The sequence below is a fragment of the Achromobacter sp. F4_2707 genome (assembly GCF_047501535.1).
Lineage (GTDB): Bacteria > Pseudomonadota > Gammaproteobacteria > Burkholderiales > Burkholderiaceae_B > Yanghanlia.
This window is the reverse complement of the sequence record NZ_JAZDRJ010000014.1, coordinates 1-56,086: the sequence shown is the minus strand read 5'-3', so window position 1 is coordinate 56,086 and position 56,086 is coordinate 1. Positions and strand designations below refer to the sequence as shown.

At 57.3% G+C, this 56,086-nt stretch carries 54 protein-coding genes and 1 tRNA gene (1 of these 55 cut by a window edge); 32 read left to right on the top strand and 23 right to left on the bottom strand.

The window, feature by feature from the left end; genetic code table 11:
• Both purD and VRY85_RS13545 read right to left on the bottom strand, forming a co-directional pair.
• On the bottom strand, positions 1 to 674 hold the 5' portion of the coding sequence (gene purD / locus VRY85_RS13550) for a phosphoribosylamine--glycine ligase (RefSeq protein ID WP_414599135.1). The gene continues 643 nt to the left of window position 1, outside the view; the window shows 674 of its 1,317 coding nt (coding positions 1-674); its start codon is at positions 672 to 674; its stop codon lies off the left edge, out of view.
• Between the two features lie 49 nt (positions 675 to 723).
• Positions 724 to 1,464: a YebC/PmpR family DNA-binding transcriptional regulator gene (locus tag VRY85_RS13545; RefSeq protein ID WP_414599134.1), complete on the bottom strand. Its 741-nt coding sequence runs from the start codon at positions 1,462 to 1,464 to the stop codon at positions 724 to 726.
• Positions 1,465 to 1,619: 155 nt separating this feature from the next.
• Between VRY85_RS13545 and VRY85_RS13540 the strand changes: the two genes are divergently transcribed.
• Together VRY85_RS13540 and VRY85_RS13535 are read left to right on the top strand one after the other, a co-directional pair.
• Positions 1,620 to 3,113: a helicase HerA-like C-terminal domain-containing protein gene (locus VRY85_RS13540; protein ID WP_414599133.1), complete on the top strand. Its 1,494-nt coding sequence runs from the start codon at positions 1,620 to 1,622 to the stop codon at positions 3,111 to 3,113.
• An 85-nt stretch (positions 3,114 to 3,198) separates the two neighbouring features.
• Positions 3,199 to 4,131 carry a 2-hydroxyacid dehydrogenase gene (locus tag VRY85_RS13535; protein WP_414599132.1) on the top strand — a complete coding sequence of 311 codons (933 nt, stop codon included), beginning with the start codon at positions 3,199 to 3,201 and terminating at the stop codon, positions 4,129 to 4,131.
• Between the two features lie 27 nt (positions 4,132 to 4,158).
• Here the strand turns inward: VRY85_RS13535 and VRY85_RS13530 are convergent, their stop codons facing one another.
• Entirely contained in the window at positions 4,159 to 5,031 is an 873-nt protein-coding gene (locus VRY85_RS13530; protein WP_414599131.1) for a DMT family transporter, read from the bottom strand.
• Between the two features lie 140 nt (positions 5,032 to 5,171).
• On the opposite strand from VRY85_RS13530, the gene VRY85_RS13525 reads away from it, so the two are divergent.
• On the top strand, positions 5,172 to 6,170 hold the full coding sequence (locus VRY85_RS13525; RefSeq protein WP_414599130.1) for a quinone oxidoreductase family protein: 999 nt from the start codon (positions 5,172 to 5,174) through the stop codon (positions 6,168 to 6,170).
• Positions 6,171 to 6,296: 126 nt separating this feature from the next.
• On the opposite strand, the gene VRY85_RS13520 is transcribed toward VRY85_RS13525, so the two are convergent.
• Both VRY85_RS13520 and pepN read right to left on the bottom strand, forming a co-directional pair.
• Entirely contained in the window at positions 6,297 to 7,322 is a 1,026-nt protein-coding gene (locus tag VRY85_RS13520; RefSeq protein WP_414599129.1) for a class 1 fructose-bisphosphatase, read from the bottom strand.
• 3 nt (positions 7,323 to 7,325) lie between these two features.
• Positions 7,326 to 10,043: an aminopeptidase N gene (pepN, locus tag VRY85_RS13515; RefSeq protein ID WP_414599128.1), complete on the bottom strand. Its 2,718-nt coding sequence runs from the start codon at positions 10,041 to 10,043 to the stop codon at positions 7,326 to 7,328.
• Positions 10,044 to 10,129: 86 nt separating this feature from the next.
• Here pepN and VRY85_RS13510 point away from each other — a divergent pair, with 86 nt between their 5' ends.
• From VRY85_RS13510 to VRY85_RS13495, 4 genes are all read left to right on the top strand, one after another.
• Positions 10,130 to 10,759: a DUF4136 domain-containing protein gene (locus VRY85_RS13510; protein ID WP_414599127.1), complete on the top strand. Its 630-nt coding sequence runs from the start codon at positions 10,130 to 10,132 to the stop codon at positions 10,757 to 10,759.
• Between the two features lie 176 nt (positions 10,760 to 10,935).
• Entirely contained in the window at positions 10,936 to 12,390 is a 1,455-nt protein-coding gene (gene tldD, locus VRY85_RS13505) for a metalloprotease TldD (RefSeq protein WP_414599168.1), read from the top strand.
• 210 nt (positions 12,391 to 12,600) lie between these two features.
• Positions 12,601 to 13,131: a MarR family winged helix-turn-helix transcriptional regulator gene (locus VRY85_RS13500; RefSeq protein WP_414599126.1), complete on the top strand. Its 531-nt coding sequence runs from the start codon at positions 12,601 to 12,603 to the stop codon at positions 13,129 to 13,131.
• Positions 13,132 to 13,183: 52 nt separating this feature from the next.
• On the top strand, positions 13,184 to 14,425 hold the full coding sequence (locus tag VRY85_RS13495; RefSeq protein ID WP_414599167.1) for an aminotransferase class III-fold pyridoxal phosphate-dependent enzyme: 1,242 nt from the start codon (positions 13,184 to 13,186) through the stop codon (positions 14,423 to 14,425).
• A 58-nt stretch (positions 14,426 to 14,483) separates the two neighbouring features.
• On the opposite strand, the gene ehuA is transcribed toward VRY85_RS13495, so the two are convergent.
• The 4 genes from ehuA to ehuB are packed head-to-tail and all read right to left on the bottom strand — an operon-like array spanning position 14,484 to position 17,498.
• Positions 14,484 to 15,263 (bottom strand): ectoine/hydroxyectoine ABC transporter ATP-binding protein EhuA, encoded by a 780-nt coding sequence (gene ehuA / locus VRY85_RS13490; RefSeq protein ID WP_414599125.1) that lies wholly within the window; start codon positions 15,261 to 15,263, stop codon positions 14,484 to 14,486.
• Positions 15,260 to 15,952, bottom strand: coding sequence for an ectoine/hydroxyectoine ABC transporter permease subunit EhuD (gene ehuD / locus VRY85_RS13485; RefSeq protein ID WP_414599124.1), 693 nt, complete (start codon positions 15,950 to 15,952; stop codon positions 15,260 to 15,262). Before ehuD ends, ehuA begins: the two co-directional genes overlap by 4 nt.
• A 1-nt stretch (position 15,953) precedes the next feature.
• The gene (gene ehuC, locus VRY85_RS13480; RefSeq protein ID WP_414599123.1) at positions 15,954 to 16,625 is read right to left on the bottom strand and encodes an ectoine/hydroxyectoine ABC transporter permease subunit EhuC; all 672 of its coding nucleotides are present in this window, start codon (positions 16,623 to 16,625) and stop codon (positions 15,954 to 15,956) included.
• Between the two features lie 12 nt (positions 16,626 to 16,637).
• A complete protein-coding gene (gene ehuB / locus VRY85_RS13475) occupies positions 16,638 to 17,498 on the bottom strand; it encodes an ectoine/hydroxyectoine ABC transporter substrate-binding protein EhuB (protein ID WP_414599122.1) in 861 nt (286 codons plus the stop codon).
• Between the two features lie 468 nt (positions 17,499 to 17,966).
• Between ehuB and aroG the strand changes: the two genes are divergently transcribed.
• The 6 genes from aroG to VRY85_RS13445 all read left to right on the top strand — a co-directional run bounded on the left by aroG (position 17,967) and on the right by VRY85_RS13445 (position 25,024).
• Positions 17,967 to 19,061: a 3-deoxy-7-phosphoheptulonate synthase AroG gene (gene aroG, locus VRY85_RS13470; RefSeq protein ID WP_414599121.1), complete on the top strand. Its 1,095-nt coding sequence runs from the start codon at positions 17,967 to 17,969 to the stop codon at positions 19,059 to 19,061.
• A 140-nt stretch (positions 19,062 to 19,201) separates the two neighbouring features.
• Complete coding sequence (locus VRY85_RS13465) at positions 19,202 to 20,668, top strand: FAD-linked oxidase C-terminal domain-containing protein (protein WP_414599120.1); 1,467 nt, start codon at positions 19,202 to 19,204, stop codon at positions 20,666 to 20,668.
• Between the two features lie 9 nt (positions 20,669 to 20,677).
• Complete coding sequence (gene glcE, locus VRY85_RS13460; RefSeq protein WP_414599119.1) at positions 20,678 to 21,766, top strand: glycolate oxidase subunit GlcE; 1,089 nt, start codon at positions 20,678 to 20,680, stop codon at positions 21,764 to 21,766.
• A gap of 6 nt (positions 21,767 to 21,772) precedes the next feature.
• Positions 21,773 to 23,005 carry a glycolate oxidase subunit GlcF gene (gene glcF / locus VRY85_RS13455; protein ID WP_414599118.1) on the top strand — a complete coding sequence of 411 codons (1,233 nt, stop codon included), beginning with the start codon at positions 21,773 to 21,775 and terminating at the stop codon, positions 23,003 to 23,005.
• A gap of 66 nt (positions 23,006 to 23,071) precedes the next feature.
• Positions 23,072 to 24,187 carry a tRNA 2-thiouridine(34) synthase MnmA gene (gene mnmA / locus VRY85_RS13450; protein WP_414599117.1) on the top strand — a complete coding sequence of 372 codons (1,116 nt, stop codon included), beginning with the start codon at positions 23,072 to 23,074 and terminating at the stop codon, positions 24,185 to 24,187.
• A gap of 18 nt (positions 24,188 to 24,205) precedes the next feature.
• Positions 24,206 to 25,024, top strand: a complete 819-nt coding sequence (locus tag VRY85_RS13445) for a sulfite exporter TauE/SafE family protein (RefSeq protein ID WP_414599116.1) — start codon at positions 24,206 to 24,208, stop codon at positions 25,022 to 25,024.
• 158 nt (positions 25,025 to 25,182) lie between these two features.
• On the opposite strand, the gene VRY85_RS13440 is transcribed toward VRY85_RS13445, so the two are convergent.
• Entirely contained in the window at positions 25,183 to 25,800 is a 618-nt protein-coding gene (locus VRY85_RS13440; RefSeq protein WP_414599115.1) for a glutathione S-transferase N-terminal domain-containing protein, read from the bottom strand.
• A 145-nt stretch (positions 25,801 to 25,945) separates the two neighbouring features.
• Here VRY85_RS13440 and purB point away from each other — a divergent pair, with 145 nt between their 5' ends.
• Positions 25,946 to 27,322, top strand: coding sequence for an adenylosuccinate lyase (gene purB / locus VRY85_RS13435; RefSeq protein ID WP_414599114.1), 1,377 nt, complete (start codon positions 25,946 to 25,948; stop codon positions 27,320 to 27,322).
• 84 nt (positions 27,323 to 27,406) lie between these two features.
• Positions 27,407 to 27,482, top strand: a tRNA-Lys gene (locus tag VRY85_RS13430).
• Between the two features lie 16 nt (positions 27,483 to 27,498).
• Here the strand turns inward: VRY85_RS13430 and VRY85_RS13425 are convergent.
• The gene (locus VRY85_RS13425; RefSeq protein ID WP_414599113.1) at positions 27,499 to 27,996 is read right to left on the bottom strand and encodes a site-specific integrase; all 498 of its coding nucleotides are present in this window, start codon (positions 27,994 to 27,996) and stop codon (positions 27,499 to 27,501) included.
• Positions 27,997 to 28,154: 158 nt separating this feature from the next.
• On the opposite strand from VRY85_RS13425, the gene VRY85_RS13420 reads away from it, so the two are divergent.
• From VRY85_RS13420 to VRY85_RS13385, 8 genes are all read left to right on the top strand, one after another.
• Positions 28,155 to 28,571 carry a VOC family protein gene (locus VRY85_RS13420; RefSeq protein ID WP_414599112.1) on the top strand — a complete coding sequence of 139 codons (417 nt, stop codon included), beginning with the start codon at positions 28,155 to 28,157 and terminating at the stop codon, positions 28,569 to 28,571.
• A gap of 219 nt (positions 28,572 to 28,790) precedes the next feature.
• Positions 28,791 to 28,952, top strand: coding sequence for a hypothetical protein (locus tag VRY85_RS13415; protein ID WP_414599111.1), 162 nt, complete (start codon positions 28,791 to 28,793; stop codon positions 28,950 to 28,952).
• 665 nt (positions 28,953 to 29,617) lie between these two features.
• Complete coding sequence (locus tag VRY85_RS13410) at positions 29,618 to 29,833, top strand: hypothetical protein (RefSeq protein WP_414599110.1); 216 nt, start codon at positions 29,618 to 29,620, stop codon at positions 29,831 to 29,833.
• Between the two features lie 64 nt (positions 29,834 to 29,897).
• Positions 29,898 to 30,491: a YSC84-related protein gene (locus tag VRY85_RS13405; protein ID WP_414599109.1), complete on the top strand. Its 594-nt coding sequence runs from the start codon at positions 29,898 to 29,900 to the stop codon at positions 30,489 to 30,491.
• A 199-nt stretch (positions 30,492 to 30,690) separates the two neighbouring features.
• Entirely contained in the window at positions 30,691 to 32,154 is a 1,464-nt protein-coding gene (locus tag VRY85_RS13400) for a cytochrome ubiquinol oxidase subunit I (RefSeq protein WP_414599108.1), read from the top strand.
• Positions 32,144 to 33,151, top strand: a complete 1,008-nt coding sequence (gene cydB / locus VRY85_RS13395) for a cytochrome d ubiquinol oxidase subunit II (protein WP_414599107.1) — start codon at positions 32,144 to 32,146, stop codon at positions 33,149 to 33,151. Before VRY85_RS13400 ends, cydB begins: the two co-directional genes overlap by 11 nt.
• Before the next feature lie 12 nt (positions 33,152 to 33,163).
• Positions 33,164 to 33,301 carry a DUF2474 domain-containing protein gene (locus VRY85_RS13390; protein WP_414599106.1) on the top strand — a complete coding sequence of 46 codons (138 nt, stop codon included), beginning with the start codon at positions 33,164 to 33,166 and terminating at the stop codon, positions 33,299 to 33,301.
• A 181-nt stretch (positions 33,302 to 33,482) separates the two neighbouring features.
• Positions 33,483 to 36,341, top strand: coding sequence for an adenosylcobalamin-dependent ribonucleoside-diphosphate reductase (locus tag VRY85_RS13385; protein ID WP_414599105.1), 2,859 nt, complete (start codon positions 33,483 to 33,485; stop codon positions 36,339 to 36,341).
• A 25-nt stretch (positions 36,342 to 36,366) separates the two neighbouring features.
• Here the strand turns inward: VRY85_RS13385 and VRY85_RS13380 are convergent, their stop codons facing one another.
• Positions 36,367 to 36,855, bottom strand: a complete 489-nt coding sequence (locus VRY85_RS13380; RefSeq protein ID WP_414599104.1) for a hypothetical protein — start codon at positions 36,853 to 36,855, stop codon at positions 36,367 to 36,369.
• A 386-nt stretch (positions 36,856 to 37,241) separates the two neighbouring features.
• Between VRY85_RS13380 and ribA the strand changes: the two genes are divergently transcribed.
• Positions 37,242 to 37,922, top strand: coding sequence for a GTP cyclohydrolase II (ribA, locus tag VRY85_RS13375; protein ID WP_414599103.1), 681 nt, complete (start codon positions 37,242 to 37,244; stop codon positions 37,920 to 37,922).
• Positions 37,923 to 38,048: 126 nt separating this feature from the next.
• On the opposite strand, the gene VRY85_RS13370 is transcribed toward ribA, so the two are convergent.
• From VRY85_RS13370 to VRY85_RS13345, 6 genes are all read right to left on the bottom strand, one after another.
• The gene (locus tag VRY85_RS13370) at positions 38,049 to 38,672 is read right to left on the bottom strand and encodes an FMN-dependent NADH-azoreductase (protein WP_414599102.1); all 624 of its coding nucleotides are present in this window, start codon (positions 38,670 to 38,672) and stop codon (positions 38,049 to 38,051) included.
• Positions 38,673 to 38,795: 123 nt separating this feature from the next.
• Positions 38,796 to 39,797 carry an ABC transporter ATP-binding protein gene (locus VRY85_RS13365; protein ID WP_414599101.1) on the bottom strand — a complete coding sequence of 334 codons (1,002 nt, stop codon included), beginning with the start codon at positions 39,795 to 39,797 and terminating at the stop codon, positions 38,796 to 38,798.
• On the bottom strand, positions 39,794 to 40,783 hold the full coding sequence (locus VRY85_RS13360; RefSeq protein WP_414599100.1) for an ABC transporter ATP-binding protein: 990 nt from the start codon (positions 40,781 to 40,783) through the stop codon (positions 39,794 to 39,796). Before VRY85_RS13360 ends, VRY85_RS13365 begins: the two co-directional genes overlap by 4 nt.
• Before the next feature lies 1 nt (position 40,784).
• Positions 40,785 to 41,699, bottom strand: a complete 915-nt coding sequence (locus tag VRY85_RS13355; RefSeq protein ID WP_414599099.1) for an ABC transporter permease — start codon at positions 41,697 to 41,699, stop codon at positions 40,785 to 40,787.
• On the bottom strand, positions 41,699 to 42,679 hold the full coding sequence (locus VRY85_RS13350; protein WP_414599098.1) for an ABC transporter permease: 981 nt from the start codon (positions 42,677 to 42,679) through the stop codon (positions 41,699 to 41,701). The genes VRY85_RS13355 and VRY85_RS13350 overlap by 1 nt, the downstream gene beginning before the upstream one ends.
• A 16-nt stretch (positions 42,680 to 42,695) precedes the next feature.
• A complete protein-coding gene (locus VRY85_RS13345; protein WP_414599097.1) occupies positions 42,696 to 44,264 on the bottom strand; it encodes an ABC transporter substrate-binding protein in 1,569 nt (522 codons plus the stop codon).
• Between the two features lie 152 nt (positions 44,265 to 44,416).
• Here VRY85_RS13345 and VRY85_RS13340 point away from each other — a divergent pair, with 152 nt between their 5' ends.
• The 4 genes from VRY85_RS13340 to VRY85_RS13325 all read left to right on the top strand — a co-directional run bounded on the left by VRY85_RS13340 (position 44,417) and on the right by VRY85_RS13325 (position 48,393).
• Positions 44,417 to 44,947 carry a hypothetical protein gene (locus VRY85_RS13340; protein ID WP_414599096.1) on the top strand — a complete coding sequence of 177 codons (531 nt, stop codon included), beginning with the start codon at positions 44,417 to 44,419 and terminating at the stop codon, positions 44,945 to 44,947.
• 67 nt (positions 44,948 to 45,014) lie between these two features.
• Complete coding sequence (locus VRY85_RS13335) at positions 45,015 to 46,217, top strand: PQQ-dependent sugar dehydrogenase (RefSeq protein WP_414599095.1); 1,203 nt, start codon at positions 45,015 to 45,017, stop codon at positions 46,215 to 46,217.
• Positions 46,218 to 46,237: 20 nt separating this feature from the next.
• A complete protein-coding gene (locus VRY85_RS13330) occupies positions 46,238 to 46,504 on the top strand; it encodes an I78 family peptidase inhibitor (protein ID WP_414599094.1) in 267 nt (88 codons plus the stop codon).
• A gap of 215 nt (positions 46,505 to 46,719) precedes the next feature.
• A complete protein-coding gene (locus VRY85_RS13325; protein ID WP_414599093.1) occupies positions 46,720 to 48,393 on the top strand; it encodes a methyl-accepting chemotaxis protein in 1,674 nt (557 codons plus the stop codon).
• Between the two features lie 71 nt (positions 48,394 to 48,464).
• Here the strand turns inward: VRY85_RS13325 and VRY85_RS13320 are convergent, their stop codons facing one another.
• The 4 genes from VRY85_RS13320 to VRY85_RS13305 all read right to left on the bottom strand — a co-directional run bounded on the left by VRY85_RS13320 (position 48,465) and on the right by VRY85_RS13305 (position 52,774).
• The gene (locus tag VRY85_RS13320) at positions 48,465 to 49,007 is read right to left on the bottom strand and encodes a DUF924 family protein (RefSeq protein WP_414599092.1); all 543 of its coding nucleotides are present in this window, start codon (positions 49,005 to 49,007) and stop codon (positions 48,465 to 48,467) included.
• A 56-nt stretch (positions 49,008 to 49,063) separates the two neighbouring features.
• Positions 49,064 to 50,791, bottom strand: a complete 1,728-nt coding sequence (locus tag VRY85_RS13315) for an AAA family ATPase (RefSeq protein WP_414599091.1) — start codon at positions 50,789 to 50,791, stop codon at positions 49,064 to 49,066.
• A gap of 32 nt (positions 50,792 to 50,823) precedes the next feature.
• On the bottom strand, positions 50,824 to 51,723 hold the full coding sequence (locus tag VRY85_RS13310) for a pirin family protein (protein WP_414599090.1): 900 nt from the start codon (positions 51,721 to 51,723) through the stop codon (positions 50,824 to 50,826).
• 121 nt (positions 51,724 to 51,844) lie between these two features.
• Entirely contained in the window at positions 51,845 to 52,774 is a 930-nt protein-coding gene (locus VRY85_RS13305) for an NAD(P)-dependent oxidoreductase (protein ID WP_414599089.1), read from the bottom strand.
• Positions 52,775 to 52,951: 177 nt separating this feature from the next.
• Here VRY85_RS13305 and VRY85_RS13300 point away from each other — a divergent pair, with 177 nt between their 5' ends.
• From VRY85_RS13300 to VRY85_RS13285, 4 genes are all read left to right on the top strand, one after another.
• Positions 52,952 to 53,335 carry a DUF2946 family protein gene (locus VRY85_RS13300; RefSeq protein ID WP_414599088.1) on the top strand — a complete coding sequence of 128 codons (384 nt, stop codon included), beginning with the start codon at positions 52,952 to 52,954 and terminating at the stop codon, positions 53,333 to 53,335.
• Positions 53,336 to 53,479: 144 nt separating this feature from the next.
• A complete protein-coding gene (locus VRY85_RS13295) occupies positions 53,480 to 53,986 on the top strand; it encodes a copper chaperone PCu(A)C (RefSeq protein WP_414599087.1) in 507 nt (168 codons plus the stop codon).
• A gap of 8 nt (positions 53,987 to 53,994) precedes the next feature.
• Positions 53,995 to 54,540 carry a copper chaperone PCu(A)C gene (locus VRY85_RS13290; RefSeq protein WP_414599086.1) on the top strand — a complete coding sequence of 182 codons (546 nt, stop codon included), beginning with the start codon at positions 53,995 to 53,997 and terminating at the stop codon, positions 54,538 to 54,540.
• 232 nt (positions 54,541 to 54,772) lie between these two features.
• Positions 54,773 to 54,961: a hypothetical protein gene (locus tag VRY85_RS13285; protein WP_414599085.1), complete on the top strand. Its 189-nt coding sequence runs from the start codon at positions 54,773 to 54,775 to the stop codon at positions 54,959 to 54,961.
• A gap of 81 nt (positions 54,962 to 55,042) precedes the next feature.
• Here the strand turns inward: VRY85_RS13285 and VRY85_RS13280 are convergent, their stop codons facing one another.
• Positions 55,043 to 55,810, bottom strand: a complete 768-nt coding sequence (locus VRY85_RS13280; protein ID WP_414599084.1) for a carbonic anhydrase family protein — start codon at positions 55,808 to 55,810, stop codon at positions 55,043 to 55,045.
• Between the last annotated feature and the right edge of the window lie 276 nt (positions 55,811 to 56,086).

Sequence of the window (56,086 nt, the reverse complement as noted above, 5' to 3'; positions counted from 1 at the left end):
CCGGTATTGGGGCCATTGTCGCCATCGAGCAGGCGTTTGTGGTCCTGGCTGGTGGCTAACGGCAGCACATTGCTGCCATCGCACATCACAATGAAGCTGGCTTCCTCGCCTTCCAGGCACTCTTCAATGACGACCCGGGCGCCTGCTTCACCGAAGCCACCCCCCAGCATGTCATCGACCGCATTGTGGGCTTCTTCCAATGTGGTGGCCACCACGACGCCTTTGCCCGCCGCCAAGCCATCGGCTTTGATGACGATGGGGGCTCCCTGGGCATCGATGTATTGATGCGCGGCAGCCGGGTCAGTAAAGGTTTCGTAGGCGGCGGTGGGAATGCCGTGGCGCACCATGAATGCCTTGGCGTAATCTTTGGAGCTTTCCAGTTGAGCCGCTTCACGGCTCGGGCCGAAAATCTTCAGCCCTTCGGCCTGGAAAGCATCAACAATCCCTGCAGCCAAGGGGGCTTCGGGGCCCACCACGGTGAAGGCGATTTTTTCTTTGCGAGCGAACGCAATGAGGTCGGCGGTATCGGTCAATGCCACATTCTGGATTTGCGAAGCGCGGTCGGTACCGCCGTTGCCGGGAGCGACGTAAACCGTCTGCACGCGAGGAGAACGGGCGAGTTGCCAGGCCAGAGCATGTTCGCGTCCGCCGCCGCCGATGACGAGTAATTTCATGTTTCGTATGAGAAGGGTGGGGGGCCCGGCAAGCCGGGCGGGGGGTGAATCAGGAGGGTTGGGCAGACTCGTCGAAGACAGCGGTGGTGTAGACCTGCTGCACGTCGTCGATCGCTTCGAGCATGTCGATCAGCTTCTGGGTGCGTTCGGCATCGTCTCCGGTCAGTTCCGTTTCGTTCAATGCCTTCATGATGATGTCTTGAACTTCCGGTACCAGCTCAGCGGCTTCGAAGGCCGCCTTGACTGCTGCGTAGTCGCCGGGCTCGCAGACAACTTCAATCATGCCGTCTTCGTCGGTGATGACGTCTTCAGCGCCGGCCTCCAGCGCGACCTCCATGACCGTTTCTTCCGACACACCGGGGGCGAACAAAAATTGCCCGCAGTGTTTGAACATGAAGGTGACCGAGCCGTCTTGCCCCAGATTACCGCCGTTCTTGTTCAGCGCATGGCGGACTTCCGCCACGGTACGGGTGCGGTTGTCGGTCATGCAGTCGATAAGAATTGCCGCACCGCCTGGGCCATAGCCCTCGTAGCGCACCTCTTCGAAGTTGTCGCCATCGGCACCGCCTGCGCCGCGTTGTACTGCGCGCTGAATATTATCTTTGGGCATGTTGGCGGCGGTGGCTTTATCCCAGGCCAGTCGCAGACGCGGGTTGGTTTCCGGGTCTGGCCCGCCAGCGCGCGCCGCGACGGTGATTTCACGAATAATTTTGGTCCAGAGCTTACCGCGCTTGGCATCTTGACGCCCTTTGCGGTGCTGGATGTTCGCCCATTTACTATGTCCGGCCATATGAATAAGTAGAAAGCTAGGTAGACTGATTTTACCGAGAAAACAATTCAAGCTCGCGAAAGATCGGCAACTAATATGGCCAATGCTTTAACGCAGGAGCATGAATTACACTTGCGGCCATTGTGTCCAATTTATACGCGGGGGTCAAAAAAGAGATGGTTGAACCAATCAAAGTGGCTCAGAGTTCCGAAGCCCCGGTACATCTGCTACCGAAGTACGCCAACCGGCACGGCTGTATTACCGGCGCTACAGGAACAGGCAAGACGGTATCTCTGCAAGTCCTGGCGGAAGCCTTCAGCCGCATAGGTACGCCGGTGTTTGTCTCCGACATCAAAGGCGACCTTTCGGGCATTTCTCAGGCGGCTGCGCCCAACCCCAAACTGGCCGAAAGGCTGCAACGCTTCGGGCTGGATGAGCCCGTCTGGGGCGGTTCGCCTGTCGAGTTCTGGGATATTTTCGGTGAACAAGGTCACCCGCTGCGTGCCACAATTTCCGACATGGGGCCGTTGCTGCTGGCACGCATGCTGGAATTGAACGACACCCAGGAAGGCATTCTGAATATCGTCTTTCGGGTTGCCGACGAAGAAGGCTTGCTGCTGCTTGACCTCAAAGACTTACGTTCTATGCTGCAGGCGGTCAGTGATCGCGCTGCGGAGTTGCGCAGCCGCTACGGCAATATTGCTCCGGCATCGGTGGGCGCGATCCAGCGGGCGTTGCTGCGGCTGGAAACTCAGGGGGGCGATCACTTCTTCGGCGAGCCCATGCTGGATATTTTCGACCTTATGCGCACCGATGCCTCGGGGCGCGGTGTCGTGAATATCCTGGCGGCAGACCGGCTTATGCAATCACCCCGCCTGTACGCGGTTTTCTTATTGTGGCTGTTGGCCGAACTGTACGAGAACTTGCCGGAAGTCGGTGATCTCGACAAACCCAAGTTTGTTTTCTTTTTCGACGAAGCCCATTTGTTGTTCGACGATGCGCCCAAGGCATTGGTGGATAAGGTGGAGCAGGTGGTGCGCTTGATCCGCTCCAAAGGGGTGGGGGTGTATTTTGTTACCCAGAGCCCTGCCGATATTCCAGACGCCGTGCTGGGCCAGTTGGGGAATCGTGTCCAGCATGCCTTACGGGCGTTTACGCCGCGCGATCAACGCGCTGTACGCACCGCCGCAGAAACCATGCGACCTAAACCCGGGCTGGATATCGTGGCTGCGATTACAGAGCTTGGGGTCGGCGAAGCGCTGATTTCCATGCTGGATGAACGCGGCAGCCCCTCGCCGACCGAGCGGGCCTGGATGGCAGCGCCGGGCAGCCGTATCGGCCCGGCCACCGACGCAGAACGTCGTCAGCTTTCCGCAAGTTCCTTGATGGCAGGGAAGTATCAGCAGGAAATCGATCGTGAATCCGCTTATGAGATTCTTCTCAAACGTGCGGAAAGTATGCCTCAGGAAGAGGCGGGCAAGGGCGGTGCGGCATCTCAGCCCGCCGATAACGGCGTCATGGGTGCGGTCAGTGATTTCCTGTTTGGCTCCACCGGCCCGCGAGGCGGACGGCGTGATGGTGTCGTGCAATCGGTTGCGAAAAGCATGGTGCGCCGCGCGGCCAACCAATTGGTACGTGGTGTGTTAGGTTCCTTAACCGGGCGTCGTTAAGCGCTGGCAGCCCTCTGTCTACTCATACTCCCCTCGCGTTAGTAGGGCGGGAGCAATTAATTTTGAGCGTCAAAGGAGAAAGAAAGTGTCCAGAATTGTTGTGGCAACGTCTAAACCCGAGGCAACCCGGCATTGGCTGTCCGTCATGCAGGCGGCACTGCCCGAGTTTGAGATCGTGGGGTGGGAGCCCGGCGAGCCAGCCACCGGCGCGCGTTATGCCATTGTCTGGGCACCTCCTAAAGACTTCTTCGACCAGGAGAAAAACCTGGAAGCCCTGTTTAATCTGGGCGCGGGCGTGGATGCGTTGATAGCTTTGCCTAATTTGCCCGATATCCCACTGTTCCGGTTGCAAGATGCCGGCATGGCGGCGCAAATGACAGAGTACGTGGTGCATCACCTTGCCAGCCTGTCGAGGGGGTTCTCCACCTATGCCCAACAACAGCGTCAGTCCCATTGGGAGCAGCTGTCACCGCCCAATTATGCGAACTGGCCGGTGGGAGTGATGGGGTTGGGCAAGCTGGGCAGCCATGTAGCTCAGGAACTTGCCAAGCTGGGGTACCCGGTGGCTGGCTGGGCACGCAGTCACCGCCAGGTCGATGGGGTGGAAATCTTCCATGGTGCTGCGCAATTTGAGAAATTCTTAAGCCGTAGCCGTGTGCTGATTAACCTGTTGCCGCTTACAGACGACACGCGCGGAATTATCAACCACGAACTGCTGGCCAGCCTGATGCCTGATTCGGTCATTATCAATATCGCGCGTGGGGGGCACGTGGTGGATGACGACTTATTAAAAGCCCTGAATTCTGGCCGCATTCAACTGGCGGTGTTGGATGTTTTCAACCAAGAACCTTTGCCGGCTGAGCACCCGTATTGGTCGCATCCCAAGGTCAGGGTCACGCCACATGTGGCGGCTGTCACGCTGGACGATCAAGCGGCTGTACAGATCAGTCGGGGTATTCGCAGCCTGGCGCAAGGCCAGATGCCGGGCGGTCTGGTGCGCCGCGATATCGGTTATTGAACGCGGCCACAGCACAAGCCTGGCGTGTCAGGCGGAGGAGGGGCTGGGCCGTGTCTGGCGCAGCCCCGACCATACAATGGCTGCAATCATGATGGCGCCGCCCAGCAGAGCACGCAGGCTGGGGTACTGCGCGAAGAGTACAGCGGCAAAGAAAATGGCGTAAACGGGCTCCAGCGCGATCACAATGCCGGCGCTGCGCGCCTTAAGCACCATCAGGCTGGACACCAGAAGGTAGTGTGACAGTGCTGTGCAAAACACGCCCAGCAGGGCCAGCCAGAACCAGTCCAGCGGGCTGACTGAACCCACGCTGCTCAGGCCAAAGGGCAGGGTGATCAGCATGACGACAAGGTTTTCCCAGCAAGCGACTTGGTAGGCCGACAGGTGGGAGGCAGCGCGCCGGTTGATTAAAGTAAACAGCGCGAACGACAGACCTGATGCGATGGCCCACATCAGGCCAATGGTGGCTTGGTCACCGAAATCGAAGGAAGGCGTCACAAGCACCAGGCCGGTGGTAACCAGTAGCAGAATGACCCATTCGGCGCGGCTGATGCGCTCGCGCAGAATCAGCCATTCACACAGCGTAATAAAGGCGGGAAACGATGCAAAGCCCAGGGTGGCAATCGCCACGCCGCTGACCTTTACCGCGATGAAAAAAGTCACCCAGTGAATCGCCAGCATTACACCTGCTGTGATCAATATGGCGGCGCTGCGCCGGTCGATTCCCGAGCGCGCCGACGCACCCTGCCAGCGCATAAACGCAAGTAGAGCCAATACCGCAAACCCGGCCCGCCCGGCGGTGATGAATGCCGCACTCGCTTTTATCAGTTCACCGAAGATGCCAGTCAGGCCAAATAGCACGGCGGCGATGTGGATGGATAGAAGAGCGCGCTGGCGAGTCATGAAGAGGCGAAGGCGAGAAGGCGGAAAAAAAAGGAGCGGTTAGAGGACGGATTAAACTATCAAGCTTAGCTACTTTACCCGAAGCAAGCACGGTAAAGTATCCACTGCGTTTTATCTTCCAGTGATTCACCCATTACTCTATGGAGACAGCCTTGACGAACCAGGCCAAAGCAATACACGTCGATACCCATGGCGGGCCCGAAGTACTGAAGCTCGTAACGGTCGATGTACCCGCCCCAGCAAAGGGAGAGGTGACTCTTCGCCAGAAGGCGGTGGGTCTGAACTTCATCGATATTTATTTCCGTACCGGTCTGTACCCTCACCCTCTGCCTCATGGGCTGGGTTTTGAGGCGGCCGGCGATGTCGTGGCGGTAGGCGAGGGGGTTACCCATCTCAAGGTGGGCGACCGGGCTGCATACGGCCAAAGCCCGTTGGGCGCTTATGCTGACTTGCGCAACGTGCCGGCTGACCGAGTGGTGAAAATCCCCGATTCCATTACGTATGAAGATGCGGCAGCCATCATGCTCAAGGGCCTGACCACCCAGTATTTGCTGCGCCAGTGCTACCGTCTGCAGGAAGGCGAAACCGCCTTGTTTCATGCTGCGGCCGGCGGTGTGGGGCTGTTGGCTTGCCAGTGGGCGCGAGCGCTGGGCGTCAAACTGATCGGCACGGCCTCCACACCCGAGAAATGTGCGCTGGCGAAAGAGCATGGCGCTTGGGAAGTCATCGACTACAGCCGGGAAGACGTTGCAGAACGCGTCAAAGAGCTGACCAACGGCGAAAAGCTGCCTGTCGTGTACGACGGTGTGGGCAAAGATACCTGGATGACTTCTCTGAATTGCCTGCGCCCGCGCGGGTTGATGGTCAGCTTTGGGAATGCCTCAGGCCCGGTGGAAGGGGTGGATCTTGCCTTGTTGAACAATAAAGGCTCGCTGTACGTGACCCGCCCCAAGCTGGGAGACTACGTCCCGACGCAGCAGGATATGCAGGCGGCCGCCGATGAACTCTTCGCTCTAGTGGCGGATGGCAGCATCAAGGTCACGATTGGTCAGCGTTTTCCGCTGGCAGAGGCCGCCAAAGCACAGGAAGCGCTGGCGGCCCGAAAAACAATAGGCGCCACAATTCTTACGATTGACTAAAGCATTATGAGCAGGCCGCCGGTCGCGTGGCTTGCAACCCAAAAATGGGCCGACTCGTATTGAGCCGGCCCATTTTTCTGGAACAAATTTGGCGAGCGAGGCGGCTTCTCCCCGCTTGATTGACGGCTACTCAGCTTGCGCGGGTTGCTGCTGGTGGTAGTGCTGAACGCGCTCGACTTCCTCGCGCGAGCCGAGAATGACGCCGACCCGCTGGTGCAAAGCGGCAGGCTGTATATCCAGAATGCGCTGTTCGCCATCAATGGCTAAGCCGCCTGCCTGCTCAACAAGCATGCTCATAGGATTGGCCTCGTACATCAGGCGCAGCTTGCCCGCTTTGCCGCTGGGGCGTGCGTCGCGCGGATACATGAAAATGCCGCCACGACTCATGATGCGGTGTACATCGGCCACCATGGAGGCGATCCAGCGCATGTTGTAGTCTTTTTCCAAAGGGCCTTCCTTGCCGGCCAGGCATTCATGCACATAACGGCGCACCGGCATTTCCCAGTGGCGCATATTCGACATATTGATGGCGAATTCTTTGGTCTGCTCGGGAATCCGGATGTTCTCGTGCGTCAGGCACCAGGCACCGGTTTGGCGGTCAAGCGTAAAGCCCACGACCCCATTGCCCAGGGTGAGCACCAGCATGGTCTGCGGGCCATATACCGCATACCCTGCAGCGACCTGGCGGCTGCCCGGCTGTAGAAAGTCGCTTTCTTCGATATCGCGCCCCGAAGCGTCGGCCGGCGCCTGCAACACGGAAAAAATCGTGCCGATCGAGACATTGACGTCAATATTGGAAGAGCCATCCAGAGGGTCGAACAGCAGCAGATACTCACCCTTGGGATAGCGGTTTGGAATGCGGTGGATGGTCTCCATCTCTTCAGAAGCCATGGCGGCCAGGTGGCCCCCCCACTCGTTGGCATCCAGCAGGATTTCATTGGAAATCACATCCAGTTTCTTCTGGACTTCACCCTGGACGTTTTCTGATTCCAGGCTGCCGAGTACGCCGCCCAGTGCGCCTTGCCCTACGGCGTGTCCGATGGCCTTGCAGGCGCGGGCCACGGTTTCGATCAGCAGGCGCAGGTCTGCCGATACGGCCGTTCCGGTACGCTGCTGTTCGACCAGGTACTGGGTCAGAGATGTGTGCTTCATGGTTTAGTGCTCCGCATGGAGATTCAAGGATTTGTTAACGATTTCTGCCGTGTTGCGCGAGAGGGTGGGGTGCTGACGGACGCGTTCCAGAGCGCCGCGTGCCGCTTCGCGCAGGGCCGGTTCGAGCCGGGCCCAGTGGTCCAGGGTGCGAGCCAGGCGGGCCGCAATTTCAGGGTTCAGAGCATCAAGCGCTAGCACTTGATCAGCCCAGAACTCGTAGCCTTCCGGGCTATGGGCATGGCCAAGGTTGTTAATGCAGAATTGGAAAACGACGGAGCGGGCACGGTTCGGGTTGCGCAGCGAAAAAGCTGGGTGCAGCATCAGCGCCTGAACTTCTTCCACCGTGGTGAACGGCGAAGCCGCCTGTACGGCGAACCAGCGGTCGATGACCAGAGGGTCGTCCTGCCAGTTGTCATAAAAATGCCGCATCGCCGCATTGCGGGTTTCGACATCTCCCCAGTTGGCCAATGCGGTGAGTGCCGCCATGCTGTCAGTCATATTATTGGCGGTTCTGTACTGCTGGAGAGCTAACTGGTTAGCGCCAGGCTGCGATCCGGCTAGCAAATAGCCCAGGGCCAGGGCCCGCAAAGCACGTCGCCCCGATGGCTCGGGAGCGGGCGAATAGGGTCCGCCGTCGTCGGCATTGCTGTCGTAGAGTGTGCGCCATTGAGCTGCCAGGTGTTGACCCAGTTCGGCCTTGAGTTCGCGGTGGGCTTGCACTACTGCTTCCGGCGTCATGGGCGACGAGCGTTCTAAAAGTTCACGCTGCGGGGGCAAGGCCAGTACCCGGGCCAGATAAGCGGGGGAAAGGTCAGCGTCTTGGAGCAGCGCCGTCCACGTGTTGCGCAGCAGGCTGCTGTCGGGGGCGGGCGCACCTTCCAAAATGGCGTCCACACGCTTGCGCAGCAGACGGCGGGCCAGCTCCTGGCCGGCTTCCCAGCGAGCGAAGGAGTCTGGATCTCGCCTGGCCAGTAACGCCAGTTCATCATCACAGCGCAAGTAGTCGATTTCCACGGGAGCGGAAAAATCGCGCAATAGCGATAGCACCGGACGCTGCGTCACGCCGTGGAAGGTCCAGGATTGGCTTTCCTCGGTGAGCTCCAGCAACAGCGTGCCTGGTGCGGCGCCGGCCATCGGGGTGGCGCCTTCTGGAAGGATAGGCGTGCCATCGGGGGCCAGCAGCCCGATTGCAACGGGAATGTGCAGGGGCGGCTTTGTGGCCGGCGGGTTTTGCAACAGCTCGATACCGGCGGGCGGGCAGGATTGTCGCAGCTTGATGGTGCAAGTGCCGGCAGCCGGGTTGTGCATCAGATTGACTGACACACGTGGCGTGCCCGCCTGGCTATACCAGTTCTTGAAGGTTTGCAGGTCGCGGCCAGGGTTGCGTCGGGTATAGACCGATTCCATGGCGGCGAGGAAATCGTCGCAGGTCACGGCTTGCCCGTCGTGGCGGCGGAAGTATTCTTCCAGCCCTTCACGGAAGCCGTCGCGGCCTAGCAGGGTTTGCTGCATGCGAATGACTTCCGCACCTTTTTCGTAAATGGTGGCGGTATAGAAGTTGGAAATTTCCTGATAACTTTCTGGTCGGATAGGGTGGGCCATAGGGCCGCTATCCTCGGGAAACTGTGCCAGCCTCAATGTAGAGACATCGTCTATACGTTTAACTGCTTTGGCACTGACCGATGCGCTGCTGTCCAAACCGTCAGCCAGCATGTCCGCCGAGAATTCCTGGTCGCGGAAGACGGTCAGCCCTTCTTTCAAGGAGAGCTGGAACCAATCGCGGCAGGTGACGCGGTTACCGGTCCAGTTGTGGAAATACTCGTGGCCAATAACGGCTTCAATAGCCCGATACGCTGCGTCGGTGGCAGTAGCCGGATCAGCCAGTACATAAGAAGAGTTGAAAACGTTCAGACCCTTGTTTTCCATGGCGCCCATATTGAAATCTCGGGCTGCCACAATCATGAAGCGGTCAAGGTCGAGCTCCAGGCCGTAACGCTGTTCATCCCAGCGCAGCGAACGCAGCAGACAATCCATAGCCCATTCGGTTTTATCTTCTGTACCGTGGTCGCTGTATACCTGCAATAGCACTTCGCGGCCGCTGCGCGTAGTCGTACGTTGTTCCCGGCAGGCAAAATCACCCGCCACTACGGCAAATAGGTAGCTGGGTTTTGGATGTGGGTCTTCCCAGACAGCTTCGTGGCGGCCATTCTCCAGCGGTCGCTCGGATACCAAGTTGCCATTGGATAACAGCAAAGGGTATTGAGATTGACTGCCTCGCAACACAACCCGGTAGACCGACATGACGTCAGGGCGGTCGGGAAACCAGGTAATGCGTCGAAAGCCTTCTGCCTCGCACTGTGTGAACAAATGTTGGCCCGATACGTACAAACCCATCAGGGTAGAATTATCCTGAGGTCGGCAGGTGCTGACTATTTCTACAGTGAAGTGCTCGTTTCTGGGGTGCAGGGTCAGGGTTTCACCCTGTAGCTGGTATTCGCTTTCCGCCAGGAGCCGGCCATTGATGGATACGGATTCCAGGCCCAGATCTTGCCCGTCAAGAACCAGGGGAACCAACGCCCGCCCCACACTCTCAAACTCCATGGTGGAGATCACGCGAGTCAGGGAGGCATCGAGTTCAAAGCAAAGCTCGACCTTTGGCAGCCGGTAAGGGTAGGGCTGATAGTCGTGACGGGAAATAGTAGGGGAGATATCTGTTCGCATAGGGCAGTGGCTATATCGTGGAACCGTTATTGTAGTATTTCAAATATGGCATCCGCAGGGCGTACTTGTGGGTGCGGGAGAGCAACATGACAGTCAACAACCACTTGCGTCGTATTTGGAGCGTAGGGCTGCTAGCGGCTCTGCTGTTTCTGGGCGGCTGTGCATCTTCGTTGTCTGCGAGGGTGACGACGTATCAACAATGGCCGGTGGGGGTTGAAGGTGAGTATTACCAGATCGTCGGCTCGCCGCAGCAATCGGGCAACCTGCAATTTGCAGCGTTCTCGGATATGTTGCGCGCGGCAATAGGCCCGACCGGTTTGCGTGAGGTGGCGCCGGGTGCTGAACCCCGTTTTGAGGTGCGCCTTGAATACGGTAACCCAGTTAAGCAAGGTTGGGTGCGTACTTACGATGACCCTTACCCGTTTTATGGTTGGCCCGGCTTCGGGGGGTACTACGGTTGGGGTGGCTGGGGCGGTGGTGTGTTTTATAGCCCTCGGTCAGTCACTGTGCCGGTGGAGATCTATCGCAACACCCTGACCGTCACGTTATTCGACAAGCTGGCTAACGGGCAAGAGGTCTATCGGGCAACTGCCGTACATAACAGCCAAAGCGACAGCCTGGATGCCGTCATGCCCTATTTGATGCAGGCCGTATTTGACGGCTTTCCTGGCAATAACGGTCAAGTCAGGGAAATTCGCTACGAATTGCCGCGTTGAACGTTGGTCGAATGTTAAGCAGCGCATTCTCCACCGCAATCTTTCATGCTTGAAAAAACAGAGTTCAGCCGCATCTATAATGGCGCGCTGCAATGAAACAACCCCACACCAAGTCAAACTATCCAAAGATGAAATCTGTAAGCCCCGCTTTTGCTACGAGCCCGAATGGGAATTCCATCGCTACGCTGGAACCTTCCGACGCGCTGGAAACCGCTCGTTCGGTCTTGCTCGACCCATGGGGGCTGACGCAATCCGATATATCGGCTGCACTGGGCGAGATCCTCACGCGCCGCGTCGATTATGCCGACCTCTATTTTCAGTACACGCGGAGCGAAGGCTGGAGCTTGGAAGAGGGCATTGTTAAAACAGGCAGCTTTTCCATTGAACAAGGTGTGGGCGTGCGGGCTATTAGCGGTGAGAAAACCGCTTTTGCCTATTCTGATTCCCTGTCTTCTGATGCTTTGCTGTCCTCAGCTAGAGCAGTTCGCAGCATAGGTAAGCGAGGGGCAGGCAAGCGCAAAATACAGGCGCCTCCCGGCCTGCCTACTCATGCGCTGTATCCAGCAATCGACCCAGTCGCGTCGCTGGGTTCGGCAGATAAAGTCAAAATGCTTGAAAGGCTTGAAGCCATGGCTCGCGCAATCGACCCGCGCGTAATTCAGGTCATGGCCGGTCTGGGGGCGGAATACGATGTGGTGCTGGTGGCCGGCAGTGATGGGCGGCTGGCGGCGGATGTCCGCCCGCTGGTACGTTTGTCGCTTACCGTTATTGCCGAGCAATCTGGGCGGCGCGAAATGGGGCACGGTGGCGGCGGGGGGCGTAGCGGGTTGGATTACTTCACCGACGACGTGCTGCGCGGTTATGCAGAACGTGCGGTGCACGAAGCCCTCACCAATTTACAGGCTCAGCCTGCTCCCGCTGGTGAAATGACGGTCGTCCTGGGCGCCGGCTGGCCGGGCATTCTGTTGCACGAAGCAGTGGGCCACGGCCTGGAAGGCGACTTCAACCGCAAGGGGTCCAGCGTGTTTTCAGGCCGCATAGGCGAACGTGTGGCTTCGCCCGGCGTAACGGTTGTCGACGACGGCACACTGGCTGGCCGCCGGGGCTCGCTGAATATCGACGATGAAGGCACGGCCACGCAATCGAACGTGTTGATTGAAGACGGCATTCTGCGTGGCTATATGCAAGACACCATGAATGCGCGGCTGATGAAGCAGGGCGTAACCGGCAACGGGCGGCGCGAATCGTATGCGCATCTTCCGATGCCACGTATGACGAACACCTACATGTTGTCTGGCCAGACACCGCCGGAAGAAATTATCGCATCAGTCAAGAAGGGCTTGTATGCCGTGAATTTCGGCGGTGGTCAGGTCGATATTACGAGTGGCAAATTCGTTTTCTCGGCGTCTGAAGCCTATCTGATTGAAAATGGTAAGGTTACTGCGCCAGTGAAGGGTGCTACCCTGATTGGCAATGGTCTTGACGCAATGAACCGTGTCGGCATGATAGGCAACGATATGCGCCTGGATTCGGGCGTGGGTACGTGCGGTAAAGAAGGCCAGAGCGTACCGGTGGGTGTAGGTATGCCCACGTTACGCATGGATGGCCTGACCGTCGGCGGCACGGCGTAAACTGTCAATCGAGCTCAAGTCGTGTCGTTGAGCATGCGCTGATGCGCAAGCCTTGCCCTTAGGGCAGGGTAAAACCAGGCATATTCACGATGCACCGTTGCGTGCATTCTGCATTGTGGCTAGTGACGCCCGAGTGTGGTTGACACTGCGCTCAGGCGACTACTACCATTAACTTACACACTCTTAACTTTTCGGGTAGAAATGGTTTCCATGGATTCCTCGCCCCAGTACGATCTGCGTATCTTGCGGGCGCTGCGACGCATTACGCGCGCTATTGCACTTCATTCCCGCCAGCTTGCGGCCTACAGCAACATCACAGCGCCGCAGCTGGTATGTTTGCGTGCCGTCGCGGAAAACGGGCCGCTAACCACTACCGCAATCAGCCGCGAAATCCACGTCAGCCCAAGTACAGTCGTGGGTATTCTCGACCGCCTTGAAGACAAAGGCTGGGTGTTGCGTGAACGCAGTCGCGAAGACCGCCGCATCGTCATGGTTTCTGCCACCGAGTCCGGCCGCAATTTAGTGCGCGATACCCCGTCACCCATGCAGCAAAAACTGGCCGAAGCGCTGAACGAACTGCCGGAACTCGAGCAGGCCACCATCACCCTGTCACTGGAACGTATTGTGGCGCTCATGGAATCCAGCCATACTGCCGAGCCGGCTGCACCCGAAGCCCCTTCTCCCATGCTCGACGTCCCTCTGGGAGGCGGCACCCAACCGGAGTCGGGCATCGCAGTTTGATGGGCCGCGCCGTCCAACCATAGGTTATGCCTGAAAAAGGAAACGAACCGTGATTGAGCCGAGCATACTGGAGCGCGTGCAGTCTCATGTAAGGGATTTCGCGCATTCTGCGGATGCCAGCCTGTTCACGCGCGGCTATGGTTCCATCTTGGCCGACGCTTGTGGGCGTCAATACATCGACTTCAGCAGCGCCGCCGGGGCGCTCAATTACGGGCACGATAACCCACTGCTCATGCAGATGTTGCGTCGCAGGTTGCAGGACGACAGTTCGGCAACCTGCCCGTCGCGAGCCATGAAGCGCTTCTGTGAAGCCATGGATGGTTACCTTCTCAAGCCTCGTGGTTGGGAATACGAGGTTCACTACACCGGCACGACAGCTGCGGCCTCGGTAGAGGCCGCACTACGAATCGCCAAACAAGCCACCGGGCGAAAAAGCGTGGTTTCGTTTACCCGGTGCGATGCGTTTCGCGCCAGCTCTTCCACGGCGGTTGTGTGGGCAGCCAACACTGGCGTGGGCGACACTGTCTTCATGCCCTACGATGGCAGTTTCGGCCCCGATGTCGATACGATGGCATACTTGGAACGCCAGCTTGAGAGCTGTCGCAAACCTGAAGAAAAGCCGGCTGCCGTAGTCGTTGAAACAGTGCTGGGTGAAGGGGGAATCAATGTCCTCAGTTGGCGCTGGTTGCGTGACCTTGAAGCGCTTTGTCGGCGCCATGGCATGTTGCTTATCATGGATGAAACCATAGTCGGCTGTGGTCGCACCGGGCGTTTTTTCAGTTTTGAGGCTTCCGGTGTGCAGGCCGACATGATTGCAATGTCGCGCTCTTTGTCAGGTTTCGGCTTGCCTGTATCGGTGCTGCTGAGTCGCCCCGACTTGCCCGCTGCGCGGTATCAAGCGCTGGCCGCGCATCGGCGTGCCGGGCTGGCCTTGCTCACAGCCGAACACGTGCTAGAAGCCTATTGGGCCGACGATAGCTTCGCCGTGCATGTGCGTCGTAAGGAACGCTTGGTGCGCGACTGGCTGGAAAACCTGGTGCAAGGTTATAGCCACCTGGGCTTGGGCGTGCGTGGTCGGGGCCTGATTCAAGGGTTAGTCACGCCTGGGCCACGGGGCATGGCGACCGACATGGCTAGCGCCGCACTGGCTAATGGCCTGGTCACACTCACCACCGGTGCTCACGATGAAGTGCTAAAAATCCAGCCCGCGCTCACCATTGAAGAAGACCTCTTGGTGCAGGGGCTGGAAATTCTCGATCGCGCTGTAACTCGCGTACTGGAAAACCGTTCTTAAGCCAGGCATTCGCTTACCCCAGCACTCCCGCGCAGGGGGTAAGTCCTTAAGGGCGGGGTCAGGCGGTATCCAGGAAGTTTTTCAGGAAGTCGCGGGTGCGCTCTTCGGCCGGTTCTTCGAGCACCTGCTCCGGCGGGCCTTGCTCCACAATACGGCCTTTGTCAAAGAAACACACCCGGTCAGATACCCGTTTGGCAAATTGCATCTCGTGCGTCACCAGCAACATGGTGAGGTCGTGCTCTTCGGCCAGCCGTTGGATCACGCTCAAAACTTCGCCGACGAGTTCAGGGTCTAGCGCCGAGGTGGGTTCATCAAACAACATGATGTTGGGCCGCATGGCCAGCGCGCGGGCAATCGCTACACGCTGTTGCTGGCCGCCGGATAGCTGGCTGGGGTATTTATCGGCATGATCGCTCAGGCCCACGAGCTCCAGATATTCCTCGGCGCGTTCACGGGCCTCTTGTTTACTGAGGCCCAGCACATGGATGGGGGCTTCCGTGATATTGCGGCGCACCGTCATGTGAGGAAACAGGTTGAACTGCTGAAAGACCATGCCCATTTCCTTGCGCATATTCCGCAAGTGGGCTTCGCTAGCGGGTACCAGCTCGCCATTATGCTGCTCATGCCACAAAGGGCGTCCGGCGACATGGATGACCCCTTCGTCAATGGTTTCCAGTGTCATCAAAATGCGCAGCACGGTGGATTTTCCCGAACCCGAAGGGCCGATAATCGTGACTTTCTCGCCTTTGTGAACTTCAAAATCCAGTTCGTCCAGCACCGTGACGGGGCCGAAACGCTTGACCACCTTGTCGAAGTGAATGATGGCGTCGTCGTTCATTTCAGAGGAATTCCTTGTTTGGGCAGACGCTTATCCAGGTAGCGGATTGCTGCCGCGGCCACCAGGGTGAGAACCAGGTAGATGAGGCCCACCATGGAAAGCGGTATCAGGTAGTTAAAGGTACGATCACCAATGATTTTCGCCACATTGAGCATTTCCAGCACGGCCACGACCGACAGCAAGGGCACATCTTTCATGATGGACACCAAATAGTTGCCCATGGCCGGAATAATGCGGGGAATCGCCTGTGGGACGATAATGACCGTGAAGGTGCGCAAGGGGGAAAGATCCAGGGCTCGGGCCGCTTCATGCTGGCCCAGTGGCACGGACTCGATTCCCGCCCGATAAACTTCCGACAAGTACGCGCTGTATTGCAGGCCTAACGCCAGCGCACCTGTCATAAAGGCAGGCAGCACAATGCCGTATTCCGGCAGCACGTAATACAGAAAGAACAACTGCACAAGTAAAGGCGTGTCACGAATAAATTCGGTCAACAGCCGTGCAGGCCATGAAATCAGCTTTAACGGTGAAGCCTTCAGCCCGGCCAAGACCAAGCCCAGCACCATGGCAATGAAAAAGCCCACGACCGTGGCTTTCAGCGTGACAACCAGGCCTTGCAGCAGAATGGGGAAGATTGAAACTGCGAATGCCCAATGGCTGGATGTATCCCAGGCAATGCCAAACAGCATGTCAGGATCTCCCCGCGCGCCAGCGCCCAACCGAGCGTTCCAGCAGCGTCATCAAGGCAGTGAGCACCAAGGCCATGCCAAAGTACATGAGTAGCAACATCGTGTAGACCGTCGTACTGTCTTGGGTGAAGTTGCGTATTTGTTCGGCACGGAAGGTCATGTCCCCCAGGCTGATCAGCGATACCAAAGCCGTATCCTTTAAGTTTTGCACGGCCAAGTTGCCAAAAGAAGGCAGCATTTCCGGGATGGATTGCGGCAGAGCAATGCGCCACAGCGTTTGCCGGGGTGTAAAGTCCAGTGCCTTAGCGGCTTCGTGCTGGTTGTGCGGTACTGCCTGAATGGCGCCGCGCACCACTTCAGCGCCGTAGGCACCAATATTCAGGCTTAGTGCCAGAGTGCCCGCCACCAGGGGCGGCAGGCGCCAATCCAACCCCAGCATTTGCCCAACCAGAGGCAGGGCGAAATACAGCCAGAACAACTGCACTAGCAACGATGTGCCGCGAAAGACTTCGATCATGGCGACCGAAAACCCTTTCAGCAGCCAGTTGTCGGAGATTCTGCCCAGCCCAAAAGCAAAGGCAAAGAAGCCGCCCAATAGCGTGGAATAAAACGTGAGCTGGGCTGTGACCCAGGCCCCTTCCAGCAAGGGCGGCAAATAGGACGTCCAGTTCATGAGAAGGTGTGATCAGCCGGCGCAGAGCGTTTCAGTGTTACGGCTGGTGGACTCAGTCGCGTCCGTGTCGCTGAAGCCATACGTAGTCAGGATCTGTTTCCATTCGTCAGTCTGCTTGAACTTGGCAAGCTCTTCGCTGACTGCGTCGCGCAGATCCTGTGAATCCATACTGAAGGTGAAAGCGCCCCAGCTACGTACGGGTTCGCCATTGATGACAGGGTCGGTAAAGTCCGCCGCCGACTCGACACGCGGGCTTTGCTTGGCCAGTTCGCTCACAGTCAGACTGGTGGCGGCATAGGCGGCAGCGCGACCGGTTGACACCGTGGAGATGGCGTCGGCGTTATTGGAAATGGTGACCATGCGGTTATCGGGAACGCCCAGGGCTTGCAGCATTTCGAGCTGGTCTGCCCCCGCCATGATGGCGATTTTGTGTTCCGATTCGGCAAAATCCTGGTAGGCGTGAAGATCGTGCGGGTTGCCTTCAGCTACCAATAGTCCTTCGCCATACGAAGTATTCGGTTCCGAAAAAAGTACTTGCTTGCAGCGCTCGGGCAGCACGGCCATTTCAGCGGCAACCATGTCGAAGTGATCGGCGCGCAGGCCGGGAATCAAGGAGCTGAAGCTGGTGGTGATCCATTCGATTTTGTCGATGCCCAACTGTTTCATGATCTGGCGGGCCACATCAGGGCCGGCGCCCTTGGCTTCGCCGCTCATGTCCACATAGCCGTAGGGGATCTCGTTGGCCACAGCGATGCGGATCTGCCCACGTTGTTTGATCTCCTCCAGTGATGCGGCTTGCGACGCGGCCAACGGGGCGCACAGGGCCACACCGAAGGCAAGAGCCGCTGTCAGGCGGTTACGTTTTGGAAGCATGTTTGACTCCTGTTTTTGTCAGTTCGGGAAAATCATACACTGAATAATTATTTCACCTCAAACTAATTTTTCGTGTATGTACGCGTGCGGGTTTAATAGTTAGATGTTTTGGGATTCCGCAGTTTTGTTGTTTTAAGTACTTCGCGGAGAAAGTGCTTGGCCCAGACCCTTGGCATTGAGAATATTGCGTGCTAGTATGGTTACCTATGCGTACCGTATTCCAGTTTTTCTTCTTTTACTTTTATGCTTTTCCTAAGCCGCTGGTGGAGGAAGGGAACTCTCGTACGCACTAAATACATACCGAATTCCCAAAAAGCCGCCAGCGTAAAGCTAGGCGGCTTTTTTTGTATTCGCCCCAATAAATACGGGGGCACCCGCAGTGCCGTATTTTAAAATTGGCCTTGCTTTACCCTGCAACGAAGGGCGGGCTTGAAACTAGGCGTGTGGTTAACCAAAAGGAGCTTTACCGTGTCGCACAATACTGATGACTTACGAATCCGTGAAATCAAGGAACTGTCCCCCCCAGCGCATATCATGCGCGAGTTTCCCTGCACGCCGGACATTTCCTCTGTGGTTTACGGGGCGCGTCGGGCAGTGCACAACATCCTGAAGGGTAGCGATGATCGCATGGTGGTAGTAATTGGGCCGTGCTCCATCCATAACACGGAAGCCGCCCTCGATTACGCCCGGCGCCTGGCTGAACAGCGCGAACTGCACAAAGGCGAGCTGGAAATCATCATGCGGGTGTATTTCGAGAAGCCTCGCACCACAGTGGGCTGGAAAGGGCTGATCAACGACCCCGCTCTGGACGGCAGCTTCAACATCAACAAAGGCCTGCGCACTGCACGCGAATTGCTCATTCAAGTCAACGAGTTGGGCCTGCCTGCCGGTTGTGAGTTCCTCGATATGATCACACCGCAATACATTGCCGATTTGGTTTCTTGGGGCGCTATTGGTGCACGCACTACCGAAAGTCAGGTGCACCGCGAATTGGCCTCCGGTTTATCCTGCCCCGTCGGGTTCAAGAACGGCACCGGTGGTGATGTCAAAATTGCCGTCGACGCCATGATGGCCGCTTCGCAGCCCCACCATTTCCTGTCTGTCACCAAGGGCGGGCACTCAGCCATTGTGTCCACGGTCGGCAATGAAGATTGTCATGTGATTCTACGTGGTGGAAAAGCCCCCAATTACGATGCGGAAAGTGTGGATGCTGCTGCACAGGAGATTGCCAAAGCAGGCGTGCTGCCGCGTTTGATGATTGACGCCAGCCATGCCAACAGCTCCAAGGATTACCGCAAACAGCCGCAGGTGATGGAAGACGTCGCTCAGCAACTGGAAAATGGCGAAGACCGTGTTTTCGGCGTGATGATTGAAAGTAATTTGGTGGCAGGCCGCCAAGATCTTGTCGCCGGGCAGGAACTCACCTACGGCCAGAGCATCACCGACGGCTGCATCGATTGGGATGCTTCCGTGGCAGTGCTTGAACGGCTCGCCCAGGCAGTGAAGGCGCGCCGCGCCAAAGCGCCGCAATCAGCAAATCCCCTGATCGGCAGCGCCGCCTGAAACAGGTAATATTGGCTCATCCCCTGCGCGCACTTATGCGCCAGGGTGGGCGTGCCGATGGGTGCGCGCGCTGAAATCATAAGGACAACAAGCGTGAGTGCCGTTTCTATTTCATACCTTGGGAAAAGGGTAGGGCTGCCATGGTAACCCCACCCGATCTTGACGGCCTGCTCAAGCGGCTGGAAGGCAAGATCCCGGCCCATTGCATTCTGACACGAGCAGAAGATACCCGACCTTACGAATGCGATGGCTTGTCGCTTTACCGCGAACTGCCGCCGGTGGTGATTCTTCCTGAAGACGAATCCCAGGTGATCGAGGTTGTGCAGGCTTGCAAGGCCTTCGATGTGCCCATTGTTCCGCGTGGTGCAGGCACGGGGTTATCCGGCGGCGCAACCCCGCATCCGCGCGGCGTGCTACTGGGGGTGTCAAAGCTGAACCGCATTCTGGAAATCAACCCGGAATCGGCCACTGCGATTGTGGAGCCCGGCGTACGCAATCTGGCTATTTCGGAAGCTGCAGCGGCGGTGGGCTTGTATTACGCTCCCGACCCATCCAGCCAGATCGCCTGTTCAATCGGCGGCAATATTGCTGAAAACTCCGGCGGGGTGCATTGCCTGAAATACGGGCTCACCATTCATAATGTGCTGCGTGCACGAGTGGTGACCATGGATGGCGAAATCGTCGAGTTCGGTTCCGAAGCACCCGACAGCCCCGGGCTCGATCTTCTCGCCGCGTTTATCGGTTCCGAAGGTATGCTGGGTATTGTGACTCAGGCCACGGTAAAGCTGATTCCCGTTCCTGCCTGTGCCCGCGTCATCATGGCGAGCTTTCCTAGCGTGGAAGCAGCCGGCGAAGCGGTTGCCAACGTGATTGCAACCGGGATTGTGCCTGCGGGGCTGGAAATGATGGACAAACGTGCCACGCATATGGTCGAGCCTTTCGTGAACGCGGGCTACGATCTCGACGCCGAAGCTATTTTGCTGTGCGAATCTGATGGCACGCTTGAAGAAGTCGAAGATGAAATCCAGCGCATGAATGCAGTGTTTTCGGCTGCCGGGGCCAGCCGCCTGCAGGTATCAACATCCGAGGAAGAACGTCTGCGCTTCTGGGCAGGCCGCAAGAACGCCTTTCCAGCAGCAGGGCGCGTATCGCCCGATTACTACTGCATGGACGGCACGATCCCACGTCGCCATCTGGCGCAGGTGCTTAACGCCATTGCCGATATGGAAGAAGAATACGGCTTGCGCTGTGCCAACGTCTTCCACGCGGGCGATGGTAATTTGCACCCGCTCATTCTCTTCGATGCCAATATTCCCGACGAAGTCGAACGCGCCGAAAAATTCGGAGCGGCCATTCTTGAGCTTTGCGTCGAGGTGGGAGGCACCGTTACGGGCGAGCACGGCGTGGGCATAGAGAAAATCAACCAGATGTGCGTGCAGTTTTCGCGCCAGGAACTCGATTTTTTCCTGGCACTTAAAAAAGGGTTCGATCCTCACGGCCTGCTGAACCCCGAAAAAGTGATTCCCACGCTGGCGCGTTGCGCCGAATATGGTCGCATGCACGTTCATGCGGGCCAGTTGCGGTTTCCGGATATCCCCCGTTTCTAAGGAAGGCAGATGGAGTTCGTTCTTTCCGAAATGATCGACCAGGTCATGACGGCCCGGGCAAGCCTGAAACCACTCATTATTCAGGGCGGGGGCACCAAGCAATTCTATGGCGAAGCGCACGCTGCGCCCGTCAATGGGGGAGTGCTGGATGTCTCTGCCTTTCAGGGCGTCATCAATTATCAGCCTTCTGAGCTTGTCATCACGGCACGAGCGGGCACGCCTTTGGTTGAAATCGAAGAGCTGCTGGCTGCCAGCGGCCAGATGCTGGCTTTCGAGCCGCCGCGCTTCGGCCCGGCCGCCACGCTCGGAGGTTGTGTAGCGACAGGGCTGTCCGGCCCACGGCGCATGATGGCGGGCAGCTTGCGCGACTTCGTTCTCGGTACCACCTTGCTCGCCGCTAACGGTAATGTGCTGCGTTTTGGCGGTGAAGTCATGAAGAACGTCGCAGGCTACGATGTTTCACGTTTGCTGGCTGGGTCTATGGGAATTTTTGGCGCTATGTTGGAAGTGTCGCTTAAAGTAGCGCCTATGCCACTGGCCGAAGAAACCAGAGAACTTCAGTTGAGCAAATCTGAGGCTCTGGCCAGCTTCAACACCTGGCGCAGCAAGCCTTTGCCGATTTCCGCTACATCGTGGCTGGAAGAGAATGGGCAAGGGATTCTTCGCCTGCGGTTGTCAGGCAGTTCGCCGGCGCTGGTCAGTGCGGCGCGTGTCATCGGCGGTGAGCGCATGAGTGACGACCAGGCCACAGCCTGGTGGGATAGCCTGCGCGATCAAACACACCCATTTTTCCAGGCGCGCCCCTTGTGGCGGTTGGCCTTGCTTCCCACCGCACCGGCGATGGGCCTTGGCACCACAATGGTTGAATGGAATGGCGGCCTGCGCTGGCTGCAGGGCGAGGGGGTTGAGCCCGATTTCATTCGCAAGGCAGCCGCGCGGCATGGGGGGCATGCCACCTTGTATCGCTACGAGGGCGAAGCGCCCGTGCCTGTGTTTCATCCCGTCTCGGCAGGCGTGCGGGCTATCAGCGAGCGCCTCAAACAAGAGTTTGACCCTACTGGCGTGTTCAACCCCGGCAGGCTTTTTCGCGAGTTCTGAGCAATCATGCAAACAAATCTTGCATCATGGATACGTGATACGCCGGAAGGCGAGCAGGCAGAAGAAATCCTGCGGCGTTGTGTGCATTGTGGTTTCTGCCAGGCGACATGCCCGACTTATCAAGAACTGGGCGATGAGCTCGACAGCCCGCGTGGCCGCATCTACCTCATCAAGCAGATGTTGGAAGGTGAAGATGTCAGTGCATCCACTCAAATGCATCTGGATCGCTGCCTGACCTGCCGTAATTGTGAAACCACCTGTCCATCAGGAGTGGAATACGGCAAGCTGGTAGATATTGGCCGTGCGGTGGTGGCCAAGAAAGTGGAACGCCCTTTGCGTGACCGTCTTTTGCGAATTGCCTTGCGCTACGGTTTGAATTCGCCGCTATTCGGGCCGGCCATGGCGTTGGGCCGTGTCATGCGTCCCATATTACCCGCCACCTTGCGCAGTAAAGTGGTGCCGGTGCAGCCTTCGCGCCCATTGCCGGAAAACCTTACCCGCCACGTGCGCCAAGCCATAATGTTGCAAGGCTGCGTACAGCCCGCCATGATGCCGTCCATCGACGAAGCCACGGTCCGCGTGTTGGATGCCGTAGGCATTGGCGTAAGAAGCGTGCCCGGCAGTGTGTGCTGCGGTGCCATCAACCTGCACCTGGATGCCCAGGAAAAAGCGCTTGACCAAATGCGCACCAATATCGATGTCTGGTGGCCGCTCCTGGATACCGGCCAAGCCGAATGCATTGTGGCCAATGCGTCGGGCTGCGGCGCCATGCTGCGTGAGTACGCGCATCATTTGCGCAACGACCCTCGTTATGCCACCAAAGCGCAAGAACTCTCTGACGCCGTACGCGATGTTGCAGAATTGCTGGAACCGCACGCGGCGGAACTCGGAAAACGCATAGGAGGCATAACCGGCCGTCATGCCTTCCACCCCCCTTGCACCTTGCAGCACTGGCAGAAACTACGCGGCATCACCGAAAAAGTACTGGCTGACCTGGGTTTCCAGCTACAGCCTTTCGCCGAATCTCACTTGTGTTGCGGTTCGGCGGGCACGTACTCTATTACCCAGAAGGAACTCTCCCAAAGCCTGCGTGACCGCAAGCTGAGTCATATTGAAGCCACCCAACCCGACATCATCGTCTCTTCCAACATGGGCTGTATTACCCATCTGCAAAGCGGCGCCAGCGTATCTGTGCGTCACTGGGTAGAAGTCGTTGATGAAGCCCTGGCAGGCATCTGATTGTTGTACGCGAATCCAGCTCAACACAGAGAGTTTTGAACAGAATTACCCGGCTACAATGTTGGGATGTCCGAACTCTCTCAGAAAAAAGGGCGCATCGTTGTTGGCATGTCCGGCGGTGTCGACTCTTCCGTAACGGCCTGGCTGCTCAAACAGCAAGGTTATGACGTCCTTGGCCTGTTCATGAAGAACTGGGAGGACGACGATGACAGCGAATATTGCTCTTCCCGCCAAGACTGGCTCGACGCGGCCAGCGTGGCCGACGTCATCGGTGTAGATATTGAGGCCGTCAACTTCGCGGCAGACTACAAAGACCGCGTCTTTGCGGAATTCCTGCGCGAGTATTCCGCCGGCCGTACCCCTAACCCAGATGTTCTCTGCAACGCCGAAATCAAGTTCAAGGCGTTTCTCGATCATGCCATGACCCTTGGAGCGGATCTTATCGCTACCGGTCACTACGCCCGCGTGCGCGAAGTCGAACACAATGGTCAGCGTGAATTCCAGTTGCTAAAAGGGGTGGATTCCAGCAAGGATCAAAGCTATTTTCTGCACCGCCTGAACCAGGCCCAGTTATCGCGCACACGTTTTCCCTTGGGGGAGCTGCCTAAAACGGAAGTGCGACGCATTGCAGCAGAGCTTGGCTTACCCAATGCCACCAAGAAAGATTCCACTGGCATTTGCTTTATTGGTGAGCGCCCATTCCGCGAATTCCTCAATCGCTATCTGCCGACTAAGCCCGGCCCTATCAAAACGCCCGAAGGGCAGGTGCTGGGCCAACACCAGGGGCTGGCTTTCCACACCCTTGGTCAGCGCAAGGGGCTGGGTATCGGCGGCGTAAAAGGCCAGCAGCGCGCCGACGGCACAGCGGATGCCTGGTATGCCGCACGCAAGGATATGGCAAGCAATACCCTGTACGTCGTGCAGGGCCACGACCACCCCTGGCTGCTTTCTAAAGAGCTCACCGCGACGGATGCCAGCTGGATAGCCGGTTACCCCCCACATCAGGGCGAATACGCCGCCAAAACCCGTTACCGGCAGGCAGATGCCTCTTGCACGTTGGGGCAAGCAGAAGACAATTCTTTCAGTCTGATTTTCAACGACCCCCAATGGGCTGTCACACCCGGGCAATCCGCCGTGCTTTACGATGGCGACATTTGCCTGGGCGGCGGCATCATCGTTTAGTTACGGAACACGACAAGCATGAGTTTTTTCTATCTGGGCAGCCTGATGCTGCTGGGCGCATTCGGCGGCTTTGCCGCAGGCTTGCTTGGAATTGGCGGCGGCATGATTCTCGTGCCTTTCATGATTATGCTGTTTCCCTTGGTAGGCTTGCCCCAAGATCTCATGGTGCATACCGCCATCGCCACCTCCATGAGCACCATATTGTTCACGTCTATTTCCAGCATGCGGGCGCATCACCGCAAAGGCGCCATCCGCTGGGATATCGTGGCGATGCTGGTGCCGGGTATTATCGTGGGTGGGCTGCTGTCAGGCGGCGCTGTGTTTTCCTTCATCGACCCTGCATGGCTGGCCTTGGTGTTTTCCGGTTTTGTGGCCTATTCGGGCGCCCGCATGATGTGGGGGAAGCCGCCTGCTGCCGAACGCAGCATGCCTGGTAAGGTGGGCACGTCGGCCATGGGGGTAGTGATCGGTTTTGTGTCCGGGCTCGTCGGTGCGGGCGGCGGCTTCCTTTCCGTACCCTTTATGGTGCGCGGTAATGTGCCGATTCATAACGCTGTAGCCAGTTCCGCTGCTCTGGGCTTTTTCATCGCTCTAGCCAATAGCGTGGGGTATGTGGTGTCGGGGCAGTCCATCGACACCGGCGTGCCCGGCATGTTTGGCTATATTCACGTGCCCACCCTGCTGGGCATAGTGGTGGTCAGTATGCTGATGGCGCCTGTAGGCGCTAAGTGTGCACACAGTCTGCCCGTGGCCACACTGAAGCGTGTGTTTGCATTCCTTCTATTCGCCTTGGCGCTTTATATGCTGTTCAGGGCGGTGAATGCGTTTGGCGCGTAAGAGCTTGCCGGCTGGAATGTCTTAAAGCATTTCAGCCGACGAGCAGTGCCGGTGGTAAACGGCGTTTTCATCAGCACTTATCGGCGTCTTCAAAAAAGAATAGCTCCGGGGTGTAAGCCGGAGCTATATAGCCTGGGTGAACTGCATTACCCGCTTGTTTAGCGGCGGGAGGGCGCAGTACTAGTAAAGGACACCCGGGTGCGCAGCTTTTCTTCCAGCCTTTGCAGGTTGGGGTAGCGCTGGCGCCAAGCCAGTTCTTCAAAACGCAGGTCCAGATAACCTAGTGCACAACCCACGGCGACATCGGCCAAGCTGAAATTCACACCGGTACAGAATGCGGGCTGATCTTCCAGAGAGCGATTCATGTGGTCGAGCGCAGCATCTATTTTGCCTTGCTGGCGGTCTATCCATGCCTGGCTGCGGAACTGCGGTTCGCGGCGGTTGTTTTCAATGAAAATGGCAATTGCAGCGTCGAGCACGCCATCGGCAATCGCTTCCCAGCACTTGATAGCAGCACGTTCGCGACCTTGCTGTGGCAGCAAGCGGCCAACGGGAGACAGGGTGTCAAGGTATTCCACGATCACTCGGGAATCGAACAGTGCGCCCCCATCGTCCATGATCAGGCATGGAATTTTACCTAGCGGGTTGTACTGCTGGATAGTCGAGTCTTGAGCCCAGACATCCTCAAGAACAAACTCGTATTCCAGTTTTTTTTCCGCTAGTACAACACGAGTTTTTCGAACGTAAGGGCTGGTTAACGAACCAATAAGTTTCATGGCAACGTTGTAGGGTTGGGGGCGGCCAGAGTATAGCAGGGCGCCCCTTGTGAATGATGCGTTAAAACAACGATCTAAAGGGGGCGATGGTAGAATTCGGCTGTTTCGGCCCGTATCGGGTTTTTCAATTTATTGATCTTTTCTCATGCAAGTTTCCCCTCAACTGACCTCTTTAAATGCGCTTTCTCCCCTTGATGGCCGTTACGCCGGTAGAGTAGATGTGCTGCGCAGCACATTATCTGAAGCCGCTTTTATGGCGCATCGTGTGGAAGTCGAAGTTGCCTGGCTGTTGGGGCTTGCTGACGCAGGCCTTCCCGAATTACCTGCATTCTCGGAGGCCGCGAAGCAAAAGCTGGAAGATATTGTCAAAAACTTTTCTGAAAGTGATGCCGCGCGGATCAAGGAAATCGAAAAGACCACCAATCACGATGTAAAGGCCGTTGAATATTGGCTGAAAGAACAGGTGGCCGGCCACCCTGAGCTTGACCGCGCAGCCGAGTTCATTCACTTCGCCTGCACATCCGAAGACATTAACAACACGTCGCATGCCCTGATGTTGGGTCGAGCTCGTGAGCAGGCCATTCTGCCGCAGCTAAACAAGCTGAACGACACCCTGAAGATGTTTGCGCGCCAGTTCGCGCAGCAGCCCCTGTTGTCGCGTACGCACGGCCAGCCGGCCAGCCCCACCACATTGGGCAAAGAATTCGCCAACTTCGCCGCGCGCTTGGAGCGCGCCATCGATAGCATTGCCGCGGTGGAACCGTTGGCGAAAATGAATGGTGCAACAGGTAACTACAACGCCCACTTAAGCGCCTATCCGGAGATCGATTGGCCCGCTTTCAGCAAGAATGTGCTGCAGCGCCTGGGCCTCACGCAAAACGAGCACACCATTCAGATTGAGCCGCACGACTGGATGGCGCAATTGTTTGACGCCGTAGCCCGTGCAAACACCATTTTGCTGGATTTGAACCGCGATATCTGGGGCTACATTTCTCTGGGCTACTTCAAGCAGCGTCTCAAAGAAGGCGAGGTCGGTTCTTCCACCATGCCGCACAAGGTCAACCCAATTGATTTCGAAAACTCAGAAGGCAATCTGGGGCTGGCCAACGCCGTGTTGGGACATCTGGCCGAAAAACTGCCGATTTCCCGCTTCCAACGCGACCTTACCGACTCCACCGTGCTGCGCAATCTGGGCGTGGGTCTGGGCTACTGCGTCGTAGCTTACGACGCCTGCATGCGTGGCCTGGGTAAACTGGAGCTCAACGCCTCCGCCATCGACGCCGACATTGACGCCTGCTGGGAAGTACTGGCGGAACCCGTACAAACCGTTATGCGTCGCTACGGGCTGCCACAACCCTATGAACAGCTGAAAGAATTGACGCGTGGCAAGGGCATTACCCAAGAGGGGCTGAGCGAGTTCATTCAGGGGCTGGATCTCCCCGCCGAACCCAAGGCAAGGCTGCTGGCCATGACGCCGCGCAGCTATGTCGGTCTGGCTGTGGAACTGGCAGAAAAGATCTAAGCGAATTTTCTAAAATATTTTCTGAAAATTCTGTTGACAGCGAATTTTTCGCCGGTATAGAATAGCGATCTTTCAAGCGGTGCCGGGCCGTTAGCTCAGTTGGTAGAGCAGCGGACTCTTAATCCGTTGGTCGAAGGTTCGAATCCTTCACGGCCCACCAAAATATCGTTTGAAAATCAAGCAGTTAACGCCACCCCGCACGGTGGCGTTTCTTCTTCTGGCTCCAAACGTGCCGTAAACGTGACATTGGAAACGTACTGCGCCAGATGGCTTTGAGCTAGGTGTGCATATTTCTGCACCATCTCCACAGTCTCCCATCCTCCAAGCTCCTTTAGCACCATGAGCGGCGTACCGGCCTGTACGTGCCAGCTTGCCCAGGTGTGTCGAAAGTCATGGAAGCGAAAATCTTTGATTCCGATGGCATCGCAAGCTCGCCTCAAATCTCGATCATCAATCTGTCCGATCTTGATGGGTAAAGCGGTCTTGCTTGGCGGTCGTTCAAATACGTACGTCACGGCAGTTTTCAAGCGGCGCTCTAGAACATCCATGGCATCACGATTCAGCGGGACTGAGCGGGCATAGCCTGATTTCGCGTGCTCGGCGCGGACCCAGGCTGTAGCGCGTTCCAGGTCAACGTCCGCAGGAAGCAAGCTTAGGAGCTCATCTTCACGCATGGCCGCTGCGACGTATCCCACAACCCATAAGCCGTCCTCCCTGAATCTAGAATCAGGGCTGCGCTGTCTGTATGGCGATGGGGGCAAGAGGCCGCAGTCTGGGCCGTTGATGGGTGAGCGGCGTTATATTTCAGAAGTAAATAACTGAGGACTCTGCTATGCAGCCACGTATTACGGTCATCACAGTAGGTGTCGACGACCTAGGAAGATCGTTACGCTTCTACCGGGATGGCTTGGGTTTTAAGACTGATGGCATCGTCGGCGAGAAGTTCGACAACGGCGCTGTAGCCTTCATTGATCTGCAGCCCGGCCTACGTTTGGCGCTTTGGCCGCGTTCGAGCATTGCGCATGACACTGGCCTGCCGCTTACAGCACCGTGCGCAACGGAAATGACGCTCGGTCATAACGTGGCGTCAAGGTCAGAAGTCGATGCAGTTATGCAGCTCGCTGAAAGCGCTGGCGCGCATGTCATTAAAGCTGCGTGCGATACCTTTTGGGGTGGATACGCAGGCTACTTCCAAGATCCAGACGGCCACGTTTGGGAGGTCGTGTGGAACCCCGACTGGACTGAGTAGGGTCCAGACCCACCCGTCTTTCAGGGCCAGGCTCCGGTGGGCGCTGTAGTTGGGTGCCAGACGGGGCGCCGCCGCTTCGCTGATGCTCCTGCGCCGCGAACAGACCGCAGCGCAGGGGTACTGCCAGCACTCATATCCTCCGCCCGTTTCTCCTGCCAAGAATAAAACGAGCGAATGTGTGACAATCTCAAGCTCCACATAATTTTGAGAGATATTTTCATGGGCACCAAAATCTTTACTGAAGCCGATCGTAAGCGTACTCCCCCTCCCGTCGCTCCCAAGGGCATGACGCTTACCCGCCAAGGTGGCGGCCAACGAGTAAGCAAGGAGCGTGGCGCGCATACCCACCACAAGAAAAACCCCGGAAAGCGCCACCGCTAGAGTTAATCTCTGGTGTCACTATGGTGGCCAAGGTAAACGTCCGGTCACCACACCTTGAGCGTGTGTAGCGCTCGGAGCATAGTCCTCACTTGTTGTTAGTGGGGACTATCTGCATCAGCTAGTGCGGTCTGCCCAAGTTCGCTACTTTCTCGCATACCGCTTACTCCCCGTACTGGTAATGCAGTACTTGCCCCCACGGGGGCCGGTGCAGTACGTCCCACTTGCACAAGAGCAGCTTCCACTCGATGCTGCCGGATTGGCTGGCTCTACCGTGCGGCGACCACCACCCAAATAGTCGGGGCATGATCGCTTGCTGCCACTGGCAGACCCATCATTACAGACGAATACCTCACCCTCGCAGTGCGAGATGCCGCCTTTCTTTCCCGAGCACGGTGCGCGCTGGGCTACCGCTGGTAAGGCAAGGATGAGTAGGGCGCTGCATATGCTCGCTACTGCCACTCGCATCGTTACTTCCCCCACTCCGTCTTGTTTAGTTACATCGTGCCTCGACGCAGGTGATCAGCCAATCGGGATTTGTCCCTGAAAACGGTGTGTGTGTAAGCCGCGCAGCTCTCACGGATCGACGCGGCCAAGCTCACGATTGCCCATTACAGGCACTCTTCTTGCACCCGTACGACATCCTCATTGAAACCAAGGAGATAGCGATGTCGGAACCTTTGAAAGCCGTCCTCACCACTGAACGCATGCCTAGCGGTCAGTATCAATGGGTCATCACGGCGATTGATACCACCGTCAGTACGATGCCGCAGACCCAGCGTTCTACACAGCTGTTTGCGACGGAAGAAGAAGCGAAGCGCGCCGGGGCGCAAGCATTGGAAGATTTTGAGCTGCAAAAATCTCCGCAATCCAGGGCGGGCTAGGGAATCCGTGGCGGTGGCACGTCGCTTGCTAGTACGGATCACACCCATACTTGGAGAACAAACCATGCAGAAAAATCAGTATGAGCTCTGCCGTAGGGCAGGGGCGGCGTTGGTGCTAGGGGCGGCGGCTTTGGCGTTTACGGCCTGCACAACGACTTTTCCCGATAGCCAGGCCACCCCGCAGCAACAGCGTTCGCAAATCAACGACGGGGCAGATGCCACACTTGAAAGGTTGTACCAAGAGGTTCCGGGTTCGCGGGATTATGTGCAGCGTGCGAAAGGCGTGCTGGTGTTTCCTGAAGCGGTCAGTGGCGGCTTCATTCTCGGTGTGGAGCATGGCAAGGGCGTATTGAGGGTAGGCGGGCAGAACGCCGGCTATTACTCGACGTCGTCAGGCTCGTTCGGCTTGCAGGCGGGGGCGCAATCGCGTGCCATCGTGATTCTCTTCATGACGGATGAAGCGTTAAGTCAGTTCCGTAATAGCTCAGGTTGGACGGCGGGTGTGGATGCAACCGTGGCCGTTGCTAATGTTGGAGCGAACGGTATGGTAGATACCAGCACGATGCAAGAACCCGTGGTGGTATTTGCGCTAACCAATGCGGGCTTGATGGCGGGGGTATCGGTGGAAGGCGCGAAGATTGAGCGTCTTGACCTTTAAGCAACGCTGAACCGGCCCGCTAGGGGCCGGACACATAGCCGGGCATGGAAAGCCTGCGCCGCACTGCGGGCGCTCTCGCTAGGGGCGGTTGGCGCCATGCTCCCAACCGCCTGAACATCAGCCTTGCAAATATGTGAGGCTGATGTTTTTATGTATATAGCAATACAAAACGCGGGCGGAAAGTAGCAAGGAGACATATATGGAACTGGATGCACTGATGCTGGCACGTTTGCAGTTTGCATTTACCATTTCCTTTCATATTATCTTTCCCGCTATCACGATTGGCTTGGCCAGCTATCTGGCAGTGCTTGAAGGCTTTTGGCTCAAGACGGGCAACCCGGTCTACCTCACGCTCTATCAATACTGGTTAAGAATCTTCGCCGTGAATTTCGGCATGGGGGTGGTGTCGGGGCTGGTGATGGCATACCAGTTCGGCACCAACTGGAGCGGTTTTTCTGATTTTGCGGGTGGCATTACCGGGCCGTTGCTGGCTTACGAGGTACTGACGGCCTTCTTTCTAGAGGCCGGCTTTCTTGGGGTGATGTTGTTTGGCATGCGCCGCGTAGGGCCTGGGCTGCACTTTATGTCTACCATTATGGTGGCCTTGGGTACTTTGCTATCGGCAACGTGGATTCTCGCTTCAAACAGTTGGATGCAGACGCCTGCGGGCCATGAAATCATAAATGGCCAGGCGGTACCAGTCGATTGGCTGGCGGTTATTTTCAATCCTTCATTTCCTTATCGGCTGGTGCATATGGTGCTGGCTGCGTTTCTTGCGACGGCACTATTGGTGGCGGCTTCCGGTGCTTGGCATCTGCTGCGCGGCAATAACAGCCCTGCGGTGCGGAAGATGTTTTCCATGGCGTTATGGATGTTGTTGGCGGTGGCGCCTTTGCAGGCGCTGGTGGGAGATTTCCACGGCTTGAATACCTTGCAGCATCAGCCTGCCAAGTTGGCTGCCATAGAGGGGCATTGGGAAAACCAGCCGGGTGAGGCCGTCCCGTTGACTGTATTCGCCCTGCCTGACATGGAAGCCGAAACCAATCGCTACGCCTTGGAAATACCTCATTTGGGCAGCCTGATTCTCACTCATAGTTGGGATGGCCAGTTCCCGGGCTTGAAAGAGTTCCCCCGGGATGAATGGCCGTATGTGCCTTTAGTGTTCTGGTCGTTCCGGGTGATGGTCGGCTTGGGCCTGCTGATGATTGGTCTGGCGCTGTGGGGCGCCTGGAAGCGTTGGCGCGGCACATTGTATGACTCGGCAGAGTCGCGCGGTATGTGGCGTTATGCCTTGTATATGGGGCCGGCAGGCTTGGTTGCCATATTGGCGGGCTGGTACACCACAGAAGTCGGCCGCCAGCCTTGGGTGGTGTATGGGGTCATGCGCACCGCCGATGCCGTCAGCCCGCATCAGGCGTTCGAAGTGGGGCTGACACTGCTGTTGTTCGTGGTGGTGTATTTCATTCTGTTTGGTGCAGGCACGGTCTATATGCTGCGCCTGATCAAGCGCGGGCCGGCGGCAGCGCCAGATTACGGGCCAGAAGGTGGGCCGGGTGAGCCGCGCACGCCGAGTCGCCCTTTATCTGCGGCGACAGAAGCGGATGCCGATGACTCCGCGCCCCGTGCACAGGGGCGCGGCCAGGGAGATAATCATGGGTATTGATTTGACCGTTCTGTGGGCTGTCATCATCCTGTTTGGCATCCTGATGTATGTCATCATGGATGGCTTCGATCTGGGTATTGGCATTCTGTACCCTTTTTTCCCCGACCGGCACGACAGGGATGTGATGATGAATACCGTCGCACCGGTCTGGGATGGCAACGAAACCTGGCTGGTGCTCGGTGGGGCGGGCCTGCTGGCGGCATTCCCGCTGGCGTATGCGGTGATACTCAGCGCTTTCATGCTGCCGCTGGTTTTTATGCTGCTGGGGTTGATTTTCCGTGGGGTGGCTTTTGAATTCCGTTTCAAGGCTTCTGACCAGCGTCGCCATTTCTGGGATAAAGCATTCATTGGTGGGTCGGTGGTGGCCACGTTTTTTCAGGGCGTGACCTTGGGCGCGTACTTGGAAGGCATTCAGGTGGTGGGGCGGCAGTTTGCAGGCGGGCCGTTTGACTGGTTCCGGCCTTTTCCTGTTTTTACCGGCTTGGCGCTGATTGTTGCTTACGCTTTACTGGGCTGTACTTGGTTGGTGATGAAAACTGACTCCACCTTGCAGCGTCGCATGATTCAGCTGGCGCGGCCCCTGACTCTGGTGCTGTTGGGGGTGATTTTCATTGTCAGCATCTGGACGCCCATTGCGCATGAAGACATCCGTGAGCGCTGGTTCAGTACGCCGAATCTGTACTGGTTTGCGCCAGTGCCGGTGCTGGTGTTGGCATGCGCCTGGTCTTTGCTGCGCGCACTCGATAAGCAACCCCATGCAGGGCCTTTTGTGCTGACTCTCTGCCTGGTGTTTCTGGGCTATAGTGGTTTGGGTATCAGCCTGTGGCCCAATATCATTCCGCCCAATATCGATTTATGGGAAGCAGCGGGGCCGCCCCAAAGTCAGGGGTTTGCCTTGGTGGGGGCCTTGTTCATTATTCCCATCATCCTTATGTACACCGCTTGGTCGTATTACGTCTTTCGGGGCAAAGTGCAGGCAGGCGATGGCTACCATTGAAAGTGGTGCGCTATGCGTGCGACACTGAAGCAGTGGCTGCTGCGGGCAGGTTGGCTGGTGCTTATCTGGGCGGCGAGCGTGGCGATTCTCGGCTTGGCCGCTTGGGGTTTGCGCTTACTCATGAAGTCTATCGGCATGAGCCCCCCCTGAATGGCGAGCCTGTTCAAAAAACCTGCCGCCACAAAAAACCCTGCCATCAGTCCTGTCTTAAGCTTCCAGACTGGCTGAAAAGGGTACCGTTTTGCACACGCGCGCAGTTACCCCGGGGCGTCAGCCATCCTGGGGGAAACCCTTATAATTCTTGATTGGACATTTCACGGGGACTCATACCATGCAACATCTGGAAAGCACCGCTATCGCATTGGCGGAACCTCAAGATATTTCCACCGAAGTACTGATTGAAAAGTACGCAAAAAACGGTGAAACATCCATACGCGAGGTGCGTGCCAGGGTTGCCACGGCGTTGGCGCAGGTAGAGGAACCCAAGCAGCGCAAGAAGTATGCGGAAGAGTTTCTGTGGGCGATGGAACATGGCTTTGTACCGGCAGGGCGCGTCAACAGTGCTGCGGGAACCGACTTGCAAAGCACGTTGATCAACTGCTTTGTGCAACCGGTGGGGGATTCCATCACAGAATCTGAAGGCGGCAAGCCGGGTATCTATACCGCACTGGCGCAGGCGGCTGAAACCATGCGCCGTGGTGGGGGTGTGGGCTATAACTTTTCGCAGATCCGCCCGCGCGGCGCCCTGGTGAAGGGTACCGGCAGCAGTGCGTCTGGCCCTATTTCCTACATGCGCGTGTTTGATCGCTCGTGCGAAACGGTGGAATCCGCAGGAGCGCGTCGGGGCGCGCAGATGGCGGTGTTGAACGTGACACACCCCGATGTAATGGAATTCATTACAGCCAAGCAGGAACGCGGCCAACTGAATAACTTTAACGTTTCGGTGGGTGTGACCAGCGCCTTCATGAAGGCAGTGGAAGCGGACGGCGAATTTGAACTCACTCATATCACGGAGCCCAATGATGAACTCAAGTCGCAAGGGGCTTACCTGCGCGACGACGGCCAGTGGGTATACCGTACGGTGCGCGCCCGTGAAGTGTGGGATCTCATCATGCAGAGCACGTACGCGGCGGCAGAGCCCGGCGTGCTCTACCTGGATCGTATCAATGAGGAAAACAACCTAGCCTACTGCGAAAGCATTGAGGCCACTAACCCTTGCGGTGAGCAGCCGCTGCCCGATTACGGTTGCTGCTGCCTGGGGAGCCTGAATCTCACCGCTTATGTGCGTTCGCCTTTCTCTGATGCTGCCGACTTCGACTACGAAGAAATGTGCAAGGCTACACGGCTGGCGGTTCGCATGCTGGATAACGTCCTGACGGCAACCAAATGGCCGCTGGAAGAACAAAAGCAGGAAGCCGACGCGAAGCGGCGGCTGGGTCTGGGCTTTACCGGGCTGGGCGACACCCTGATTATGCTGGGTTTGCGCTACGACTCTGAACAAGGTCGTGAAGCCGCGGCCCGTTTCGCCCGCGAAATGCGCGATGCCGCCTACGAGGCTTCGGTAGAGCTGGCCCGGGAGCGCGGTGCGTTCCCCCTGTTCGATGCCGAAAAGTACCTGGCTTCCGGTTTCGCAGCGCGTTTGCCTGAGGAGCTAAAAGAGCAGATTCGCCAGTACGGCGTGCGTAACTCGCACTTGACCTCTATTGCACCCACCGGCACGATTTCTCTGGCTTTTGCCGATAATGCCTCAAATGGCATCGAGCCTGCGTTCTCTTGGTTCTACAACCGTCTCAAGCGCATGCCCGATGGCTCCAAGAAAGAATATACGGTTGAGGATCATGCCTACCGTGTTTACCGCGCCATGGGTGGCGATACAGATAATCTTCCAGAAGCCTTTGTGAGCGCATTGGAAATTTCCGCCATGGATCACATGTTGATGGTGGCGGCGGTGGCGCCTTATGTGGACGCCGCCATTTCCAAGACCGTCAACGTGCCGGAAGACTACCCGTATGAGGATTTCAAAGATCTTTACATGGAAGCCTGGCGTCGTGGCCTGAAAGGCATAACCACATATCGCCCCAATAACATTCTGGGTGCCGTTCTATCGGTGCCTGCTTCTGATACCTCTGCCAGCACACCGGAGCCCATCAAGCTTTCCGAGCAGGACAAGCGCATGGTTCTGACCGAAGTCATGAAGTCGCCGCCGCTCGCCTCACTGCGTTGGCCGTCGCGCCCCACCTTGCCTGCAGGCGCGTCCGCCTGGGTAAGCGAAACCATTCATACGCCGCAGGGTGAGTTTGCCGTGGTAGTTGCCGACCAAGCCAATGTGCCGTTTGAGGTCTGGGTGCTGGGTGGCCAACCGCCACGTGGCCTGGACGCTATTGCTAAAACCTTGTCGGCCGACATGCGCGCTAACGATCGTGGCTGGCTGCGTAAGAAACTGTCGGTGCTGTCGCGTGCGTATGGTGACGGCTTTGAAATGCCGATGCCGCCCGAAGGCGAGCCGGTACGGGTACCTAGCGCCACGGCGGCGCTGGCTCGCTTGGTAGAGTGGCGCTACGATGCATTGGGCGCACTGGAAGTCCGTGAAGACGACCCGGCCCCCGTATTACATGCCTTGTTCGCCCCGCGTGAACCTAAAACCGGTACGGATGGCACGCTGGCCTGGGTCGCTGACGTGCGCAACCCGTCCACTGGCGACGATTTCGTGCTTATGCTCAAAGAGTTGCAAATGCCTGATGGCAGCCGCCGCCCTTACAGCATGTGGCTGACTGGCGAACACCCAGTTGCTCTGGATGGCGTATGCAAACTGCTGAGCCTGGACATGCGGGTGATTGACCCGGCCTGGATCGCCATGAAGTTGCGCAAGTTACTCAACTATGCCGAGCCGCGTGGTGATTTTCTAGCTCAGGTTCCGGGCACGGAGCGCCAAGAAAACTACCCGTCAACCGTAGCGTATATCGCCAGACTGGTCATCCACCGCTATGCCATGTTGGGTATCTTGACTGAAGAGGGGATGCCCATCAAAGCAATGGGAGTGGTGGCTGATGAGCCTGCACCGGCTAGCGCTGCCCATGCTCAGCCAGCTATGGTCGGCAAACCCTGCCAGGAATGCGGCAACCATACCGTTATCAAGAAAGATGGTTGCGAGTTCTGCACTTCCTGCGGTGCCATTGGGGCTTGCGGGTAAATTAGAGTGTTACGCGGGGAGGGGCCTACCTGACCCGCAGTTTTTTCCCGTCGTACACATAGGTGTCGATTTTTTCGGGAGATTCCTGGTTGGGCGTTTGTAATGTCAGCTTTTTGGTATCGGCGCTCACCCGGATCTGTTCTGAACACGAGCCGAACGGCGGCGAAACACTGTAGCTGTCGGCTCGCATTATTACCCAGCGATACACGACAGGGCAGGTATCGTTACCCAGGCTGATAGACACAAGCGTGGCCTGCCTGTCGGGCATTTCAAAAGAATAGTGGAGGCCCAGCTTGCCGCTGATGGGCGGCTCCATCTGTTTGCCGTCGAGCTGTAGCTGGGCTTCATAGATATATTCGCTTTCACTGACCGCCAGGGTTCCATAGGGTGTAGAAAGCTCGATGAGTTGTGGTGCTGTGGGCCAGTTTTCGGCTGCGGCGACGTGAGCTGAACCGCATACGAGCAGCAGGGCTGCAGCGGCTTTATAACCATAGAGAAACGGTAAAATGCGCATAGTAGGAATCTGGCGCCATAAAAGCACGAATCGTCAGCACGGGCGTCGCCTGAGGCGGCAAGGCCAAGCCGGGATCGTTCAATGACGGTGCCCGTGGTTCTCTCCATCAAGAACTAGGGCGTTGCAGTGACTGGCGCGAAACCGCGATTCGTGCAACGGATTTTGTCCTTCATTACATTTCATTTAGCATCAATGTGCAAGTGATCCCGAAGGTCAGATCCATAAACAGAGGGTGCCGGCCATATTTCACTGCTCTGGGCCGGGTTTCGTATATGAAATGCTATTTTCCAGGCTCTTTCCTGCAGTGACCAGTTCTGTCGAAGTATGATTGGGGCTGCGCAAATATCTGCTGCTATTAAGCATTTCATCTTATCCAGAGGTCATCCATGTCGCCAAAGCCCGGCGCCGTTGCGGGCGAAACGGAAGTTATCCTCGGCGCTACAGCCGCCAACACTCCCGTCAGTTATCAGCTTGATCATGTCGCCGCCTGCCGATTGCCCACACCCTGGGCCGAGTTTCAGTTGCACGCTTTCGTTGACCCTGCCAGCGGCAAAGAGCATCTTGCCATCGTCTTGGGTGACCTTGGCAGCGATGCTCCCGTACTGGCGCGTGTGCATTCTGAATGCCTGACAGGCGATGGCCTGTTCAGCCAGCGCTGCGATTGCGGCGCCCAGTTAGAAACCGCTTTGCGCCGCATTGCCGATGAAGGCCGGGGTATGGTGCTGTATCTGCGGCAAGAAGGGCGCGGGATTGGCCTGGTGAACAAGATTCGCGCCTATCAGTTGCAGGATGCCGGCGCTGACACAGTAGAAGCGAATGAGCAGCTGGGCTTTCCGGCTGATATGCGCCGCTACGATCTCTGCCAGCCGATGCTGCGTTATTTTGGCGTGAAGAGCTTGCGTCTTATGACAAATAACCCGCGTAAGGTGACGGCCATGGAAAAAATCGGGGTGGCTGTTAGCGAGCGGGTGCCAATTCAGGTGAATCGTAACCCTTATAACGAAGGCTACCTCAGCACCAAGGCCGCTAAGCTGGGGCACTGGCTGAAAGAGAAGATCAAGGATTAGGTCAAGGAGCTTGCGGTGCCGGCTATGTCGAGGCTTAGCTTGCGGCTCAGAGGGATATGAAAAATGCGCGGCTGCATTCTATGAGAACGCACGCGCATTTTTCGTTTTCAGCCTCGGAATGATGGGTCAGGCGGCAACCGCTTCCGTAAGTGCACTGATTTCTTCAGCTGCATTGCGCAGGGCTGATTCACGGCTGTCGGCGCCCAGGTCTGTGCCCTCGGCGCGCACAATGCGAATATCGGTAATGCCAAAGAAACCGAATACAGTTTTCAGATAGCTTTCTTGGTGCTCCATGGCCTGGCCGGCTTCCGATGTGGAGTACACACCACCGCGCGACAGCACTGCAATAACGGTTTTTCCTGTGGCCAAGCCCTCAGGCCCGTTTTCGGTGTAGCGGAAGGTGCGCCCCGCCTGAGCCAAACGATCAATCCAAGCTTTTAATTGGCTGGGGATGGAGAAGTTGTACAGGGGCGCGCCGACCACGATGACGTCGGCTGCCAGAAATTGCGAAACCAGGGTTTCCGACAGTGCGTTTTCGCGCTGCTCGGCTTCGCTGATGTTGTCGCTGTTGGGGCGGCGAATGCCTAAGGCGTCGGCAGAAAAGTGTGTGGGTGTATCAACGGCCAGGTCAAGGTACTCGACTTCAGTGTCAGGGTGGCCTGCCAGCCATTGCTCCACGACTTGGCGAGTGAGGCCACGAGAGACGGACGCGGCGCCATTAATGCTGGAATCGACGTGCAAGAGTTTCATACAGTGCTCCGGAAAATGTTTTTTGAATGACAATATCGCTATTTTCGTCGTTCTATAATGTTTGATAAATAGCTGTATTGATCAATAAATATTCCATATTCGGAACAATAGGGCGGTGACGACTTATTCTCGAGCGAATCCTTGCTCAATGCCGTGGCACGCAACGTGTGTGGGGCCGTCTGGTAAGGTGGCCGGCATGTGCTCGCGACAGATATCGCGCGCATATGGGCAGCGCGGGTGGAAAGGGCAGCCTTGCGGTGGGTTGAGCGGGTTAGGCACTTCGCCTGCCACCGGGATACGCCGTTTACCTGTCCCAGAGGTGTCGGGAATAGCCGATAGCAGCATGCGGGTGTAGGGGTGGCGGGGCCGCTCGAACAGTTCGTCGCGGCTGGCCAGTTCAACTATTTTCCCCAAATACATGACGGCGACACGATCCGCCACGTGGTGGACGACGGCCAGGTTATGAGAAATAAACAGGTAAGTCAGGGATAGCTCGCGTTGCAGCTGCTTCATCAGGTTCAGCACCTGTGCCTGCACGGAGACATCCAAGGCTGATGTGGGTTCGTCGCACACCAGGAACTCGGGCCGCGCGGCCAGGGCGCGGGCGATGGAAATGCGTTGGCGCTGGCCGCCCGAGAATTGATGCGGATAGCGGTTGCGGTCGGATGGCGACAAGCCGACTTGTTCCAGCAGTTCGTCGACTCGGGCGTCGCGTTCTGCCTGGTTCAATTTGCCGTGAACTTTCAAGGGTTCGGCAATAATCCGGGCTACCCGCCAGCGTGGGTTAAGGCTGGCATAAGGGTCTTGGAAAATCATCTGCAGGCGCTGCCGTAATTTCTGACCTTCACGACTGCGCAGCATGCTGATCGGCTGACCATCAAATTCAATATTTCCGCTGGTAGGCTCGTAAAGCCCCACCAGCATGCGGGCGACAGTGGACTTCCCACAGCCCGATTCACCCACCAGAGCTAAGGTTTCCCCCTTTACTAAACTGAAAGATACGCCATTGACAGCTTTAAGCTGAACACGAGGGCGGCGTTTAACCACGCGCTCCAGCCAGGGTGGTGAGACATCGAACCAGCAACTGGCATCTTCTACTTTCACGAAAGTGCGGTCCGTGCTCATGGCTGGGCCTCCGTACTGGCATCGTAAAGCCAACAGGCGGCCAAGGCATCACCGGCAGGCATGGGGTCAGGGCGTTCTTGTGTACAGCGTGGCATGCGCTGGGGGCAGCGCGGGTTGAACGCACAGCCTTGGGGAATAGCATTCAAGCGCGGCATGCTGCCGTCGATCTGCGTAAGCATTTCGGCTTTGCTGTGAATGGAGGGGATGGAACCCATCAGGCCCCGGGTATAAGGGTGCTGAGGCGCCTGGATAACGCGATTAACCGGGCCAATTTCAGCGATTCGACCGGCATACATCACCGCCACGCGGTCAGCGGTTTCCGCGATAACCCCCATGTCGTGAGTAATCAGCATGACGGCGGCACCATGCTCATGGCATAGGGATTTGAGCAGGTCGATGATTTGGGCCTGGATGGAAACATCTAACGCTGTTGTGGGTTCGTCGGCCACGATAAGGCGTGGTTCTGCAGCCAGGGCCAGTGCAATGACAACGCGTTGGCGCATACCACCGGAAAACTGGTGGGGGTAGTGGTCGATGCGCTCGCGTGCAGCTGGAATGCCGGTGGATTCCAGTAGTTCAATGGCGCGTTGCCGCGCCTGTGCTGGGTTGAGCGGCAGATGGGTGACAATGGTTTCGACTAACTGCTGGCCAACCGTATAGAGAGGGTTGAGCGAGGTGAGCGGGTCTTGAAAAATGGCGCCGATTTCCTTGCCACGTATGCGGCGCATGGCGTCTTCGCCAAGGTGGTCGATCCGTCGCCCGTCCAGAAGAATTTCCCCGGAGGCGATGCGGCCGGGGGGCTCGAGCAAACCAATAATCGAGGCGCCGGTCAGGGATTTCCCTGCGCCCGATTCGCCCACCACACCGAGAATTTCACCTTTGTTGATCCGAAAGGAGACATCATCTAGCGCGGTTAGCACGCCTTTGCGGGTAGGGAATTCGACGCGCAGGTTACGAACTTCCAATAGAGGGGTGGAATCAGGCATATCAGTTCAACCGTGGATTCAGGGCGTCCCGCAGCCAGTCGCCCAGCAGGTTCACTGACAACACCAGCAACACAAGCGCTACACCGGGGAAGATGGTGATCCACCATTCACCAGAAAACAGGAAGTCGTTGCCGACGCGGATCAGCGTGCCCAATGATGGCGAGGTGGGCGGTACGCCGACGCCAAGAAAAGAGAGTGTGGCCTCCGTGATGATGGCGGTGGCAACGTGAACCGTGGCCAACACCAGCACAGGGCCAAGCACATTGGGCAGTACGTGCTGGAACAAAATGGATACTGAAGATACTCCAGTCACTCGTGCGGCCTGCACATATTCGCGGTTTTTCTCTACCAGTGTGGAACCTCGTACTGTGCGGGCATACTGAGGCCAGCCGGCGAGGGCGATCGCGCCCACCAGTACTGGAAAAGCAATATTGGCATGTAGGTCGGAGGGTACAGCTGCCCGCACGACGCCGTCGATGAGCAGAGCGATCAGAATGGCGGGAAAAGAAAGCTGTACATCGGCTACCCGCATGATGAAGGCGTCCAGGCGGCCCCCGACGTAACCAGACACCAAGCCAAGGATGATGCCGATCAGCATGGCAATGGCCACCGAGGCTAGGCCGATAAGTAGCGAGACCCGCATGCCGTAAAGCAGTGACGAATAGAGGTCGCGCCCCTGGCTGTCAGTACCCAGCAGGTACAGGGGGTTGCCGCCTTCCATCCAAACGGGTGGCGTCAACGCGTCGATCAGGTTAATGGTGGCAAGGTCGAACGGGTTATGCGGAGCCACCCAGGTTGCACCCAGAGCGCCAATGAGTAGCAACAGTAAGGTGATGCTGGCTGCCATGGCGACGCCTGAGGTGCGCCAAGCGTAGGCCAGATCACTATCCCAGCTCTTGGAGAGGAAACTGCTCATTAGAGGGCTCCCTTGCGCGTGATGCGCAGGCGCGGGTCAACCACGAAGTACAGCATGTCTACCATGAGATTGATCACGACGAAGATCAGGGCGATCAGGCACAAATAAGCCGCCATGACAGGAACGTCGGCGAATTGCACTGCCTGAATGAATAGCAGGCCCATGCCCGGCCACTGAAAAACAGTTTCGGTGACGATGGAAAAAGCGATGATGCCGCCCAGTTGGAGGCCGGTAATGGTGATGACTGGCACCAGGGTATTCTTGAGCGCATGGCCAAAATGGATGGCACGTCGCGACAGCCCGCGTGCGCGGGCAAACTTGATGTAGTCCTGTCGCAAGACTTCCAGCATTTCGGAACGTACCAAGCGCAAAATCAGGGTGAGCTGAAACAGCGACAGCGTAATGGCCGGAAGAATGAGATGCTTCCAGCCGCTGGCGGTTAGCAGCCCGGTACTCCACCAGCCCAAATCAACGGTTTCGCCGCGGCCATAACTGGGTAGCCACCCAAGCATGACGGCAAATACGAGAATGAGCAGAATACCGATGAGGAAAGTCGGCAGCGATACGCCCAATAGCGAAAGGGCCAGTATTAGCTGCGAAAGCCGCCCCTTGCGGTTCAGGGCCGTATAGACACCGAGCGGCAGGCCAACGATAAGTGCGAGCGCGGCTGCTGCCACGGACAACTCAATTGTGGCGGGTAGGCGGTCCGCTAGCAGGGAGGACACTTTCTGGCCCTGGCGCAGAGACAGGCCGAAATCGCCTTGTACGGCATTGCTCACAAAACGAGCAAATTGTACGGGGGCGGGTTGGTCCAACCCTAGCTGTTGACGTAATTCGGCGCGATCTTGTTGTGTGGCGTCCTGTCCCAGCATGATGGTGACCGGGTCGCCAACATACTGGAACAGGGCAAAGGCGATCAGCGCAACCGAAAGCATGACGCCGACTGCCTGAAGCAGCCGGCGCAGAATGAAAAAAGCCATGGAGGATCAGCGCTGGTCAGTCGATGGTGACCCATTCTGCGGTAAGGCGGTTGTCCGCCTTGTGCACCACGTTCACGTTTTTGCGCATGGCCCATGGAATGACCTGATCGTGCAGGGGGATGTGACCGAATTCGCTGGCGTGGATTTCCAGAACCTTGTGGATGGCTTCGGTGCGCTTGGCGTCATCGGTTTCCGTCTTGATCTGGTCGATCAGGGCATCGACTTCCGCATTGCTGTAGTTGCCGAAGTTGAAGGAACCGTCGGCGCCTTCACCCTTGCTGCGGATCAGGCTTTGCAGCGTATAGAGCGCGTCGAAGGTGGGCACGCCCCAGCCGAACAGGTAGGCGCTGCTGTCGTAGCTTTGCACCTTGGGGAAGTAAGTGGCGCGCGGCATGGCGTTCAGCTGGGCCTTGACGCCCACCCGCGCCCACATGGCGACAATGGCCTGGCAGATGGCTTCGTCGTTGATGTAGCGGTTGTTGGGGCAGTCGAGTGTGAAATTAAGGTTGTCGGCGTAACCGGCTTCCTTGAGGAGTTCTTTGGCGCGTTCCGGGTCGTAGGGTACGCGCTTGGCGAGCTCTTCCGTCCAGCCATTGACCTGAGGTGCGATCATGGTTCCGGTCGGGGCCGAGAGGCCGCGCATGACGGCTTTTTTAAGGGCTTCGACATCGATGGCGCGGTACAGGGCTTCGCGCACGCGGACATCGGCAAAGGGGTTGGCGCCCTTGATGGTGGAATACTTCAGTTCGGGGCTGGACTGATCAAGGCCGATGTAAATCGTGCGATATTCGTTGCCTTCCACCACCTTGGCTTGTTGACGCAGGCGGTCAAGGTCTTGCGCGGCAGGGTCGAGAATGAAGTCGATTTCGCCCGACAGCAGGGCGGCCGTACGGGTGGCGCTTTGCTGGATGGGGGTATAGGTAATGCGAGTGACGTTACCTTTCTTATTGGCTTTGCCCCACCATTCGGGGTTCTCTTCGTACACCGTACGCACATCTACTTCACGGGAAACCAGCTTGTAGGGGCCTGTGCCGTTTGTGTTGCGCGCTGAATAGGTTTCTTCCTTTTTAGAAAAATCCTGAGGGGCTGTGGCATTGTGCTTTTCAGCCCAATCACGGTTCATGATGAACACGTTGGTTAGCTGGCGCAGCAGTACGGGGTGAGGGCCGTCGGTTTCGATTTCGATGGCATGGCCGTCGGCTCGGACGTCTTTGATGCCGTTCACATAGGCTTTGAAGTTGGACGTGGGCGCCATGGCGCGCTGGATGGAGAACACGACGTCGTCGGCTTCAAAGGGCGTGCCGTCATGGAACTTGACGTTTTCGCGCAGGGTAAAACGCCACACAGTGGGTGAGGTTTGTTCCCACGCGGTTGCCAGCCCTGGGCTGATTTCGAAGGTTTCGTTGTACTGCACCAGGGGTTCGTAGACATAACTGGAACCAGCAATGGTCAGGCCTTCGTTCTGAGCGTGTGGATCAAGGGTCAGGATGTCGCCCTGACTCGCCCAATGAAAAGGTTTGGCCTGAGCGGCCATTGGCAAGAAGAAACTGGCGGCCACAGCAGTGGCAAGTAGCGTACGGCGCATGAGCGAATCCTTAAAACGGGTTCAATTCAAGGAATATAGGAAGATGCGCTGAAGCGGTCAAGCATATGTTTATACCAATCTTGCGGCTTTGCGCGTGTGTGTCGGCATGCTGCTTGCCTATATCAGCAGGAATCAATCTGCAGGAGAACACCATGGCATGGCAAGCACTTTTTGGCGAGAAGGCGACCACCAAGCTGGCAGGTTTCTTCGATACACAAGAAGAACTCGAAAGGGTGTCGTCGGAACTGAGGCGGGTCAGCAACTTACAGAATACCCAACTTTGGGTGGTGCGCCCCCATGCAGCCGATTTTGAGCGCCGCCTCGAACCCGAAACCCAGGGTGTGGCGCGCACCGCCATTCGTGCCCACCTGATCTTGGGAACCATAGGGTTATTGGCAGGCTTGGTACTTTGGGCCATTTTGTACGTGTTGGAGATTCCCGCCATCGTGTCTTCCCCCTATTACAGCGCCGGCGCGATTGTGGCGTTTGCCATCGTGGGCGGTTTACTGCTGGGCGGGCTGATTACCGCCCGGCCCGATCATCAGGTAGTGATTCAGGCGGTGGATAATGCCACCAAGGCGGGGCGCTGGTCTCTGGTCATGCACCCCCGTGATGAAGGGCAGTGCAAATCCGTTGAGGAGGTGCTGGCGGCGGCGCATGTTGAGAAGGTGCGCAGCGTCTGAATGTTCCGGCTGTCTGCCAGACCAATTCACTTTATGATGAAGGCAACGGTGGATTCGGGAGCGCGGCATGTGTTCAAGGCTTGCTAGCAATGCGCTGGTTGGTGAAAAGGGCAGAACAGGCTTTAAGCATTGTGTGGTGGGGGCGTTGGCGGCGCTGGCGTTAAGTTGTTTCGGGCCGGCGTATGGTGAGTCGAGCGACAAACCGCTTAGTGCGCATAAAGTGTTGGCAAAGGTGCAGGTCGAAACCTTGCTAGAAGGCCTGCAGCACCCATGGGCGCTAGCATTCCTGCCCAATGATGAAGGCGTGCTTATAACAGAAAGGCCGGGGCGCTTACGCTTATGGCGTGCTGGCGAGCTTTCTCCCGCCCTTGAAGGCGTGCCGGCCGTTTATGCCCGCGCTCAGGGCGGCCTGCTTGATGTGGCGCTTTCACCGAGCTTCCCGGATAACCGCCTTGTCTACTTGGCTTACGCCGAACAGGACAACGACACGGGCAGGGCAGGAACAGCAGTGGGTGTGGGCAGGTTGTCCGACGATGGGCGGGCGCTAGAAGATTTCAAAGTCATTTTCCGGCAACAGCCCAAACTCTCCTCGGGTGTTCATTTCGGCGCGCGGCTGGTCTTCGACCCGGCCGGGTATTTTTTTATTGCCCTGGGTGAAAACAACCAGCGCTCTACAGCGCAAGATCTCGACAAACATCAGGGCAAGCTGCTGCGGCTAATGCCCGATGGCAGCGTGCCGCAAGACAACCCTTTTGTGGGGAAACCTCAGGCTTTGCCGGAAATCTGGAGCTACGGCCATCGCAACCCGCAAGGCGCGGCCCTCAACCCCTGGACAGGTCGGGTTTGGGTTCACGAGCATGGCCCGCGGGGTGGTGATGAAATCAATATTCCCCAGGCTGGGTTGAACTATGGCTGGCCCATCGCCACTCACGGGAGCAATTATTCGGGGTTTGCTATACCCGAAGCGGTGGGGGCTGAAGTTAAGGGCATGGAGCCGCCGCATTATGTATGGAAAGAGTCGCCTGCCATTTCCGGCATGGCCTTTTATAGCGCCGGGCGGTTTCCACAATGGCGCAACAGTGTATTTATCGGCGCGCTTAAAGACAGAGAACTCATCCGCTTGCAGTTAGAGGGCGACCAAATTGTGGCGGAAGAGCGCTTGCTAGGTGAACTGGGCGAGCGGGTTCGGGATGTCCGCCAGGGCCCAGACGGTTATATTTATGTGTTGACCGACAGCAGCAACGGCGCTTTGCTGCGCATCAGCCCTTAGCGCTGAAGAAGGAGTTTCACATGCGATATCTGTTGTCTATCCCTCTTGTGCTACTCGTGGCGGCTTGTCAGTCGCCCATGCCGTTCGAGGCTGAAAGTGACCGCTGCGGCTCATTAAACTATCTTTCCATGGTGGGCCTCCAGGCCGATGCCATCCAGAATTCCAGTTTCCCAGCTGGCACACGCATCATACGCCCGGGCATGGCGGTTACGCAGGATCACCGTGCCGATCGCCTGAACGTACATATCAACGAAAAAGGCCGTATAGAGCGTATTAACTGCGGCTGAGTGCAGGCTAAGCGCCTGCTCCCGTTTGACTTGCCCAGAGTCCCTGAGTTTTTCTGATTTCATCCTTGGAAATCAGAAGCTAGGCACCTTCTTTTTTGACTGTGCTTATTGTTACTAATTGAAAAGAAAACATAAAACCATGTTATAAATATTGTTTTATGTGGCGCTTTATTATTCAGCGCAACTCATCTCATCCGCGGGAGAACCACCCAGTCATGTCGCTGTTCAATTTCCGTCTCAACGATATGAGCCTGACCCGCCGGGTCTGGGCAGTCATGATCTTCAATGGCTTGGCTATGCTGGCTGTTATGGCCACTTCGGGTTGGGGCTTGTATCAGGCTCGCTCCAGCCTGGATATCGTGCACTCTCAGCGCATGGCAGCAGCGGAACAAGCCAGCCGTCTGAGCCAGGAATATTACAACCTGCGGTTGCATATGTTGCTGAGCTTTCAGCACGACCCCGAAAGTGTACTGTATTCCCTGCACGGGCACGATATTTCCGATCATACCTCCGTTTATTCCAAAACAGAGGCTGCGTGGCGCGAGCATGAAAATGTCTTACGGTCCCGTCCGCTGGATGACGAAGAAAGCCGGCTACTCGGAGATATTTCACAGCGTCAGAGTGCCTGGCTGGCAAAAGTAAAGGCTGCTGTTGACCGTGTGCACGCTGGTGATTTCAGCCCGAACTCCATGCAGGATTTCCTTGTGGCAGGTCGGACAGAAGGTGATGCTTTGCAGGCGGCTTTGGTTAGTTTGCAGCAATACCAAATTATGAAGGCTGATGCAGCCGTTTCCGACGCCGAGGCCCGCTACTACCAGGCCTTGCTCATCTTCATCTTGGTTGGTCTGTTTGTCATCCTGCCGGGTATTATCCTGATGTTCTGCAGCATGAGACGCTTGAGCCGCGGTTTTGGGCGCGCCGTCAATGCGGCACAGGCTATTGCGTCGGGTGACCTCTCCTACGCAGATCACGATAACGGCCGCGATGAAATCGGCATTCTGATCACCCAGATGCGTAATATGCGCGACCACCTCAACAGTTTGATCCAGCGTATTGTCAGCGGTGCCAATTCGGTTTCTACGGCTGCCGACGAAGTTGCTCACGGTACGCAAGATCTTTCTGCCCGTACGGAACAACAAGCCGCTGCGCTTGAGCAGACCTCGGCTGGCAGCGAAGAACTCAATAGCACCGTGTTGCAAAATGCCGATAATGCCGCTGAAGTGAATCGGATGGCGATTGCGACTTCGCAACTGGCCGAGCGGGGCGGTACGGTAACCAACAATGCTGTCACCACGATGGAAGAAATTCGCCAAGCCTCTGAAAAGATCGGCGAAATCGTCAACATCATTGATGGCATTGCTTTCCAGACCAATATCCTGGCCTTAAACGCGGCGGTTGAAGCGGCCAGGGCCGGCGAGGCAGGCAAAGGCTTCGCTGTGGTGGCTGGAGAAGTCCGCGCCCTGGCTCAACGCAGTGCCAGCGCCGCTCAGGAAATTAAGCAAGTTATTCAGGAATCTGTTGATGGCATTCGCAAGGGTTCTGACGAAGTCTCTGAAGTGGGCGTGGCCATGAATGAAATCGTCGAAAGCTTCCGTCACATGACAACCCTGATCGGTGAAATTGCCAACGCCAGCAAGGAACAGGCGCTGGGTCTGCAGCAGATCAACGAAGCGGTCAATCACATGGATTCCACGACGCAGCGCAATGCCATGCTGGTGGAAAGCACACTGCATACATCAGAATTGCTGCAGCGCGAAGCCAGTACCTTTCTTTCGTTGGTATCGGCTTTCCGCCTGGCACAAGAGCCTGCAGGCTTGTCATATCAACATACTTACGAAGACACGCCTGAAGTCCCCGGTACCCGTCCACCTCTGGGGTTGCCGGCTTAAGCTAGCATTGCCACGCTAAAAAAGGGCTGCCTCTAATCAGGCAGCCCTTGCTTTTTGAGGCGTAAAAAATCTCAGCCTTGAAAACCGCCTTCTTCCAGCCAAGTGTGTTCTTCCGCTGTCGTGGTACGGCCCAGTAGGTGGTTTCTATGGGGGAAACGCCCGAAGCGGCGGATAATTTCGCAATGATGCACCGCCCATGTTCCTGAGCTTGACTCTGGGATTACGCTGAAAAGGGCGACGCAACGCTCTTGATCTGCCAGGGCTTCTGAGTGCATGAAGGGCAGGTAAAAAAAGCTGCGCAGGGCGATGTCGTATTTTTTATCGTGGCCATCTTCTATGGCCTGGCGTGCCACGCTTAAGGCCAGAGGGTCGGTCGCATAAGCATGCGCATTACCCCGGAAAATGTTTCGGGGCATTTGGTCGAGCAGCAGTATCAAAGCCAGCGCGCCTTCAGTATTTTCGGCCCAGCCAGCAAGTTCGCCGCGAGCTGCGGCCATATGCAGTTCGTAAAAATTGTCCCGGCACTGTGCGTCGAATGCCGCTCCACCCTGGAACCAGCGCTCGGGGCCAGCGTCCACCCAAAAATCAACCACATCTTTTGCTGTTTTTTTCATCGTTCGCCTCAAGAAAAGCAAGCTTCACTACGTGATTATGCGCGCGCCTTGCCGATTCAGGCCGGTCGCTGTCGACAACTTTCGTACCATAAAGGGTTGGGCCGCCCTTGGGCAGCAAATTGCTGGGCACGTCGCGGCGAACGCCAAATACCACCCGCCATGCCCAATTGAGGCTGTACGGCATACCAGAACCAGCGCCCGTCTTCATCTTGAGCTAACCAGTTCCAGCCAGCAGGCGCATCGGCCCAGGAAGGGGGCGGAGGTTGTAAAACGTCTTTCAGGCCGGCCAGGGAATGAAGGCCTGCCGCATCGCCGGCTGGAATAGCAGCCCATGTCAAAGGACCGATGTCTCGTTGCAATTGCGCCTGCACGACGTCTGCCGTAGCGTCGGATGGGTCGTTCTGGCGAGCTTGGACGCGAGCAATCAAGGTGGCCGGGTCGGTTTCCAGCCAAATGCCTTGAAAATCCACACCAGTCTGCGCCGCGCATTGTTCAATAGCCTGGCGTTCCTCTGGGCGGGAGAAAACCGCATCGGCAATAACCGAATAGCCATCTTCCAGCGTTTGCCGAGTGTATGCGTACAAAGCGTTATAGACCTGCTGGGACGACTCCAAGGTGTAGCTTTCCGGAGGAAGGCGTGTTTCCGCTGGAACGCCGGCCTGCTGTTTGCGAATGCGGTCGCTGGCCCATATGCGGGCGCCGGGAGCAGGGTGGATCTCGTGGGCGATGGCGGCCGCCAAGGTGGATTTTCCAGAGCCGCTCAGGCCGCCGATCGCCAACAGTTGCGCACGGCCGGGCCGCAGCAGTGTTAACGCCAGTGTCAGATAGGCCTGTGCTTGGGCGGTGAGGGCGTTGCGCTGTGGCTCACCGGGCATAGTTGCCTGGGTGGCAAGTACTTGGGCCCGGATAGAGGCTCGCAGCGCCATGAAAAAGGGCAGCAAAGGTAGGCCGCCAATGTCGCCGCTTTCGTCCAAGTAACGGTTCATCACCCAGTTGGCTTCGGCGGGCAGGCCGGAGTGCCAGAGGTCCATCAGCAGAAAGGCCAGGTCGTAGAGCACGTCGATAGTGGCCAGCGCTTCATTGAACTCTATGCAATCGAAAAGGGTGGGGCGGCCATCTACCAAGCACAGATTGCGCAGATGCAAGTCGCCGTGACACAGGCGAATCCTTCCTGCCAGGGCGCGCTCGTCCAGTCGCCGGCTATGGTGTTCCAGTGCCGTACGTAATGCCAATCTCAGTTTTTGTACCGGCTCCTGGCCCAGAGCCTGCTCCATTTGCGTGGATTGCTCGTTAAGCGCAAGAATAGCGGCGATATTCGCTGCGCCTTCTCCTGGACGGATCTCTGCCTTTTCATGGAAGGCGGCGATATCCCGCGCCAGGGCCGTGAGTAGAGGGCGATTCAGCCTGCCGTTGGCAGCCAGCTTGGAAAACAGGGTGTCATCATCGAAGCGGTGCATTTCGACCACGGCATCGACAAGCTCTCCCGGGCCATCAAATGCAAGTTCACCGTTGCCCTGCCGGGTGATGCGCCGGGCGCCGATATAGATAGAAGGGGCAGTGCGCTGGTTGAGCTCGACCTCGCGTTGGCAAGCATCTAGGCGCAGTGCAGGCGTGGAGAAATCCGCATAAGGCAGCTGTATTGCGCGCTTCAGCTTCCAGGCCCGTTCGCCTTGTAGCACAACGACTGAAATATGAGTTTCAATAATTCGCACAGGCGCCGCAGCGTCATGGGCGGTGGCCGATTTCAGGAAGTGAATGATTTCTGCCTGTGTGTTTTGCTGCATGTTCCGCCTATCGGTCGAGTGTCGTGTTCATGTCAGGTATCGCGGCCCGCTATGGCCCCAGAAAAATGCCCCGCCTGATAATCGCTGAAAGCCGGGTGGATTTCAGCTTCGGAATTCATGACGAAAGGCCCATATTGAACAATGCGTTCTTTTAATGGTTTGCCTGCAATTAACAGTGCCCGGGTACCCGCCTGACCTTCGATAACCACCCCGTCGGCGTCGGGGTGGTTAGACAGTATGCCCATGCGCCCCGCTTTGACGGTGCGACCGTTAACTTGTACGTCGCCCTCGTAGACATACAGGAAGGCGTTATGCTCGGATGGTAGCGATTGCAGGAAGCGCGAGGCGTGGGAAAAATACAGATCCAAATACAGTGGTTCGGTAACGGGCCGCTGCACTGCGCCGTCAATGCCGTGGCTGCGCCCGGCGATAACCCTGGCCGTCACGTTTTCAGGGGTGACGAAACTCGGGAGCTCTTCGGCAGGGATATCGCGATACCAAGGCTCGGCCATCTTGTCGGCGGCTGGCAGGTTAAGCCATAGCTGGAAGCCTTGCATAAGGCCTTCTTCCTGTTGCGGGATTTCTGAATGAATGACACCTCGGCCTGCCACCATCCATTGCACGCCGCCGCTCTCCAGCAGGCCTTCATGCCCGGCGCTGTCCCGATGCAACATGCGCCCAGCAATCATGTAGGTAATGGTTTCGAAACCGCGATGCGGGTGGTCAGGGAAGCCAGCGATGTAATCGTCCGGTTGGTCACTACCGAAAGCATCCAGCATCAGATAGGGATCCAGCCGTTGCTGTAGAGGCTGGCTCAGTACGCGGGTCAACTTGACGCCTGCGCCATCGGAGGTCGCCACGCCTTCCACCAGACGCTCGATATCACGTGATTGCACCACGGTTTCCATCTGAATTGAGAGAGGTGAGTTCATATTGATCTTTGAGTGGATTATTTAAGTATGACCCCACTCTAATCCCATCTTGGCAACGAAGGAAGGCTGTTATCCGGAGAGTTGAGTTCCAAAAATGGGATTTTGGCGTTGCATTGCTCTTCTAAATCCCATTTTTGTTGTGATCGTTAACGGCGGTGGCAGGCTGGTTTTGGCCAGTTAGGTGCTCGATAACCTGTGGTACCGGTGCTTGCTCCAACCCCGCCGCGCAGGCGTCGGCATACAGGTTGCGTACCGCCTGCGCGACGCCGTGGCTGCCTTCCAGGCTTTCGGCCATGGCGCAGTAGTATTCCAAGTCTTTTAAAGCATTGGCAGTGGAAAAACGGAAATTCTCAGTATCGCCGTTTTCTATGTAGGGCCGCAGCCGTTCCAGAACCACGCCACCGCCGCCACCGGCAGCCAGTACATCACAGAACAGGCCGGGGTCGGCGCCGCTGACACGGGCCAGCGCTGCGGCTTCGGCTAGTACGGCGGAAAAACCCAGTGAGACATAGTTGTGCAGCAGCTTCATTTGGTGCCCCGCACCCACAGGGCCGGCATGCACAATGACTTCTGCATAGGCCTGTAATAACGGCAAACTATCTAGATAGTCTTCGGGCGCACCACCCACAATCAGGTTAAGGCGACCTTCAGCCGCTTCTTTTGGGGTGCGCGTCATGGCGGCATCAAGAAACCGGCCACCGGCCTGCTGGACCGCTGCGGCAATGCGCAGAGTTGATGAAGGAATCGCAGTAGAGCAGTCAATCACTATGGTCCCGGGTTGTAGCCCCCGTAGCACGCCTTCTTGGCCGAACAGCACGGCTTCCACTTGAGGTGTACCCGTTACGCACAGAATGACAACCTCAACCTGGCCCACAAGCGTGGGTGTGTCGGCAACTGTACTTGCGCCTGCTGCCTTCAGAGCGTCCAGGGGTTGATTCCCTTCATGCTCAAGAATGCAAAGGGGGTAGCCATTGCGCAGCAGGCTGGTGGCAATGCCGGAGCCCATCAGCCCGCAACCGATAAGACCAATGGTTTTTTTCTTATTTGTCATTTTGGGTGTCAGTGTAAAAGTGAGGCGTGTCAGTTGATTCTATCGGATTTGGGGCACTGACAAGGTTTCCAATAAACAAAGATCAAAAAGTTGTTTGGCACGACGTCCACAGCGCTAGACATCTGCCCTACAATTTGCCTCATGTTCGCCCGTCGCAAGAACTTCTGGTGTAAACGCATGGCCGTCTGGCAAATTCTGTTTTGCCTGACAGCTTTTTCGTTTTTGTGCCGGGCCGTCATCCCTGTGGGCTACATGCCCGATCTCTCCGGCGAGCGCGATACGCCCTTCGCTATCACCCTGTGCTCCATGGGTGGCACAGTCGTCGTTCAGCTTGATCTTGATGGTTCTGAAAAGTCATCTTCCGATCAGCATTACGGCGGCGACACCTGCCCATTCGGTCTGAATGTTGCGCATAAGCTGATTCCCGGTCAGGCCACGCTGGCGCTAGCCGGCATGGCGCTTTTCCTCTCTGTTGCGTCTCCGGCAGCTCGTCAAGCGCTGCCGCCGCTTCCCGCACTGGGCCCGCCTTTGGGCTCGCGGGCGCCACCGGTAGGTGTGTAAACGCCGTACGCCTGAGCCATAGCCCGGCTTTCTCTCTTAGGGTCAATGCGTGCGCAGGCGGTTGGCGATTGCTACGTGAAGAGGGCGCTGCCACGCCCTTTCAGCTTTATTTTCTAGTCGCTTGATTTATTAAAGGAGATCGCCATGTCCACCTTATTCAAATGGGCAGGTTTCACTGTTTCTGCGCTGTTTATCGCTTCAGCGGCGCAAGCTCAAATTGTTGTCGACGAACCCTGGGTGCGCGCCACGGTCGCACAGCAAAGCGGCACGGGCGCCTTCATGAAATTGACATCCGAAACCGATACGCGACTGGTCGCGGCGGAATCCCCCGTGGCCGAGCATGTCGAGGTGCATGAAATGGTAATGGAAAACAATGTCATGAAGATGCGCGAAATTCCTGGTCTGGATCTGCCTGCAGGGCAGACAGTGGAACTCAAGCCGGGTGGTTACCACATCATGTTCATCAATCTGCATGAACAGGTGAAGGAAGGCGTGCAGGTGCCGCTGACCTTGAGTTTTGAAGGCGCTGATGGCAAGCGCAGTTCGCTGGAGCTTTTGGTGCCGGTGCGGCCGCTGGCCAGCGGCGCAGGCGGGCATGGTCACGGGCATGCGGATCATGGCCATGGCGGCCATGGCGCGGCCAAGCACTGAGGGGAACGATGATGCGTAAGTCCATCACGGCTGTGGCATTCGGCGCAGCGACACTGTTTGCTGCGACGGCCCACGCGCATTCGGGCCACGGCGCTCACGATCATCATGCTCATCATCACCATGGTGGCGGGCATGAGGCACGGACTTTCCCGAGTCCAGACGCGGCGCCCGCTCCCGAGGGCGTTTCGGTAAACCAATGCTGGATACGGGCCCTGCCCAACCGCCTGCCTGCAGCCGCCTATTTCCAGATCCAGAATACCGGAACGAAAGACGTGGTTCTGGTGGGCGCCCAGGCCGAGGGTTTTGGAAAAGTCATGTTGCACACCCATGCTGAAAGCAATGGCATGGCGACCATGGTTCATGTGGATGAGGTCGTGGTACCCGCGGGCGGCGGTTTCGAGTTTGCCCCGCGCGGTCATCATGTCATGCTGGAGCAGGCCGATTTTGATCTGGAAATCGGCTCTCGGCGGCCCATCACGCTATGGTTCGAGGGCGAAGGCTTGAGCGCCTTCACAGCCCAGTGCGACGTGCGTCCGCCAGGCACTTTGCAATAGCGCGCGCCGACCCTGCGCCTGTCTCAATCACCACCAGCCTGTGCGTCGGCCTCGCCACTTCCCCGCCTGCATGCCTCGGGGGGGCGGGGCCAAGCCAGGCAAATTTGAATATATGGCACGGCAGGGGCCGTATTGTGGCGGATGAGTCACGCAGGGGCTGGCCCCATGGCGGTCGGTGTATGATTTCTCCCTGGCCGCATCAGAGTGTCATCAACTGCAAGAGCGTATCGCCATGTCACCAAGAAAAATCATCGCCGCCGTATTCGTTCTGCCCCTGGCCTTGGGGCTTGCCGCGTGCAAGGAAAAAGAAGGGCCGGCTGAAAAAGCCGGCAAGGAAATCGACAAGGCGGCTTCAAGTCTGGGAGAGCAGATCGAGAGCGTGGGGCAGCAGATCCAGAATAGCGTGACCTCGGCCAACTGAGGTTCGCCCCCGCGTATTCCGCAAGGGCTCAAAGGGCGGGCAAGGGGGCGCCTCCGCAGCCTGGCGTTTCTCAGATCATATTCAACTGGTCGCCTCCAGGCCCTCCAGGAAGGTCACCACGCCGCTGTTGAGGTCGTACATGGCGCCTGCGATGCTGATATCTCCCCCGCGTTCCAACTCGGCCAGCAAGGGGCTTTGGTCGCGCACCAGGCCAATGTTGCGGATCACATTGGTGCGCGCCACCGCATTGACGAAATCAAGATTGGCCGTTGTTCTCTCACCCTCATATTGAGTCAGGCCCACTGCGGGCTGTATGAATTCCAGCAAACCGCTGAGGTTGCCCAGCTGCACATTGTCGATGGCGCCCGCAACAGCGCCGCAGGCCGTATGGCCCATGATCAACACCAGCTTGGCCCCCGCTACTGCGCAGGCGAACTCCATGCTGCCGATAAGTTCGCCGGTGGCGATATTTCCAGCCATTCGTGCGCCAAAGGTGTCACCCAGGCCAGTATCGAACAGGATTTCGGGAGGCGTGCGCGAATCTATGCAGCTAAGAACGACAGCAGCGGGGAACTGTCCGCCCGCAGTCGCCCGCTTTTGCGCAAGGAAATCATGCGAACGCATCTTGCCGCTGCGAAACCGGGCATTGCCTTCCCGCAGCATATCCAGCACCTGAGCAGGCGTCATGGCGTCGCGCTGCTGCCGCGTCAATGAAGCAGCCAACAGGGGAAGCGGAAGAAGAGAAGCCCCGAAGATGACAGAGCCTGTGGTAAGGCCGGTTTTCAGCCATTTGCGCCTGTCATTGTTTTGCGGAGAACCCTTGGTGCAGCAGTTGTTGACAGTAATCATGGCTGTCCTTTTTGTGACGGGGTGAAAACCGATGGCAGACGCCGGGCTGATTAGACTGGCGTATTCTGAATGCTTAGATTCTAATCTTTCTGTATCCGCCGTAGCTGAAAACCTGCAATTGCGGCGGAGTTCTTCACTTGGGCAAGGAACCCCCTGCGTCACAATAGATGTCCGCTCGTTTTTCGTTAATATTTGAGGGAGCGGTCGGAGTGAAGAAGTGCCCAGTTACAGCCCAGAATTCAAAGAACAAGCCGTCAGGAAATTGATGCCGCCGCA

Coding starts and splice junctions, on each gene's coding strand:
- VRY85_RS13545 (WP_414599134.1), bottom strand. CDS start 1,464: ATGGCCGGACATAGTAAATGGGCGAACATCCAGCACCGCAAAGGGCGT.
- VRY85_RS13540 (WP_414599133.1), top strand. CDS start 1,620: ATGGTTGAACCAATCAAAGTGGCTCAGAGTTCCGAAGCCCCGGTACAT.
- VRY85_RS13530 (WP_414599131.1), bottom strand. CDS start 5,031: ATGACTCGCCAGCGCGCTCTTCTATCCATCCACATCGCCGCCGTGCTA.
- VRY85_RS13525 (WP_414599130.1), top strand. CDS start 5,172: ATGGAGACAGCCTTGACGAACCAGGCCAAAGCAATACACGTCGATACC.
- VRY85_RS13520 (WP_414599129.1), bottom strand. CDS start 7,322: ATGAAGCACACATCTCTGACCCAGTACCTGGTCGAACAGCAGCGTACC.
- pepN (WP_414599128.1), bottom strand. CDS start 10,043: ATGCGAACAGATATCTCCCCTACTATTTCCCGTCACGACTATCAGCCC.
- VRY85_RS13510 (WP_414599127.1), top strand. CDS start 10,130: ATGACAGTCAACAACCACTTGCGTCGTATTTGGAGCGTAGGGCTGCTA.
- VRY85_RS13500 (WP_414599126.1), top strand. CDS start 12,601: ATGGATTCCTCGCCCCAGTACGATCTGCGTATCTTGCGGGCGCTGCGA.
- ehuA (WP_414599125.1), bottom strand. CDS start 15,263: ATGAACGACGACGCCATCATTCACTTCGACAAGGTGGTCAAGCGTTTC.
- ehuD (WP_414599124.1), bottom strand. CDS start 15,952: ATGCTGTTTGGCATTGCCTGGGATACATCCAGCCATTGGGCATTCGCA.
- ehuC (WP_414599123.1), bottom strand. CDS start 16,625: ATGAACTGGACGTCCTATTTGCCGCCCTTGCTGGAAGGGGCCTGGGTC.
- ehuB (WP_414599122.1), bottom strand. CDS start 17,498: ATGCTTCCAAAACGTAACCGCCTGACAGCGGCTCTTGCCTTCGGTGTG.
- VRY85_RS13465 (WP_414599120.1), top strand. CDS start 19,202: ATGGTAACCCCACCCGATCTTGACGGCCTGCTCAAGCGGCTGGAAGGC.
- glcE (WP_414599119.1), top strand. CDS start 20,678: ATGGAGTTCGTTCTTTCCGAAATGATCGACCAGGTCATGACGGCCCGG.
- glcF (WP_414599118.1), top strand. CDS start 21,773: ATGCAAACAAATCTTGCATCATGGATACGTGATACGCCGGAAGGCGAG.
- mnmA (WP_414599117.1), top strand. CDS start 23,072: ATGTCCGAACTCTCTCAGAAAAAAGGGCGCATCGTTGTTGGCATGTCC.
- VRY85_RS13445 (WP_414599116.1), top strand. CDS start 24,206: ATGAGTTTTTTCTATCTGGGCAGCCTGATGCTGCTGGGCGCATTCGGC.
- VRY85_RS13440 (WP_414599115.1), bottom strand. CDS start 25,800: ATGAAACTTATTGGTTCGTTAACCAGCCCTTACGTTCGAAAAACTCGT.
- purB (WP_414599114.1), top strand. CDS start 25,946: ATGCAAGTTTCCCCTCAACTGACCTCTTTAAATGCGCTTTCTCCCCTT.
- VRY85_RS13425 (WP_414599113.1), bottom strand. CDS start 27,996: ATGCGTGAAGATGAGCTCCTAAGCTTGCTTCCTGCGGACGTTGACCTG.
- VRY85_RS13420 (WP_414599112.1), top strand. CDS start 28,155: ATGCAGCCACGTATTACGGTCATCACAGTAGGTGTCGACGACCTAGGA.
- VRY85_RS13415 (WP_414599111.1), top strand. CDS start 28,791: ATGGGCACCAAAATCTTTACTGAAGCCGATCGTAAGCGTACTCCCCCT.
- VRY85_RS13410 (WP_414599110.1), top strand. CDS start 29,618: ATGTCGGAACCTTTGAAAGCCGTCCTCACCACTGAACGCATGCCTAGC.
- VRY85_RS13405 (WP_414599109.1), top strand. CDS start 29,898: ATGCAGAAAAATCAGTATGAGCTCTGCCGTAGGGCAGGGGCGGCGTTG.
- VRY85_RS13400 (WP_414599108.1), top strand. CDS start 30,691: ATGGAACTGGATGCACTGATGCTGGCACGTTTGCAGTTTGCATTTACC.
- cydB (WP_414599107.1), top strand. CDS start 32,144: ATGGGTATTGATTTGACCGTTCTGTGGGCTGTCATCATCCTGTTTGGC.
- VRY85_RS13390 (WP_414599106.1), top strand. CDS start 33,164: ATGCGTGCGACACTGAAGCAGTGGCTGCTGCGGGCAGGTTGGCTGGTG.
- VRY85_RS13385 (WP_414599105.1), top strand. CDS start 33,483: ATGCAACATCTGGAAAGCACCGCTATCGCATTGGCGGAACCTCAAGAT.
- VRY85_RS13380 (WP_414599104.1), bottom strand. CDS start 36,855: ATGCGCATTTTACCGTTTCTCTATGGTTATAAAGCCGCTGCAGCCCTG.
- ribA (WP_414599103.1), top strand. CDS start 37,242: ATGTCGCCAAAGCCCGGCGCCGTTGCGGGCGAAACGGAAGTTATCCTC.
- VRY85_RS13370 (WP_414599102.1), bottom strand. CDS start 38,672: ATGAAACTCTTGCACGTCGATTCCAGCATTAATGGCGCCGCGTCCGTC.
- VRY85_RS13365 (WP_414599101.1), bottom strand. CDS start 39,797: ATGAGCACGGACCGCACTTTCGTGAAAGTAGAAGATGCCAGTTGCTGG.
- VRY85_RS13360 (WP_414599100.1), bottom strand. CDS start 40,783: ATGCCTGATTCCACCCCTCTATTGGAAGTTCGTAACCTGCGCGTCGAA.
- VRY85_RS13355 (WP_414599099.1), bottom strand. CDS start 41,699: ATGAGCAGTTTCCTCTCCAAGAGCTGGGATAGTGATCTGGCCTACGCT.
- VRY85_RS13350 (WP_414599098.1), bottom strand. CDS start 42,679: ATGGCTTTTTTCATTCTGCGCCGGCTGCTTCAGGCAGTCGGCGTCATG.
- VRY85_RS13345 (WP_414599097.1), bottom strand. CDS start 44,264: ATGCGCCGTACGCTACTTGCCACTGCTGTGGCCGCCAGTTTCTTCTTG.
- VRY85_RS13340 (WP_414599096.1), top strand. CDS start 44,417: ATGGCATGGCAAGCACTTTTTGGCGAGAAGGCGACCACCAAGCTGGCA.
- VRY85_RS13335 (WP_414599095.1), top strand. CDS start 45,015: ATGTGTTCAAGGCTTGCTAGCAATGCGCTGGTTGGTGAAAAGGGCAGA.
- VRY85_RS13330 (WP_414599094.1), top strand. CDS start 46,238: ATGCGATATCTGTTGTCTATCCCTCTTGTGCTACTCGTGGCGGCTTGT.
- VRY85_RS13325 (WP_414599093.1), top strand. CDS start 46,720: ATGTCGCTGTTCAATTTCCGTCTCAACGATATGAGCCTGACCCGCCGG.
- VRY85_RS13320 (WP_414599092.1), bottom strand. CDS start 49,007: ATGAAAAAAACAGCAAAAGATGTGGTTGATTTTTGGGTGGACGCTGGC.
- VRY85_RS13315 (WP_414599091.1), bottom strand. CDS start 50,791: ATGCAGCAAAACACACAGGCAGAAATCATTCACTTCCTGAAATCGGCC.
- VRY85_RS13310 (WP_414599090.1), bottom strand. CDS start 51,723: ATGAACTCACCTCTCTCAATTCAGATGGAAACCGTGGTGCAATCACGT.
- VRY85_RS13305 (WP_414599089.1), bottom strand. CDS start 52,774: ATGACAAATAAGAAAAAAACCATTGGTCTTATCGGTTGCGGGCTGATG.
- VRY85_RS13300 (WP_414599088.1), top strand. CDS start 52,952: ATGGCCGTCTGGCAAATTCTGTTTTGCCTGACAGCTTTTTCGTTTTTG.
- VRY85_RS13295 (WP_414599087.1), top strand. CDS start 53,480: ATGTCCACCTTATTCAAATGGGCAGGTTTCACTGTTTCTGCGCTGTTT.
- VRY85_RS13290 (WP_414599086.1), top strand. CDS start 53,995: ATGATGCGTAAGTCCATCACGGCTGTGGCATTCGGCGCAGCGACACTG.
- VRY85_RS13285 (WP_414599085.1), top strand. CDS start 54,773: ATGTCACCAAGAAAAATCATCGCCGCCGTATTCGTTCTGCCCCTGGCC.
- VRY85_RS13280 (WP_414599084.1), bottom strand. CDS start 55,810: ATGATTACTGTCAACAACTGCTGCACCAAGGGTTCTCCGCAAAACAAT.